Here is a 55091-nt window from a genome sequence, read left to right as displayed (position 1 = left end):
CTTCTGGTGGCCCCGGTTCGCACCGCACAGTTCAAGTGTGCTTGCAGTAATGCAACGGCCGTGGCACTCTCGTTCGACTGTTTCGGAACGCTCGTCGACGCCGACCGGCCCACGGAGCCGTGGGAGGCGGTCGGTGACTCGCTCGCGGCCCGGAACGTGCGAGTGCCAGACGACTGGGAGCGGGCGTACCGGACCGCCCACCGCGAGTACGACCGCGGCGCGGAGGCGCCACTGGACGAACACGTCCGCCTCGCGCTCGCCAGTCGGGGCGTCGAGATCAGCGAGACGACCGCTCGCGAAGCGACACTCGCCGCCTTCGACGCTCCGGTGACGGTACGCGAGGGAGCGCGCGACGCGCTCGCCGCGGCGCGCGAGCACGGCCCGGTCGCCGTCTGCTCGAACTGCAGCGTGCCGGGTCTCGTCGATCGCACGCTCGACCGGGCCGACATCGCCGTTGCCCACGTCGTCACGAGTGTCGACTGCGGGTGGCGAAAGCCCCACGACGCCATCTTCGAGGCGACTGCCGACGCCCTCGATTGCTCGCTGGCCGCCCTCGTCCACGTCGGCGACGACGCCCGCACCGACGGCGGTGCCGAGCGAGTCGGGGCGACGGCGCTCCTGCTCGACGACGTTCCATTGACGGACCTGCCGGCGTGGCTCGCGGACCACGAACCGGATCGGACGGGGGGCGAGGGACCGTGATCGCCGCCCTCGCTGTCGTGCTCGCTGCAGCCCTCGAAGTCGCCGTCGCCGAGCCACCCCGTCGCTTCCACCCCGTCGCCGGACTCGGTCGCCTCGTCGCGCCGCTGGACCGCGAGTGGGCACGGCCGCGTCTCGTCGGTCTCGCTGGCGCACTCGTGCTCCCGGTCGCGGCGGGCAGCGCTCTCGGCGGTCTCGTCGTCCTCGCAGGGATGGCCTCGCCGTGGCTGTCGGCGCTCGTCGCTGGTCTCGTGCTGTTCGTCACGACGAGCCTGCGGATGCTCATAGACGAGGCTCGCGATACCGTCGCGGCCACCGAGCAGGACCTCGACGCTGCCCGGTCGTCGCTGCGCGCGCTGGCCGGCCGCGACGCAAGCGTTCTCTCTGCCGGCGAGGTTCGCAGCGCGGCCGTCGAGAGCGTCGCCGAGAACCTCGCCGACGGGCTGGTCGCGCCACTCGGTGCCTTCGCCGTCGGCGTCGCCGTCGGGGCGCTGGTCGGCGGGACGACGGCCGCGCTCGCGCTCGGGACCGCCGGGGCGGCGTGGGTCAAAACCGTCAACACGCTGGACTCGATGCTTGGCTATCGCTCGAAGCCGGTGGGCTGGGCACCCGCACGCCTCGACGACCTCGTGATGTGGCTGCCGGCCCGCGTCAGCGCGCTGTTGCTCGCCGTCGTCGCTACCGACCTCGGCGCGCTCGCTCGCGCGCGGCCGTGGCTCGCCGGCGTTCCCTCGCCCAACTCCGGGTGGCCGATGGGAACGCTCGCGGCCGCCCACGGCGTGCGGCTCGTCAAGCCCGGGGTGTACGAACTCGACGGTGGCGCGTCGTTGCCCGACCGAGCGGCGAGCGAGCGGGCCATCAGGACCGTCGCCGTCGCCGGCGCGCTGGCGTACCTCTCGACGGCCGTCGTCGCCGGCGTGGCGACCACTCCCGTCGTGCCTTCGGGGGTGATCGCGTGATCCGAGCACTCCGTGGCGCGCTTGGCTTCCTCACCAGACTCCCGGTCGGCCACGACGAGCGCGCGTTCGACGCCTTCCGCGAGCGGCCCGCGGCGTTCCCACTGGCGGGCTACGTCGTCGGGGCGTGTCTCGCTGTCGCGGTCGTCCTCCCCCTTGCGGCACCGACGACGGCGTTCGCACTTGTCGTCGCGCTCGTCCTCGTCACCGGCGTCAACCACGCCGACGGGCTGGCCGACCTCGGGGACGCCGCAGTGGTCCACGGTGATCCCGACCGCCGACGTGCGGTGATGGCCGACACGACCGTCGGCGTCGGCGCGGTACTGGCGCTGGCCGTCGGCCTGCTCGGGGTGACGATGGCCGGGCTTGCGCTGGCATCGCTTCCGGTGGCGGTCGCCGCGGCGCTCGTCCTCGCGAGCGAGGTCGGCGCGAAACTCGCGATGGCGACGCTTGTCTGTCGCGGGACGGCGAGCCACGAGGGCTTTGGCTCGTCGTTTCTCGACGGACACGACGCCCGCGACCTCCCGGTCCCGGCGCTCACTGCGCTCCCGGCTGTTCTCCTCGCCGGGCTGGCCGGCGCGCCACTGGCGGGTGTCGCCGCCGTCCTCGCCGCGGTGGTGGTCGCCCTGTACACCGAACGCTGGGCCGACACCCACCTCGGTGGCGTCGGCGGCGACGTGCTCGGTGCGACGAACGAACTGGCGCGGGTCGCCGCGCTGCACGCGGGGGTGATCGTGTGGACGCTCTCGTGATGGCCGGCGGATGCGGGACTCGGCTCGACACCGATCGGGAAAAGCCACTCGTCCGCGTCGGCGGTCGGCCACTGATCGATGCGGTCCTCGACGCGCTCGCGGCGAGTGCCACAGAGCGGGTCCTCGTCGCCACGTCCCCGGCGACACCGGCGACGACCGCCCACGTCGCCGTCCCGACGGTCGAGACGCCCGGCGACGGTTACGTCGCCGACCTCGACGTGGCACTCGCGGACGACCGGATCGCCGAGCCGACGCTGACCGTCGCGGCGGACCTCCCACTCCTGACCGGCCCGGTCGTCGACCGCGTCATCGACGCTCACGACACCGGCTCGCTGACCGTCGCCGTCCCCGCCGAACTGAAGCGCTCGCTCGGTGTCAGCGTCGACACGACGTTCGACCATCGGGGCGAGACGGTCGCACCGACGGGCGTCAACGTCGTCGGGGACGGCCGCTCTCGAACCATCGTCCTCGACGAGCCGGCACTCGCGGTCAACGTCAATCGACCCGGCGACGCCGCCGTCGCTCGTGACCGATTCTGCTCGGATCGCTGACGCTCGAAAGAATTATCCGCGTTACCGTCAGTAACACGTGTATGTTCCCGGAGGCCGTCGACGATCTCAGAGCCGGTGGTGCCCACGAAGGTACCATGGACGAGAACGGCCGCGTCCCCCACGGTAGTACGGACGATCCGTGGCTGCTCGATTTCAGCGCTAACACGAACCCACGGATGCCCGAGGGGACCGCTCGGGTCTACGAGTCGGCGCTGGCGACTGCCAGCCGGTACCCCTCCGAGGACTACTGTGCCTTCCGGGCGGCCGCCGCGGAGGTCGTCGGCTGTGAAGCCCGGCAGGTGATCCCGACGGCGGGTGGACTCGCCGCGATCAGGCTCACCTGCCAGACGACCCTCCGGCCCGACGACTCCGTCCTCCTCCTCGCACCGAGCTTCGGCGAGTACGCCCGCGAGGTCCGCCTACAGGGGGCCGAGCCGACGTTCGTCGACCACGACACCGTCCTCGACGCCGACCCGGTCGACCACGAACTCGTCGTGGTCTGCAATCCGAACAACCCTACCGGCGAGTGCTACGACCGGGACCGGCTCGGACAGTTCGCCGAGCGCTGTCGCGAGGTCGGCACGACGCTGCTGGTCGACGAGGCGTTTCTGGGTTTTACTGACCAGTCCTCGCTCGCCGGCACGCCGGGCGTCGTCGTCGTCCGGTCGCTGACCAAACTGTACGGGCTGCCGGGACTGCGCGCCGGTTACGCCGTCGCGACGGGGCGACACCGCGACCGCCTCGACACCGCTCGCATCGCGTGGTCGATGGGCGAGCCAGCCGCCGCCGTCGGCACCTACTGCCTGCGCGACGAGGCCTTCGTCGCCGCCACCCGCGAGCGAGTCCGCACCGAGCGCGAACGCATGCGGACACAGCTTTCGGGCCGATTCCGGGTCTACCCGTCGGACGCGCCTTTCCTCTTGCTCGAACTCGACGGGGACGACAGCGTCGACGACCTCATCGAGGACGTACGCCAGTACGACATGGCGATCCGTGACGCCCGCACCTTCCGCGGACTCGACTCGCACGTCCGCGTCGCCGTCAGGATGCCCGACGAGAATCAGCAACTGCTGGGCGTGCTCGATGCTTGATGCCCGGCGTCGAGACGGCGTCTGTCAGTGTCACAGCGAGGGCACGCGCTGGCTCGGGACCGGCTACGCCGGCGGCTATCGCCGGGCCGACGCCGTCTACAACGTCACCGTTCCCGAGGGGTTCGACCGCACCGACCTCGAAGCGTACGTCGACGAGCGCCGCCGCCGGGCCGATTTCACGGTCGACGGGCCGGGCCTGCTCACCGGCGTCGACGTGGCTCACGCCCGCTGTGCGCGTACTGGACCCGTGACTGCCGTGGCGACGGTCGGGGTCTCGAACCCCGCAGCACTACCGCTCGATCCGGACGCGACCGACTCGACTGGTCCCGCGCCGGACGAGACCGCCGACTGGCGGCCGGGGACGGTCAATCTCGTCGTCGGCACCGACCGCGCGCTCGACGACGGCACGCTCGCGGAACTGCTCGCGGCCTGTGTCGAAGCCAAGGCCGCCACGCTCTCGACACTGGTGGGCGTGCCGGGGACGACCAGCGATGCTGCCTTCGTGGGTAGTAACCCGAACGGCGACCGGGCGGCGTTCGCCGGGAGCGCGACGGCGGTCGGATCGGCGGCGCGGGCCTGCGTTCGCGACGCCATCCGGGCGAGCTTTGCGGCCCGGTACGCCGACGACGAACCGCCGGCGTCGGTCGAGGATGCCCGCTACGGCGTCGTCACTGACCGGACGGCGACGGTGTTCGAGCCGACGCAGCGGTGATCACTTCTCGGTGGTTTCGAGACGGGCCTCGTAGGCCTCGCCACGAAATTCGAACCGTCGCCGTCCCCTGCCGGTCTCTGATTTGCCAGCCGCCTCCTCGGCCGTGAAGTCGTTCGTGCGGACGACGACGCGTTCGATATCATCCGTCAGGAACGGGAGTGCGTTCTTGAACATCCCCGTCGAGCCCGGGTCTCGCTGGCGCATCACCTGCTCGGCGATGATCCGTTCGTCGGCCGCGTCGGCGCGTGTCAGCACGAACACTCCCTCGTCTGAGTGGTTCTCGTCGCTCCACTTCGGTGTCGTCACTCTCACGGTCTCGCCGTCTCGCGTCGTCTCGACAGCGGGATCGGGGGTGACCGTGGCGGGGTCGCCGACCAGTTCCACGAGTGCGCCACTGAAGTCAGTCTCGTGGCCGTAGCCGGCGACGACCGCGTACTCGCCGCCGCCGAGGTATCCTCGGTCGTAGACAGCCCGTGTCCGGGCTTTCGACGGCGTGCTCTCGACAGCTTTGCTCCGCCCAGCGAACGCAGCCAGCACCCACCGCACACTGCTCACGGCTGGCACCGATCGACAGAGGAGGCTGTGCCTTACCGGTCCGATGTGGAACCACTCGTCGTCGACGAGCTTGAGGAGGTTCCAGTGGCCACACGTCTTGGCAGTGAACGTGTTGTTGAACAGTTCGAAGGCGATTCGTCCGGGGCATTCGAGGCGCTCTCGCTCGGGATACACGTACGTGAGCGTCGACTGGTCGCTCTCGTGGTACCACTGGATCGTTCCATGCTGGAAGGCTGGCAGCGAGCGGCCCGCAAAGCGGGAGGCGGCCGTGCCGTCGGCTGTCCTGACTGGCGGATCGGCGGTCTCAGTTCGAGTGTCCGTTCGTTCGGTCCGTGGTGCGTCTCTCATCGATTGGCAGCCTGCCAATCCGATCCCAGTGACGAGCGTGGTGAGGAGGACACGGCGGCGCATGGTAGTCCTGTCTAGTGGACCTGCAATATTCTTTCTCCACTCTGGACACGAATCGAACGTCGTGACCGCCACACGGATGATCGCCGACTGCCAACGACGAGCTATGACCGACGAACCCGCAGGACCGCGAGCCGAACAGATCACCCCCAGCGCCCCCGAGGAGTTCGGTCTCGTACAGGTGTGGTGGGGCGACGGGAAAGGAAAGACGACGGCCGCGCTCGGGATGGCGATGCGGGCCGCCGGCCACGGGTATCGCGTGCATCTCCTCCAGTTCATGAAGGGCGGCACCGCGTCCGTCGAAGACGTGCGCGGCGAGTACAACGCCATCGCGGCGCTGCCCGGAATGAGCTACGAGAACGCCGGTCACTACGGCTGGCACGGCTTCCTCGATGGCAGCGACGACGACGAACACCACGCCCGCGCGAAGGGTGCGCTGGCACGGGCCGAGGAACTGGTCGAGGCGGCCGGCGACGCCGATCTGGATGCGCCGCTGGCGCTCGATGGCCCGCCCGAGGACGGCGTCCACATGCTGGTGCTCGACGAGATCGTCTACGCCGCGAACCGCGATCTGATCACGCCGGCCGACGTGATCGACCTGATCGAGCGCGCCCCGGACGGTCTCGAACTCGTGCTCACGGGCGGCCACGAACGGCCCGAGTTCCTCCTCGACCACGCCGATCTGGTGACCAACGTCGCCAAAGAGAAGCACCCGCTCGACGCCGGTCAGGGCGCGCGAAAGGGGACCGAGTTCTGACGAGTCAGCCGTCGCCGTCGAGCGTGGACTGCTCGACCGCGTAGATGGTCACGGCCTCGTTCTCGAAGGCGACGCTGATCCCACGCTGGCGAGCGAAAGGTACGTCACCGTAGCGCTCGCGCTCGGTTGGCCCGAGGTAGATGTAGCGCACGTCGTACCGTTTCAGCACCCGCGTTCGTTCTGCGACGCTGCCATCGTACACCGTCGCGACCTGCTCGGCTCGCTCCTGATAGATCGCCTCGCCGTGGTAGTACGTCGCGTGTTTCCAGCCGGCGACTGTCGGCACGCCGGTCAGCGTCGCGGCGGGATTTGCCTCCCAGCGGAACGTCTTGTTTCCGACGGCGGAGACCATCGTCGGCCGCCCCTCGCGATCGTCGAGCCACTGGATCGCCGCCATCTCCGCGGGGTGGCGCTCGCCCTCCGGTGTGAGTGCGTCGAGCGTCGGGTCGTCGACCTGACTGTACATCGGCCCGTAGATCGGCGTCGTACCGGTGAAGTGGTTCGCTGTGGCGACGCCGCCCCACAGCGACAGCGAGACGAGCAGGAGGGCCGTCGCCACGACACGGGGGCGCGGCAGGGACTTCGTCGCCCAGAGCAACTCCTCGCCGGGGCCGCGCCCACGTGCGAGGATCCGGGTGAGCGCGACGGCGGCAGCCACACTCCAGAGGATCCACACCTGTGCGTAGGCTTTGAACACCGTGTTGTACCGACCGATGCTCGCGGGGTCGTCGAGGTAGGCCACGTCGACGAGGACGACCAGTCCCGCGCCAGCGATCAGCAACACCGTTTCGAACCCGACAGACGAACGCCGGAGCAGGAGCCAGCCGACGACCACGAGCGTCCCGTACACCGCGAACGACGCGGCGTCGAGCATAACGCCGACGAACAGCAGATTCGCGGCGAGGCTGGCAGCCAGCAGCGTCCAGTGTCGTCCCGACTGCCGGGTCTCGTCTGGCTCTCGCGGGGTCAGGAGTGCACGGAGGTGCGGCCAGAGATAGGTGACGAACACCACGAGGAAGGCACCGTGGAGCAAGACGAGGACGGCAAGCCCGCTCCGGTCGGGGAACAGGCCGAGTTCGAGACCGCCGTTCAGACGGCCGACGTAGGGTCCGACGAGCACCATCGCGCAGACCCCCAGCCACGCTGCGACGGCGAAGCCACCGAGGACACTCGTCACTTCTCGCCTGACCGCGCCCATCGAGCGGCCGCCGTCGGTCGAGAGGGGCGATGTGGGCGGTGTTTCGGTGGTGTGGCTACCCGCCATTGGTTCCCACCAGGGGAGCAGGGTACCGGGGTGGGCCGGCGCGAGTGCGACGGCGAGCATCACGAGTCCGCAGGCGGTCGGAAAGCTCCACGAGTTCGTCAAGAGGACGAAGCCAGTCACGGGAGCCGTCGCGCCGAGCAGTGCCCAGCGTCGACGCTGCTCGACTGCGGGTGTGCGAACGTACGCGAACAGCAGCGCCCCGAGCAAGAGAAGGAAGGGGGGACTCATCACGTGGGGGTGAAAGCCGCCGTGGAACGTCGAGAACAGGGGAAAGTCCAGCGGTGCAAAGTGGGGGCGAAAGCCCGACGCTTGCGTGTAACTGAAGCTGTCGCTCGTCACGAGTGCCGGATCGACGTGCAGGACGCCCGCGATGTCGGTCGCAAGCGGTGCGGGTAGCTCCCGGACGACGAGCTGGACGAACCCGAACGTGTTGCTGGCGACACTGGTGAAGAACACGCCTGCGAGACCGGCGACGCGGTGACTGACGCCGTGACCAGCACCGATCGCCCCGGCGAGTCCGTAGCTTGCCGTCGCCAGCGTCGCCAGGATCGTCGGCAGGTGGAGATTGTAGGCGTAACGGGCGGGCGTCGTCGTCAGCGTCGCCAGCACGCTCCCGAGCAGGTGGCCGCCGTAGTAGTACCGAACGGGCTGGCCGGCGAGCCACACGTCTTCCGGCGGCAGCGTACTCGCCCGTTCGAGGGACTTCAACAGCCCGAAATTGAGGAACATCTCGCCGCTGTGGGCGTAGATCGCCGGATCGACCGCCCGGATGGCCGTGACCGCGAGGAAGACGACGGTAAAGACGGCCGCCGGGCCGCGATAGGCTCGCAGCCGAAGCTTGCGATTTCGCCGGACGAGGATGCCGAGGTCGAGTGCCGCCAGCACGACGATGGCCGCGACGACGGCGACCGGTCCGAACCACACTCGGCCGAGCCAGTAGACGACGAGTGTGAGGAGCACCGCGACAATCGGGAACCCGAAGGCGGCCCCGTCGTTGGGGAACTGATCGAAGACGACGGCAGCCACTGGTAGTCCAAGTACCGCGAGCGCGTGACAGCACACCAGCCACACGACCACGACCCCGTATTCCATCGTACCGAATCGAACTGCCGGTCGGCGTATTGTAATGACGCGACTATTCTGCTAGCGGGCCGCTGTGGCGGGGCTGGGTGTCGTTATCGCTGGTGTATCTCGACTGGCCGACGATGCATTTCGAGGGGACATTCACGCCGGTCAGCGAGAGTAACCCTCTCTTATCGAGTCGGTCATCCCGGTCGCAGTTGCCGAGCAGCACTTCCAGCGTGGGTTCCGGTGGTGCAGCGCGCACACAGACTGCGGCGCTCCTGCTCGTGTCGACACGCTGCCCTGTTGCAGCGATAAGATCGGCGTATCGAGACATAAGCCGACCGAACTGCTCGGCCGCTCTCGTTGCTGTCTGCTTTCTGTCGGTTCCTTCTCTATAACGAAGACACCGACGGCCGTTGGCTGTCCCGATGAGCGAAGCATCTCTCCCTGAGACACGATTACAGCAAGCAACAGTCGTCGTACTGATCGCGCTGGCAGTCGTCCTGAGTCCGGTCGTCGCCGGACTCACGGTTCCGGCGACTGCCGGCGACGACGGGACCCTCGCCCAGCAGGCCACACCGAGTGGCTTCTCGGGTGAGCGCACTCTCAGCGACGCCGAGACGAAGTACGTCGGCGAGGGGACGAACGACACGGCCGGCTGGTCGGTCGCCAACGCTGGTGACGTCAACGGCGACGGCGTCGACGACCTCCTGATCGGTGCGCCCGACAACGACACCGGCGGGACCAACGCCGGTGCAGCGTACCTCGTCTACGGGCCGGCCGAGCCAGGGAACGTCTCGCTCGCCGACGCCGACGTGAAGATGGTCGGTGCGAGTGACTCCGACCGGGCCGGCTGGGCCGTCTCGTCCGCGGGTGACATCAACAACGACGGGTACGCTGACGTACTCGTCGGTGCGCCGGGCAACGACAGCACCGCTCAGAACGCCGGTGCCGCGTACGTCGTCTACGGCAGCGAGAGTCTGGCGGGCACGGTCGCTCTCACCGACGCCGACGTGACACTCGTCGGCTCGGCGGCCGGGGATCGTGCGGGCTGGTCGGTCTCGAACGCCAGCGGGCTGGACGGACCGGACGGCGTCGCCGTCGGCGCACCGTTCCGCGACAACGGCACCGGCGCGGCCTATCTCGTCTCCGGTGAGCAACTGGTCGGCACCGTCGACCTCGATGCCGAGTCGACAGCGACCCTGACGGGTGCTGGTAGTGGTTCCCGTGCCGGTCGCTCCGTCTCGAACGCCGGCGACCTGAACGACGACGGTACGGCCGATGTCATCGTCGGTGCGAGCAACTACACCGCTCCCGGCGGTCCAGCCAGTGCGGGCGCGGCGCACGTCGTCTTCGGACCGATCGGTGGCACACAGAACCTCTCGTCGGTGGGCCTGACCCTGACCGGCGTCGACGCGAGCGACCGCGCGGGCTGGTCGGTCGCCTACGCCGGTGACGTGAACAACGACAGCATCGACGACGTGATCGTGGGCGCACCCTTCGCCGACCCGAACGGGGCGAACGCTGCCGGCACCGCCTACATCGTCTACGGCGACGCCGAACCACCGACCCAGTTCTCGCTGGCCGATGCCAGTGTGACCCTCGAAGGCGAGGGAGCGCGAGACCGGGCCGGCTTCGCTGTCTCCTCGGCCGGCTCCGGGGACGTAACCTGTGACAACGTCGACGACGTACTCGTCGGCGCGCCGGGCAACGACTCCGGCGGGAACCTCTCTGGCGCGGCCTACGTCGTCGCCGGATCGTCGACACTCTCTGGAACGGCGTCACTGACCGACGCCGACGCCAAATTCGTCGGCGAGGGCGCGGGCGACCGCGCTGGTCGCGCGCTCTCGGACGCCGGTGATCTGAACGACGATGGCTTCGACGACATCGTGATCGGCGCGCCGCGCAACGACTCCGGTGGCAACGACACGGGTGCGGCCTACGTCTTCACGAGTGAATGCGCTGTGGAACCGACGCCGACTGCAACGGCCACGGCAACGCCGACTGCAACGGCCACGGCAACGCCGACGGAAACCCAGACGAAGACGCCGACGGCAACGCCGACGGAAACCCAGACGAAGACGCCGACGGCAACGCCGACGGAAACCCCGACCGCGACGCCGACCGCGTCGCCAACGGCAACCCCGACCGCAACGCCAACGGCAACCCCGACTGCGACGCCGACCGCGACGCCGACTGCGACGCCAACGGCCACGCCGACTGCGACGCCGACTGCCACGCCGACCGCGACGCCGACTGCGACGCCAACGGCCACGCCGACTGCGACGCCGACTGCCACGCCAACGGCCACGCCGACCGCGACGCCGACTGCGACGCCAACGGCCACGCCGACCGCGACGCCGACTGCGACGCCAACGGCCACGCCGACCGCGACGCCGACTGCGACGCCAACGGCAACCCCGACTGCGACGCCGACCGCAACGCCGACTGCGACGCCAACGGCAACCCCGACTGCGACGCCATCGCCAACCCCGACCGAGACGCCGTCGCCAACCCCGACGAAGACGCCATCGCCGACGCCAACCGAGACGCCATCGCCGACGCCGACTGATGCCCCAGTCAGTGTGATCTTCAACGGTTGTGGCAACGCGATGGTCACGGCGCCGGATCTGTCGTATCCCGTCACCGTTGAGGTGCAGGTGTTCAACCCCGGTATGGGACCGAACAGTGGGTACCAGACGACCACGCGTACGCTCTCGTCGTCCGGTGGCTCCGTCGCGAGTCCTGGTGGCAAGATGGTCGCGATCAACGTCCCCGGGCTGGGTGCCTACCTGAATCCCACCTTCGACCAGAACGATCCGTCGGCACAGTGTCCGGGTGGGCAGAAACCCGGCACACCAATCAATCAGTTCCCGCCGTTCTCGAACAACGGCGAGAGCGGGGTCGGCAACGTGCCTGCCAACCAGAACTCCGCGTCGACCGCCGGGCTGTCGCTGTCGGTCGGGTGGGTCGTCACCCTGCTCGCCGCTGCCGGGCTGCTCGTCATCAGTCGACGCAAGGACTGAGATTCGCGATCCCGTCTCTCTTTTGTCTGCTGCTGGTCTCGGTCGTTAGCGACCGTTCGCGTCGTCTCCGTGTCGGTGCTCTTGTAGAATCTCCCGTGCGGCCGCTACGTGGTCGTCCGCCTCCTCGTCGCCCGTCCCCTCGACGTGCGAGAGGAGTGACTCGATCTTTTCCAGTCGCTCCTGCTGGACCGCCGGATCGAGGTCGTGCTCGGCCAGGTCGACGGCGACTGCTTCGGCTTCACCGAGCCACCGACTCGCCGTCCGCTCGACCGGGCGCTCGGCAGTCGCTCGCAGGTGGTCGGCCAGCGAATCGAGGTGCTCGTCCATATCGCTGATAGCACCCCTCGGTGGATGACGGTTTCGGGGCACGGTCGTCACCGGCGTTTGCTCCGCATCCACAGTTCTTTAAACAAAGGAAGCACAGTCGTGGGTAATGGTCGAGGCGTTCGCGGTCGCGAGCGGGAAGGGCGGGACGGGCAAGACGACGAGCACGCTGGCGCTCGGGATGGCGCTGGCCGAGGAGTACGACGTGACGGTCGTCGACGCCGACATGGGGATGGCGAACATGCTGTTTCACGCCGGGCTTTCGGACGTGGAGACGACGCTACACGACGTACTGTCGGCTGACGCGCCGGTCGCCGCTGCGACCTACGACCGGTTCGGGATGACCGTCGTCCCCTGTGGGACGAGTCTCGACGACTTTCGAGACGCCGACCCGACCCGGCTTCGCGAGGTCGTCGCCGAACTGGCAGCCGACACGGACGTACTCTTGCTGGACTCGGCGGCCGCGCTGGACAGCCGATCCGCGGTGTTGCCGATCGTTCTCGCCGACCGGGTGATCGTCGTCCTCCAGCCGACGATTCCCGCCCTCTCGGACGCGCTGAAGGTTCAGGAGTACGCGACTTCCTACGGCACTGGCATCGCGGGCTTGCTCTTCAACAAGGTCCACGACGACGACGCCATCGAGCGCATCGCCAGCAAAACCGAGCAGTACTTCGACGGGCCGACGCTGGCAACGGTCCCGGACAGCGAGGCCGCTCGCGAGGCCCGCCGGGCCGGTCGTCCGTTGCTCGCTCACGCACCGGAGACACCGCCAGCCGAATCGTTCCGACAGGCCGCGGCACGGATCGACGTTCGGGACGGTGGTCCCGAGGCGGTCGCGGATCGCTTCCGTAGTGCCGTCATCCCCGACTCACCATGAACGTCCCCGAGGGTACGCTGTTGCGGTCACGCGTCGTCGGCGAGCCTCGCGGCCCGCTCGCGGCCGCACTCGACCGACGGCTCACTGGCTACGCCGTCTTCGAGCCACAGGAGACGCTGTTGCTCGACAGCGGCGGCCGGGGCATCGTCACGTTTCGCGACGGCGTCCCGGAACTGGCCTACTACACGGGAACGGATCGCGGCGGGGCGGCGGCGCTGGCCGACTTGGCGATGCCCGGTCCCTACCACGTCGAACTGTATCGGCTCTCGCCAGCGTCACTCGACTCGATCGGCGACCACAGCGACCTCTCGATCCCGCCCGGAATGGCCGCCGAGCGCCTCGCCGGTGACCCCGCACTGGCGGCCAGTACGCGCCGCGCTGCACCCAGTGACCGGGACCTGTGCGCGCCGTCGGACGAGGGGGACGACGAGCACAACGCAGATCCCGGTGCTGTCGAGGCCTTCCTCGCCGACGAGACCAAGATCGACGCGATCAAGACACAGGCCCGGGAGGAGGCACAGCGCCGCGCCGAGCAGTGGGGGTTCGACTGATCGCTCACCACGGTCCCGTTCGCTCGGGGAGCGGATCGACGGTCTCGACCATCCGGTCGGCGAGTCGTTCGAGCAACGCCGTCTTGACGTCCCCGGCGGCCGCGTCGTCCCAGCGGTTGTCGAACTCTCCCGGATCGTTCGCGAGGTCGTATAGCTCTCCCTCGTCGGTGCCGTGGTGGACGACGAGCTTGTGCTCGGCCGTGCGCAGCATCGTCGCGAAGACGGGCGGGTCGGCGTGGCGTCGGGAGGCGTCGTAGAACTCACAGTAGGCGGACTCGCGCGGGTGGTGTTCCCGCGTGCCGGCGAGCAGCGGCCAGAGCGACTCGCCCTGTATTCCCGCCGGGTGCTCGACGCCCGCGGCGTCGAGCAGCGTCGGTGCGAGGTCGACCAGTTCGACGATGTCGTCGCGGACGACACCCTGTTCGATCTGGCCGGGCCAGGAGACGACCAGCGGGACGCGGACGGCGGGATCGTAGAAGTACGGTCCCTTCTTGTAGATCCAGTGGTCGCCCAGCATCTCGCCGTGGTCTGCTGTGAACAGGACCAGCGTGTCGTCTCGCTGGTCGGTCGCGTCGAGCGCGTCGAGTAGCCGTCCGATCTGTTCGTCGACGAACGCGACCATGGCGTAGTACGCCGCGCGCACGAGGCGATGCTCCGCGTCGTTCAGTGTCGCGCCGGGGTGGCTCCCCTGCTCGCTGGCCTCGCGCTGGACGGACGGCTTGTCGGCCAGTTCGCCCGGTTCGCGTGCCGGCAGTTCCGCGCCGATGCGGTCGAGCGCCCGCTCTAGGGACGCCGCCGGCGGATCGAACGGGTGGTGGGGATCGAAGTAGTTCAGCGAGAACAGCCACGGCCGGTCGTCGTCGGCCGCCGTCTCGACGTACTCGATGGCGCGGTCGGTACACCAGGTCGCGTGGTGGTGGGCCGGTGGCATGCCGGTGTCGACGTACGGTGATCCTTCGTAGGGCGTGCGCTCGAACGCTACGTCGCGGTCGGCGAGCCACTGCCGGTACTCGTTGGCCGGGTGCGACTCGCCGGGGTTGGGCGACCAGTGGAAGGTTCCGTAGCCGTCGGCAATCCGCCGTGTCGGTTCTCGTACCAGTTCCGACGTTACGTCGTCTGGATTGGTGGGGCCGAGATGGAGTTTGCCGGCGAGCCCACAGCGGTAGCCGTGCGCGGCGAGGACGGTCGTCACGGGCCGTTCCTGGCGGGGCATGGGCTGGCCGTTCTGTCGACAGCGAGTCGTCCGCGGGTAGCGACCGGTGACGAAACTGGCGCGACTCGGGGTGCAGACGGGCGACTGACAGACGGTCTGATCGAAGCGCACGCCCCGGTCGGTGAGTCGGTCGATGGCCGGCGTCTCGACGGCGGTGTCGAAGGCTCCCAGCGCGTCGTACCGATGCTGATCCGTACAGATCCACAGTACGTTGGGTGGGTCCGGCATACGCTGTCGACGAGCGCCAGTCTCCTATCTGTTACCCAACTATCACGAGTGGTTCGGCACTGCCACGAGTCGTTTCGCGACGGGACGGAGCGGCGTTCGCGGCCGAACGGCTGGCGTCGGAACCACGTTCGCGCGTGGACCAACTTTCTTGCTCGCCGGCGCCGACGTTTCAGGGGTCATGGTCGAACGTCCAAACGTCCTCGTCGTCCTCACCGATCAGCAGCGCTGGGACACCGTCGGCGCGTACGGAAGTCCGATGGATCTGACACCGAGACTCGACGCGATGGCAGCCCACGGGACGACTGTCGAACAGGCGGTCACGCCCCAACCGCTCTGTGGCCCCGCACGCGCGTCACTCCAGACCGGACAGCACGCGACGACGCACGGCGTCTGGAAGAACGGGCTGACCCTGCCGGAGGAACCACTGCTGGCAGCGTCCTTCGATGCCGCAGGCTACGATACTGCCTACGTGGGAAAGTGGCACCTCGCAGCGACGGGGACCGATCCAGTCCCGCCCGACGAGCGCGGCGGGTACGACTACTGGCGGGCGGCCGACGTGCTTGAGTTCACCTCGGGACCAACCGGTGGTGACATCTTCGACGAGGACGGCGAGCGCCACACGTTCGACCAGTACCGCGTCGACGCGATGACCGACTACGCACTGGCGTACCTGCGAGCGGAGCGAGAGCGTCCGTTCTTCCTGTTTCTCTCGCATCTCGAACCCCACCACCAGAACGATCAGGAGGCGTACGTCGCGCCCGAGGGATACGCCGACCGCTACACAGACCCGCACGTCCCGCCCGACCTCAGGGGTGTGCCTGGCGACTGGTACGAGTCGTTGCCCGACTACTACGGGATCTGTCGCCGCATCGACGAGTGCCTCGCCGACCTCCTCGCGGAACTCGACCGTCAGGGCATCGCCGACGAGACGCTGGTGGTCTTTACTTCGGATCACGGCTCACACTTCCGCACGCGCAACGACGAGTACAAGCGAAGCCCTCACGAGGCATCGATCCGGGTTCCATTGGTCCTGCGCGGTCCGGGCGTGCCGTCGGGTCGCCGTCTCGACGAGGTGGTGAGTCTGCTCGACCTGCCGCCGACGCTACTCACCGCGGCCGACCTCGACGTGCCCGACGAGATGGAGGGGCGTCCGATTCAGGCGCTGTTTGACGACGAGGACGCAGCGACAGGCGACACCGCCGTCGCGTGGCGCGACGGTGCGCTGATCCAGGTGAGCGAGTCCTGTCTCTGCCGGGCGCTGCGGACCGACCGCTACACGTACGGCGTGATCGATCCCGACGCCGACCCACACACCGACGCGGCCAGCGACAGCTATCGAGAGTGGTACCTCTACGACCTGCGCGCCGATCCACACCAGCGGGTCAACCTCGCGGGCAACGAGGCGTACGCGAACGTCGCCACCGACCTGCGCGAACGACTCGCCGACCGGATCGAGCGCACGGAGGGCGAGCGCCCGACGATCACGCCCCCGGCCCATCCCTCGTACTGACGACAGGGAGCACCAGCGCCTCAGAGCGGCGTCACTTCGAGTCCTTCGGCGGCGACGTCCTCGATGGTCGCCTTCCAGCCACCGACGCTGATGTCGCCGTCGTCGGTCGCGAGCACGAGCGAGGCCTGTACGGGTGGTGCGACGGAGTAGTCCGCCGCCACCGGGCCAGCGAGTTCGTAGTCGACGATCTCACCCTCCCAGCTTCCGCTGCGGTGCGTGACTGTGTTCGTCCCCCGCACGGTCGCGTAGAGGTGTGTTTCGTCGGACAGTGCCGCTTCCAGATCGAGGATCGCTCGCCACGGGTCGAGATAGCGCCGCGGGAAGCCGTTGCCCTCCTGGTGGCTCGTCGAAGTCCGCCAGATGCCCTCACAGTAGTTCTGGAACAGCAAGACGAGGTTTCGCTCCTGCGTGACGATGTAGGGCTGGCCGCTCCGACCCGGGTGCTTGCTGGAGAAGACGCCGTACTCGCGGTCGGCGGCGACGAGCGTGTCGGCCGTGCTGCGGTGGCGCACCCGGAGTCCCTCGGGAAAGTCGTACTCGGCCAGTTCTGGATCGGACTCGCTGACGAGCAAGCGGACGGTCACGTTGCGGTCCAGCGCGTCCTCGACCGTCTCTCGGATGTCCGGGTAGCGGTGGCCGTCGATGGAGACGGTCAGACACCACTCTGCGGCCTCGATTGCCTGCCGGACGTGACGCAGTGCCGACTGGTACTGACTCACCATCGTCACGAACGCGTCGGTGTTGTCCTCGGTGCGGTGATACACCTGTTCGAGTTCCGTGACCGCAGTCGAGACCTTCTGGGAGAGGTCGTCGATCCGACGGCGCTTGAACTGATTCAAGACGGCCTGCGGGGACGGCGCGCTCACTTCCTTGCCGCGGCTCTGGGCGTGGACCTCGACCAGTCCCTCCTCGGTCAGGTCGTCGATCACGTCGTAGATGCGGGCCTGGGGCACCCCGGACTCGTCGGCCAGCTCGGTGGGGGTCGCTCGACCCAGCGTGACCGCGGCGAGGTACGCGCGCGACTGGTACTCCGTCAGGCCGAGCGACTGGAGGTGATCCACGATCTCCGTGTCCGTCATGACTCACCCCACTCGATCGGCGCTCTGTGGAGTTCGAACGCGCCGTCCTCGCGGGCGACCTCGTAGTACGCGTCGTCGCCGCGGTCGTCGCTGACCACGTCGAGATACCGGAAGGTCGCGAACGTCTTTCGCCCCGTCTGGCTGTCTCGCCCGGCCACACCGTCGTCACGCTCGTTCTCGGCCACACCGCCCGCCGCCCACAGCGGACCGGCCGGCGTCACGTCGTGGACTGTTTCGAGGTCGTGGCTGACCGCCAGACCGGTCCGAAGATTCCACGTCTTCCCGTGGTCGACGGTCCCACTGCCCTCGTAGAAGACGTGCCAGACCGGCGCGTCGCGAGCGGGCACCACACAGGAGATGCGGGTGTGGTGGTCGTGCCAGAACTGGCGGCCGAGGACGGGATTGTCCGGGTGGCGCTGCCAGTCCTCGCCGTCGACGCTCGTCGCCAGATGGGCCTGCTCTGTGGTCCCGTCGTGGCCCGCGTAGAACATGTGATAGCGCCCGCCGACCGTCAGGACGACGGGGTCTTTCGCGGTCACACAGTCGCTTTCACCGGCTCTCGGCCGGAGTACGGTGCGTGCCGTCGCCGGGTCGAGCGCCCCGGGGTCCGCCACGGGCGCGAGCGCCTGAATCGTCCAGTCGTTCGAACCGTGATCGACGGGGAGGTACACCCGGAGGTCGCCCGAACGGGGATCGGTCGCCATCGCCGCACGCTCGACGCTGACGACGCCGAGCGCCTCGGCGGTGAGTGTCACCAGTTCGTCGAGGTCGCCACTGCGGTCGGCGTAGATCGTCACGGCGCGACCCCGCTCGGCTGCGGTTCGCTCGCGGACCGCGAGCAAGCGCTTACCGTCGTACCAGTGGACACAGGGCGCGCCGGTCCAGTGACCCTCCTCGGCGGTAGCCGGTCGGGCGAGCGTCGTCGCTCGGTCGCGGTGCAGGTCTGGTGGGGGAGCGTAGCTGCTCATACCGTGTTAGACTTTCCCACACAGTATAGGCTCTTTGATTACAACCACTGATGATAGTTGTATTCCCCTAGATTTACTAACTCTTTCTGTGAACATCATGGTGGATCATGAAGGATTCTGATCGACCCACCCGATCGCAGGTGAACAGGCGCAGATTCATCACGACGGCCGGTGCCACCGGGGTGACGGTCCTCGCCGGGATCGGTCAGGCAGGTGCCCAGACCGACACGGGCCAGGGCGGAACGTTCACGCTGGAGTACGTGGACGTCGACGGCGACCGTGCCGCCGAACAGTTCCAGCCGATCATCGACGAGATCAACAGCGAGTACGACGCCGAGGTCTCCCTGAACTTCAGAGAGATCCCCTACGACAATATGAAACAGCAGTTGCTCACGAGAGTGGGCGCGGGCGACGAACCCGACGTCGCCGCTATCGACCAGATCTGGCTGGGCGAGTTCTACCAGAGCGGGAACTTGATGACGTTCGACGACGTGCGCGACCAGATCGACTTCGACGACTACTTCGCTGGCTTTCAGGAGGCGATCGTCCAGAACGACGAACTCGTCGCGTTCCCGATCACGACCGACGTGCGCGGGATGTACTGGCACAAGAGCATGTTCGAAGAGGCAGGGCTGGACCCCGACTCGCCCCCCGAGACGTGGTCGGAGTTCTACGAAGCGGCCCAGCAACTCCACGATCCGCCACAGACCTACGGGACGGGCATCATCGTCACCGCCGGCATCTACAGCGTCCCGCTGTTTGCGGCCGGCGGACGGTTCCTGAACGACGATGGGGAACCGGCGTTTCAGGAGGAGGCGGGCGTGCAGGCCGCGACGTTCTTCGACGACATCTACAACAACGAGGCGATCGGCCCGCCGGAACCGATCACCGGCGGGAGTGGTTTCCCGCAGGGGTTCCTCGGCGGCGAGTACGCGACGACACCCGTCTACGGCTCCTGGATGGACTTCTTCGGACGCAACGAGGGATTCAGCAACGAGGAGATGCTGAACCAGTTCGGCTTCGGCGTCACGCCGTACCCCGAGGGCGGCCAGCCCGCGACGATGAACGGCGGCTTCGCGTGGGCGGCGTTCGAGACGACCGAGCGCCCGGACATCGTCAAGGACTTCATGACACGGATCTCCACGCGGGATTTCAACCGCGTTATCGCCCGCGAGACCGGGCGTATCCCCACCCGGCAATCACTGCTCGACGCCGACGAGGTGTGGGAGAACATCCTCTGGGCCGACGAGATCAAGGGCATGCTCGAGTTCGGTGCGACTCGACCGGTCAACAACTGGTCGATTGTCAACGAACGTGTCTCCACCGCGCTCCAGCGCGTCGCGTTCGACCGCATGGAACCCCAGCAAGCGATGGAACGTGCCGCAGAGGCGGTCCGATCGGACCTCGGATAACCCGGATCGATGCCAGACGAGCCATCGTACCTCTCGCGCCTCGACGCCGAGGACGGTCGCCAGCAGGAGTCGATGAGCCGCGGTGAGCGTCTCTTCGAGGCCGTCGACAGCAGACTGCCCTACATCATGATCGCGCCGGTGTTTCTCGTCGTCATCGGGCTGATCCTCTACCCGGCCGTCTGGGCGTTCAAGCTGAGCCTCTACGAGACCCAGATCGTCAACCTCGACGACCAGACGTGGGTCGGTCTCCAGCACTACGTCGACATCCTGACGGACCCGTTCTTCTACAAGATCATGAAAAACAGCGTCGTGTTCGTCGGCTCCAGCGTCGTCGGCCAGGTCCTCATCGGCACCGGGCTGGCGATCCTGCTGGACCGCTCGTGGCTGAGCGACCGACTCACGCGTCTGTTCCGGGCCAGCTACATCCTGCCGTGGGCGACGACGGCGGTGATCGTCGGCTACTCGTGGACGTTCATGTTCAACCCCCGCGTCGGACTGGTCAATCAGTTCCTGCGCTTTCTGGGCTGGGCGAATCCGCCGGCGTGGATCAACAGCATCGAGTGGGCGATGGCCGCCGTCGTCATCATGAACGTCTGGCGCGGGACGCCGTTCTCGCTGATCTTCCAGACCAGCGGTCTCCAGAGCATTCAGGAGACGCTGTACGAGGCCGCCGACGTCGGCGGGGCGTCGGCGCTCCAGACGGTGCGCCACGTCACGCTCCCGCTGTTGCGCCCCTTCATCCTGATGAATCTCATCCTCGTGACGCTGTTTACGTTCAACGTCTTCGGGATGATTCTCGTGATGACGGGCGGTGGCCCGCTCGACGCGACGAACGTCCTCGCGCTGTACATGTACGAGACCGCCTTCGATCTGGGCCAGTTCGGCAAGGCCAGCGCGCTGGCGGTGCTGCTCTTTGGCTTCAACGTCGCGACGGTCGCGTTCTACCTGAAAGCGTTCGGCGGTGTCAGACAGGCGGTGTGACATGAGAGGGACCTATCTATGAGCGTCAGAGACCACCTCACCCGGTATCGCTATCACTGGGCCAACGCGACGCGGTTCGCACGCCAGCACCCGCGGAGTGCCCTCGTTCGCCTCTCGGGGATCGCCGTCATGGTGCTGGCCGGGGCGTACTTCGTCCTGCCGCTGTACTGGCTGTTCAGTGCGGCGTTCAAGGCCCCACGAACGATCGATTACCCGCCGAACCTGATCCCCGAAGCCCTGAGTCTGGAGAACGTCCGGGCCATCGTCTTCGAGACGCAGTTCGTCGGGCAGTACCTCGTCAACAGCGTCCTCGTCGCGCTGGGCGCGGTCGTCCTCGTCCTCCTGCTGGCGACCCCCGCGGGCTACGCGTTCTCCCGCTACGACATCAAGTACAAACAGTACCTGATGGTCGCGATCCTGTTCGTCCAGATGATCCCGTTCCTGGCGATGATCATCCCGCTGTACCGGATCTTCTCGGTCGTCGGCCTGCTGGACACGCTGCTGGTCATCACGCTGTTGTCGGCGGCCAACACCACCCCGGTCGCGACCTGGCTGATCAAGGGGTACTTCGATACGGTGCCCGACGGGCTGGAGGAAGCGGCCCGCGTCGGCGGGGCCTCTCGGTTTCAGGCGTTCCGCGTCATCGTCCCACTCGCCAAGCCGGCGCTGGGCGCAGTCGCGCTGTATGCCTTCGTCGGCGCGTGGAACCAGTTCATCATCCCGCTGACGTTCATCTCCAGTCAGAGCAAGTGGGTCTACCCCGTCGCGCTGTACGAGTTCATCTCCCTGCGTGGCGTGGTCAACTGGGGACTGCTCGGCGCTGCAAGCCTCGTCGCGATGTTGCCGGTGCTGGTGCTTTTCGTCGTCTTCCAGCGGCAGTTCGTGGCGGGCCTGACCGGCACTGAATTCAAAGGATAACCATGAGTACGATCACACTCGACCACGTGACGAAACGGTTCGCGGACGTAACGGCAGTCGACGACGTCGATCTGGAGATCGCGGACGGCGAGCTACTGGTGCTCGTCGGCCCCAGTGGCTGCGGGAAGACGACACTGTTGCGAACGATCGCCGGTCTGGAGACGCCCACGGAGGGCGACGTGTACCTCGGTGAGCGCCGCGTCACCGACGTGCCCGCCCGGAAGCGTGACGTGGCGCTCGTCTTCCAGAACTTCGCGCTGTTTCCCCACATGACCGTCCGGGAGAACATCTCGTTCAACCTCAGGATGCAGGGCGACCTCTCGACGGCGGAGATCGGCGAGCGCGTCGTCGACACCGCCGAGATGCTCGGGATCGAGGACCTGCTCGACCGCGCGATCAGCGAACTCAGCGGCGGCCAGAAACAGCGCGTCTCGCTCGGTCGGGCCATCGTGACGAACCCGGCGGCGTTCATGCTCGACGAACCACTCGCGAACCTCGACGCGAACCTCCGCGATCAGATGGAGACCGAGATCGTCCGCCTCCAGAAGCAACTGGGGATCACGACGGTTCACGTCACGCACAATCAGAGCGAGGCGATGACGATGGGCGACCGCATCGCGGTGATGAACGACGGGACGATCCAGCAGATCGGCGAACCGGAGACGGTGTTCTACGAGCCGGCAAATCGCTTCATCGCGGAGTTCATCGGCAGTCCGACGATGAACCTCCTCGATGCGACGGCCGTCTCGGATTCGATCTCCGTCGACGGCGACGGCACACAGGTACTGACGATCCCGGTCCTGCTCGATACGCCCCACGACGCGGTCGTCGTCGGGTGTCGGCCCGAGCACGTCACCGTCGAGCACGGGCACGTCGAAGGCGAGGAGTGGCTGACGACCGGGATCGCGTTCACGGAGTTCCACGGGGCGAGCAAGTACCTCTTTCTGGAGTCGCCGGGGATCGACCAGATCGTCGCACACGTCGATTCGAACGCCGGGTACGAGCAGGACGACACGGTGAGCGTTCGGTTCCGCCCCGACGAGGTACACGTCTTCGACGCCGCCAGCGGCCAGCGTGTCGGGGCACGTCCGACCGAAGACGCACAACTGGAGTCAGAGCCAGTCGAACGATGACCGAACCGATCCTCGTCGACGGCGAGACGTTTTTCGTTTCCGACGACGACGTCGGTGGTCTCTTCCATCGGGACACGCGGTATCTCTCGGCGCTCTCGGTGGCCGTCGAGGACCGCCCGCTGACGCGGATCGGGACCCATCAGGACCACCCCTGGCATCGAGCCGTGACGAGTGCAGATGTCCCGACGTCGGTCAATCTCGTCGAGGACGCCGCCGAGCAAAAGCACACGAGCGTCGTCCTGCAACGCGAGCAGGTCGTCGCCGAGGGACTCGGTCTCGTCGAGCGACTCTCGCTGACCAACCACGCGTCACGCCCGCTCACGACGACCATCTCGATCACGGTCGACACGGACTTCCGTGATCTGTTCGAGGTGCGCGATCTCGAAACGGATCTGGAACGGACCATCGATCGGTCGATCGGTCCCGACGGCGTGAGCTACCGGTACGACGCCACGCACGACAGCGTTCCGTCACGCGAGTCGAGCATCGCCACGAACCCCCGACCGGACGAGGTCGTCGAGGGAGACGGGAGCGACACGGCGACGAGGCTCGGCTTCGACTGTCGACTCGGTTCCCAGCAGACCCGTGAGATCACCCTCGCGGTGTGGCTGGACGCAGCGACGCCGGCCGTGGGTCACGGGGCGATGGAGCAGGCTCGCGAGCGGGCGAGCGAGCGCCCCGTCGCGATCGACACGTCGGCGCTCGCAGACAGCGAGTACGCACCGCTGTTCGCGCAGGCCGCCAGTGACCTCGCGGCACTGACCACCGAGACCGACCACGGGCCGGTCCCGCTCGCCGGTGTCCCCTGGTTCGCGACGGTGTTCGGACGCGACGCGATCATTACGGCGTATCTGACCCTCCACGTCGCGCCCGAACTGGCCGTCGGGACGCTCCGTTATCTCGCCGCTCATCAGGGAACGACGACCGACGCCTTCCGCGAGGAGCGCCCGGGGAAGATCTTCCACGAGTACCGCTCGGGTGAACTGGCACGCCGCGGCGACATCCCCCACGGCCCGTACTACGGGACGATCGATGCGACGCCGCTCTGGATCGTGCTGCTCGACGAGACCGTCCAGTGGACCGGCTCGGCGGCGTTGCTGGCCGAACTGTGGCCGAGCGTCGAGCGGGCCGCCGAGTGGCTCGTCGACGCCATCGATCGCGTTGGCGACGATCCGTTCCTCTACTACGAGGCCGCCGAGAACGGACTCGCGCACAAGGCCTGGCGCGACACGGTCGACAGCGTCCAGTTCGCCGACGGGAGCGTGGCCGAACCACCGCTGGCGAGCGTCGACGTGCAGGGGTACGCGTACGATGCGCTCACCAGAGCGAGTGCGCTCGCGCGCGACCGGGACCGGACCGACGCGGCCGACCGCTGGCGCGCTCGCGCCCGGCGACTCAGTGACGCGTTCGACGAGACGTTCTGGCTCCCGGGAGCGTCGTACTATGGGGCGGCACTGACGACGGATGGCCGCGTGGTCGACTCGATCACCTCGAACGTCGGCCACTGCCTCTGGTCGGGCATCGTCCCCGACGAGCGAACCGACGCCGTCGTCGACCGTCTCCGCTCACCCGATCTGGCTACTGAGTGGGGTGTTCGGACCGTGAGTTCGGACGCCGCCGGCTACAGTCCCGTTTCCTACCACGTCGGCAGCGTCTGGCCCCACGACAACGCGTTGCTCGCGCTCGGGACCAGCGCCGTGGGACGCCACGGGGCGACGGAGGCCATCGCGACGGACGTGCTCGACGCCTGTTGCGCGCTCGACGACTGGCACGTCCCCGAACTGTACTGTGGGTTCGCAGACGGGCCGCCTCGGCGTTATCCGGCCGCCTGCGAGCCACAGGCCTGGAGCGCTGCGACGCCGTTCGCGCTGGCCCGCGCCCTGTTCGACCTCCGGCCGGGTGAGAGTGGCCCCGTCGCTGGAACTGATTCGGACGCGGTCGACTTCGGCCCGGCCACACTCCGCGCGGTCGGGCGGCCGTGGGAGGACTGACGATGCGGGTCCTCCTCGTCGATATCGATTCGCTGCGCCCGGACCATCTCGGTGCCTACGGGTACGACCGGGCAACGTCGCCGACCATCGACGCTCTCGCTGCGGACGGCGTCCGGTTCACCCGCGCGTTCGCCTCGGACACCCCCTGTCTCCCCAGTCGGACGGCGCTTTTGACCGGCCGCTTCGGGGCTCGGACTGGTGTCGTCACCCATCTCGGCTCGGGCCAGCGGTTCGAGCCACCCATCGAAGGGATCGACCGACATCCGACCGTGCCGCTGTTCCCACGGCGCCTCGCGGACGCCGGTGTCAGGACGGCGACGGTCAGTAGCTTCGGTGCCCACCACGCGGCCGCTCACTTCCCCGGTGCGTTCACCGACGCGCTTCAGCCCACCCCACGCAAGGCCGACGAGACGGCGGCGGACGTGACCGCCCGCGCTCGCGAGTGGCTCGACGACCACGCCACCGCGGACGACTGGCTCCTTCACGTCCAGTACTGGACGGTCCATCATCCGTACGGCGACGTGAGCAGGGAGGTCGCGGCGTTCGACGACGACTGGTCGCTCGACTGGCCCGACGCGACCGCTCTGGCCGCCCAGCGCGGCGTCACCGGTCCGCGGACTGCCGATCTGTGGCCGACGCCCGACGCCGTCGGCGATCCGGCCTACGAGCAGCAGTACGGTGACTGGCCGCTGCCCGAGCGGTTCGAGACAGTCGACGACGTTGCCCACCTCGTCGACGGCTACGACGGGAGTGTCCGCCGTGTCGACGACCACGTCGCGCAGTTGCTCGATGCGCTCGGCGACCACGGCGTGCGCGCGGAGACGACCGTCGTCGTCACGGCCGACCACGGCGAGGCACTGGGCGAGCATGGTCTCTACGCCGACCACGCGCTGGCCCATCCCCCCTGTCAGCGCGTGCCACTCGTGGTCGCCGGCCCCTCTGTCGACCGGCCGGGCGAGACCGTCGACGAGCAGGTCTATCAGTTCGACCTCGCGGCGACGCTGTGTGAACTGTTCGATGTCGACGTTCCGTCCGACTGGGACGCCCGCTCGTTCCGAACCGCGCTCGGGGATGCTGCATTCGAGGGCCGGCCGGCGCTGATCTGTGGGCACGGCGTGTACACCTTCAGCCGCGCGGTGTACGCCGACGACTGGGTGTACGTGCGCATTCTTCACCCCGGCGTCTTCTCCCATCCCGGACTGTTCAACGCCGAGGAAGCGGGACCGGGTGGCGGTCTCGAACTCCTGCACGACCTCACATCGGACCCACACATGACCGAGAACCTGATCGAGGAGCGACCCGACGTGGCCGACGACCGCAGGCGCACACTGGCCGACTGGCAGGAGTCGGTCTCACTGACGGCGGACGCCGCCGGGACCGATCCGCTGGCCCGGATGACCGTCGAGTCCGGCCCGTTTCGCTACGTCGACCCGGACGAACTGCTGGCGTACTATCACCGTGCTGGGCGGTCGACGGCACAGCGAGCGGTCGTCGAGCGAGCGCGGGACGTGCCCGACCGCTGAGAGCGTCGTCGAACTGATCGTCGTTACTGCGCACTGACGACCGTCGGTCTCATACCGATGGTTGTCGCGATTTACCGGTGAGCGTCGCCACGGGGGAGGCACACACCGGTACGCAACGACAACTTTCGGTATCAGTCCATCCTGACCGGAATCCACCAGACGCGACTTCTGCCGCCCACTTTCTTGCTCGTGAGGTCCGTGCTCTCTTGCAGGTCGTGGAGTTTGTTCAGCGCGGTCCGACGTGAACACCCCAGTCGCTCGGCGACCTCCGAAGCCGTCAGTGGCTCCGCGTAGTCATCCCGCTGTTTGAACACGTCGATCACGTCCGATTCGGTGTACTCGACCTCACGTCCGGGTGGTGACATATGATCGGTTTCGGGTGGGAGGTATTTATCGGTTGTCCGGGGTTCGAACACGCATATCCCAGTATTTGGGACTATCGAGATACAAACTGTATGTGATATGTATCTGGGAACAACGATCGTTCCGGGACGGCCCTCCCGCAGCACTTGTGTGGGGTGTTACAGGGGTTGTAACAGTTGTCGGTGGGTAAGTATAGGGGGTTGGTGCCCACGAGTACGAACGTGGTACCGTGCCGTCGTGCGACTCTCTGTGTCTCGCCGACCCATCACTCGTCGTGCGACGGCCGACCACCACCCCGCTGACGAACGGTCCGATTGGTCCTCGGTTCCCGATTACTGCTCTTCGGCCCTGACATCGGACAGGACGGTTTTCAGTGGCTGGGAGCGCGCTCTGATCGCTTCGAACTGGTCGTTCGCCCACGCCACCATCGTCTCGTCGTCGGTTTCGAGGAGCGCCCGAACGTTGTTGCTCTCGTCGTACGCCGCGATGCCTGCGCTGTCCTGTCGTATCATGAGGCCGTCGGTCAACGGTTCCGGTGCGATCCAGACCGAGACGTTGTCGTGTTCCTGACTCCGATCTAGTGCGGTCTCGAAGTCGGTCGCCGACCGTTCGAGTACCCCGCTGTCGATCACCATCTCGACGCACAGACCCGTTTCGAGCAACCGTGCGACGGTCTCGTTGAACGAGCGTGTGACGATCGGTGTCACGGTCTTGATGTCCTCGTCGCCGCTCGCTTCGAGCCACTCGATGATCCGGTCGACGACCGCGAGGGGGTCCTGCTCGTTCGCCGCGGTGATCCGCCCGGTCTCGAAGGCTTCCGCCGGAAGCGGCTCTTCGAACTCGTCGAGATGTGCCGCAAGCGGTGCGAAGCGGTCGGCGCGTTCGACGGTCGTCGCCAGCCGTCGGTGGTGCTCGACGACCCGTCGGCCGGTGATCGTCGCCCGGTACCGACCGTCGCGCTTCACGACCCACGCCCGTTCACGAAACCCGGCGAGGATCCGCTGGACCGTCGTCCGCGTCGCGTCGACGCGGTCACAGAGTTCCGTGGGTCGTAACGGCTCCTCGCTGAGGGCTTCCAGCAGCGCCGGCCGATGGCACGACCCGGTCAGAAACTGGAGATCACGGGTCAGATCCTCATCGGTCATCGTTCGTCGGCAATTATTGACTCGCGAACAAATAGCTGACGCCCGACCGTCTCGCCTGTCACACCGACCGAGGCGCTCACTCTCCGGTTCAGATCGTGTGACCTGCCGTCGTGGGCAACTGCACAGTCACGTTTGTCCGTTGGCGCTCGGTCGTGACGCGAACGTCGACGGTGATCCCGAGTACGTGGGTCTCGTCGGCACGCTCCTGGACGACGACGCCGTCGACCGCCTCGCAGTCACCGAAGGCGCGACCGCTGCCGTCGGGACACTGACCGTTGGCCCACTGGCTGGCAGCCGTCTGATTGAAGCGGATCGTCCGCGCGACGCCCTCGTCGAGGCGGGCCGTTTCGATCGTCTCGACGCGCGGTTCGAGCCGGTCTCTCAGCGAATCGACCACCGCCGCCCGCCGACTCCAGTCCGCCGTCGAATTGGTGTGGACCGCCGTGTGGAGCGCTCGATCCAGACTCGCCGTCGCGTCGCTCGTCGGATCGTCGTACTCGCCACTGGCGCGCACGTCGGCGTGATAGCCAAGCTGGAGGTAGGCCACGACGATCGGAATCAGCGCCACCGCGACGACGACCGCAGCGACGAGGACGAGCTGGCCGCGACGGCGTGTGCCGGGTGCGTGACGCTCGAACATCTGCTCGTTTCTGACTCTCGACCGTGTATAAATGTGTGGATCCGGGCGATCCGTTACCTGCCCCACTCCTCGTGGGCCTCGCTCACGCCGAGAACGAGCACGATCAGTAGCGAGCCGACCGTCACCAGTCCGCCGAACCAGTTCACCAGCGCCCCGGTCAGCGCCGGGAATCTGGCGGTCAGATCGACGAACACCCGCACGTCGAGTGCGACGATCACGACCGCGCCGACGAGATTAAAGAGGAGGTCGAAGGCGGTGTCGCGCCAGCCGTAGTGGACGAGCACTGGCTCGATGTCGTAGCGGTCGCCAACGGCACGGGCGAGTAGTTCGATGAGTTCCCAGAAGACGCCGACGACGAGGACGAACGCGAGCGTCGCGACCGGGACGGCGCTCGCGGCCAGTCCCACGGCACCCGCGTCGACGGCGACGAGTAGTCCGGCGTACAGGAGTGCCGTCACCAGCATCGCGGAGACGGTGTGGGTCAGGTGGTCCCACCACCAGACCGAGTCGTACCACCCCAGCATGCCGACCGAGTGCAGGACACCGGCGACGGCGACCCACAGCGGCAGCGCCGGCGCGACGAGTCCGCCGGTCCACGCCGACTGTGTCTCGGCGACCAGCACCAGCGACACCACGGCGGCGGCGCTCGTCGCCAGCGTGTTCACTATCGCGGCGACGTTCCAGCGCCGGATCGCGGTGATGGTACACCAGCCCAGCGCGCCGAACAGGACCGCGAGCAGGCCAAGCGTGAGCGTGTCCATCCGGCTAGAACGTGGCGGCGGCCCGGCAAGACTGTTTCCCGGCGTCCACGAACACCCCGCCGTGGTGGGGTGCTACTGGCGCACGTCGAGATACCGGTCGGGGACGTGGCCGTGTAGCTCCTCGGGGACGAGCGGGACGAGCAGCCCGATCAGCACGTCGGCGATGTCGGGCAGGTGTCGTCTGACGGCAGTGTAAGCCCCGGCGACGGCCACACTGGCGAGGACGACCCACTGGTACGAGCCGTCGAGCATGAGCACTAGCGGCACCGCGAGCACGCCCGTGAGCAACAGATCGCCGGGCGAGCCGTCGTAGCCGATCAGCCGTCGCGGCGCGATCCAGCGACCGTGATAGTGGTTGTACACCGCCCGGTCGGAAGTCCCTTCCCACGGACGCAGTTCTAGCCCACCGCCGAACGCGTCGGCGACACTGTGGACGGCCGCCGCGAGCAAGAACAGCGCCGCTGTGACCGTCGCGACGCTCGGCAGGAGGCCGGCGAGAGCGACCGCGACACCGGCTGCCAGCGAATAGTACACCGGGAAGTGCAGCGTCTTCCGGTGGCCGGCATACATGTCCGCGTCCGGGAACACGCCCCCGAGCAGTCCCGCCGCGATGGCGACGGCCCCGAACTCCGGGGCGACGGCACTGACCGCCAGCCCGAGCACCATCCCGCTCAGGGCGTGGGTCGGCAACATCATTGTGTCCACACTCAGGGGACAGAAGTTATTAAGTCGTTCGTGTGTGGGGGTGACGGTCGAGTGCTACCGATCTGTTCCGGCGACCACGTCGGCGTCGGTCGGTCCCTGTCCGTCGTAGCGTGCGACGTACTCGTCGAGCGTGGCCGGGTCGTCGACTCCCGGTAACGACGCTTCCGCCGTCGTACACGTCGCGTCGATGCCGAGTCGCTCACAGACGAGATCGGTCGTCGCCTCGGCCATCTGGCGGTAGGTCGTCAGCTTTCCGCCGACGACACTGACCATGTTCGCGACGCCGTCGTCGGCGTGGTCGAGGCGGAAGAAGCCACGCGAGATACCCCGGCGGTCGCCGTCGCCCTCGTCGGGTGCGTACAGCGGGCGCACGCCCCACCAGCGCCGGACTTCCGGTGCGTCGGCGACTGGCGGGAGCATCGCCCCACACTCCTCGATCGATCGCTCGACCTCCCACTCGGCCCGTTCGTACTCGTCGGGATCGGTGACGGGCACGCTGGTCGTCCCCAGCACTGCTTCCGTCTCGTGTGGCACCACGATGTCCCCGTCGTCCGGGTCCCGACAGCGATTCAGGACCGGGATCTGGTCGTCGTACTCGACGGAGACCATCACGCCGCGAGCGGGGGCCATCGACACGTCGACGCCCGCCAGCGCCGCGACCTCGCCGGCCCACGCACCGGCCGCGTTGACGACGTACTCCGGTTCGAGCGTCGCGTCGACGCTCCCGCCGAGTCGCGCCGATTCGACCGCGCCGTCCGTGACGGTGAGGTCTGTCAGCGGCGCGTGCGGGTGGACCCTCGCGCCGTGTGCCTCGGCGTCGACGGCGTTGGCCGCGACGAGTCGCGACGGATAGATGACGGCGTCGGGGACCCAGAACGCTCGCTCGACGTCGGGAGTGAGGTCGGGCACGCGCTCGCGGGCCTGCTCGGCGTCGAGCAGTTCGGTCTCGATGCCAACGGCCTCGCAGGCCGCCAGTTTCGCCTCGAAGTAGTCGGGATCGTCGTCCGGTAACTGGACGAACAGACCGCCGGTGTCGCGGATGCACTCGCCCGCGATCGAGCGGAGGATCTGATTCTCCGCGATACACTCCTCGGCACCGGTCCGGTCGGCTTCGGCGTAGCGCGCGCCGCTGTGCAGGAGTCCGTGGGACCGACCGGAGGTCCCGCTGCCGAGACCGCCGCGTTCGGCCAGCGTCACGTCGACGCCCCGCAGCGCCAGATCACGCGCGATACCCACGCCGGTCGCGCCGCCGCCGACGACGAGAACTGTTGGGTCTGTCATCGTTCTATATTGGTTTCGACGGTCATGTGTCTGGCGCTCGCGTACGCTCCGAAGCCGTGGCGTTCTCAATGCGACCGGGTCGGCGAGGCACGCGTCGCGGTCGCCTTGAACGATGCGCTGACGGTGTCGCCGGGGGCCAGCGCCAGCGTGTCGACGCTCGTCTGTGTCACCAGCACCGTCAGGTCGGTGTCGGCACCCACGTCGACCGTCACGCGGGCGACGGCAGCACCCAGTTCGACATCGCGGACCGTTCCCTCGAAGTGATTCCGCGCGCTCGTCTTCGATTCGGGGACGCTGCCCGGCGCGTGCAGCGTGATCGCGTCCGCTCGAACCGTGAGGCTGACCTCGTCGTCGCCGTCGTCCTCGCCTTCCGGGGGCACGATGGCACGGACGCGCCCGGCCGCCGTCTCGACGGTCCCGAGTTCCCCGTCTCGCTCGACGATCGTTCCCCGCAGTACCGTCTCTGCGACCTCGGTCACGCCCGTGAACGCCGTTTCGAGGCGGTCGAACTCCGCGAGTAGCGCTTCGGCCGTTTCGGTGAGCGAGCTCCCGCCACCGCCCGACCCACCGCGCTGGCGCTCGACCAGTCGGCCGACCGCGTCTTCGAGTTCGACCACGCGCCGCTGGGACCGCGAGTAGGATCGCCCGAGCGCACTCGCCGCGGCGTTGAGCGAGCCGTGTTCGTCGACCGCTCGCAGGAGCGCCACGTCGCGTTCGGTCACTTCCACTCCCTCGCTGTCCAGTCGGGCGTCGAAGTCCGCGTCGAGGTCCATACCGCCCACTCTCGGGCGACGAGCAAAACGGTTATGCCCCGATAGATACAACGCGGTTGTGTCTATGTCGAAACAACGCCGGTGCAGGGATGACTGCTCGCGTCGAGCGTTCCTGCGCACGGCCGGCGTCGCCGGGGCTGGCGCGCTTGCTGGCTGTCTCACCGGTGGGACCGACACGAACAGTGGACGCTCGCCGGTCACGATCCTCGCTGCGGGGAGCCTCCAGCACGCGCTCGAACACGGCCTGGGGCCAGCGGTCGACGTACCAGTACAGATCGAGGCCCACGGCTCGGGGACCGTCGCGCGCCTGCTCGCCGAGGGTCAGCGCGACCCCGACATCGTCGCCGTCGCCGACACCGCGCTCTTCGCCGGCCCGCTCTCGCCGCCGTGGTACTCGGTCTTTACGAGCAACGCCGTCGTCCTCGCGTACAACGCCGAGACCGACGGTGGCGAGCGCATCGCCGCGGCCGGCCCGGAGCGGTGGTACGAGCCACTCCTCGACGAGACTGTCTCCCTCGGCCGGACCGACCCCGAGCAGGACCCGCTCGGCTACCGGGCGCTGTTCACGCTCGCCCTCGCCTCGCGGTACTACGACGACGCTACGAACCTTCGCGAGCGAGTCCCGAGGCGCGAGCAGGTCTACCCCGAGACGGCCCTGCTCGGTCAGTTCGAGACCGGCTCGATCGACGCCGCCGTCGCCTACCGGAACATGGCCGTCGAGCGCGACTACGACTACGTCTCTCTCCCGGCCCAGATCGACCTCAGCGATCCCGCCTACGCGACGGACTGGTACGACACCGTTGCCTACGAACTGCCCAGCGGCCGACGGATTCGCGGCAGTCCGATCAGCTACGGTGCGACGTTGCGTACGTCCAGCGACGCCGCACGGTCGGTGTTCGCGGCGCTGACCACCGGCGAGTATCTCGCCGACAGCGGCTTCCTCCGTCGTGGGCAGTTTCCCCGCTTCGAGGGGACAGTGCCCGACCCGGTCAGGGACGCCGTTAGTGCGTCGACCACCCCGGAGGCGACTTGACCGATGGCGACGGAGCGCACGACACGGCCCCGCACTCGCCGACTCCCTTCCCTCGACTGGCTGACGGTCTCGCTGGCGCTTGGCGCGCTCCTGATCGTCTACTACGTCGCGCCGCTCGCGTCGCTCGTCCTGTCGGCGTCGCCGGGCGAAGTCGCCGGTCGACTGGCCGATCCCACGGTCCAGCGGGCGGCGGGGACCTCGCTGCTCTCGGCGACGATCACGACGGTGCTGTCGACGGTGCTGGGCCTGCCACTGGCCTACTGGCTCGCGCGTGCGAGAACACGATGGACGACCGTCGTCCTCGCCGCCGTGGTCCTCCCGCTCGTCTTGCCCCCGACCGTCGGCGGCGTCGTCCTGCTTACCGTCGTCGGCCCGCAGACGCTCGTCGGCGAGACGGCGGCCGCCGCCGGTCTCCCGCTCACCCGCTCGCTCGCCGGGGTCGTGCTCGCCCAGACGTTCGTCGCCTCGCCCTTCGTCGTCGTGACGGCGAAAGCCGCCTTCGAGCGCGTCGACCGGACGCTCGAACAGGCCGCGCGAACGCTCGGTAAGGACCGGTGGACGACCGTCAGAACCGTCACGCTCCCGCTGGCCGCGCCGGGCATCCTCGCCGGGATCACCCTTACTTTCGCCCGGTCGCTGGGCGAGTTCGGCGCGACGATGCTCCTTTCGTACTACCCCCGGACGATGCCCGTCGAGATCTGGGACTCGTTCGTCTCGGCCGGTCTCGACGAAGCCTATCCGGTCGCGATACTGCTCGTCGTGCTCGCTGTCGCCGCACTGCTCGTTCTCCACACCGTCGCCGCGAACCCCTGGGACTGACCTCCCGCGACACTCGAAATCGGTTTCGAAACGGCCGCCGACGATCCACTTCCTCTCCGAGTCTGGCGAATCCTGACCGTCAGGCGTACCACACCTCGACCGTCACCGGTCCCGCGACGGTGGTGACGGTCGCTTGGCCGGTCGCGACCCGGCGCGGGACGGGGTAGCCGACGCTGCCGTGGGGCGTCTCGATGCGGAATATGAGGTTGTCCGGGAGGATCGCGTCGGTGCGTGCCCGTAGCTGGCCGCGCTCGCGCTTGAACGAGTCCTCGTTGGCGACGACCTCCGCGAGGCGGGTCGCGTTCTGGTGCTCGGGCGGTTCGTTGGCGAGGATCGTCGTGGCGTCGGTGGCGTAGGCGTCCAGTTGTGGCTCGCGGGTGTCCGGTGCTGGGACGCCCAGCGCGACCCCGAGCACGACGCCGAGGATGACGACGACGCCGAGTGCAGCCTCCAGCAGCGAGACCGGGAGTTGCCCTCTATCCATCGGCAGTCACCGCCAGCGTTGCCTTGTGGGTCTCGATCGCGTCGTACTCGATCTCGACGCTCCCTCGCGGCAGCGGGCCGCTCGCCTCGAACCGGAACGTCGTCGTCTCGTATCGTGAGAGCGGGATCTGGTAGTCTCCCGAGAGGCCGCTGTCGTCGTGCAGTGCGACGCGGCCGTTCGTCCGAACGGTGGTGACGCTCGTCCCGGCGGGTGGCGAGAGCGTCAAGGTCGCACGATACCCCCGTCGCGGGAGCGTCACGCGGCGCTGCCAGACGAGTGTGGGTTCGAGCCGTTGTGTGGTCCGTGTCTCGACGAGTACCAGCCGTCGAATGGTCGTCCCACTGCGGACGGTCCCCGTCGTCGCGAGTGGCTGGTCGTCGAGTTCGACGCTCACAGCGTTGGCACCGGCCACGGGAAACGCAGCGCGGAGTCGACTCGCGTCGAAGCCCGAGAGCCGACTCTCGTTGATGGTGTTGGCCCGCTCTGTCAGTGGTGACTCGGGCGCGACGAGTCCGGCGGCCAGCGAGACGGCGACGCGGCGCTCGCCGGGGTCGCGCTCGGCCGACCTGATCGCGCCGTCGGTCATCGCGAGTCCGATGCCGGTGACCATCGTCACGACGAGCAGTGCGATCGCAAGCGCCGGCAGCCCGGTCTGTGCGCGGTGGCGCTGTCGGCGGTCGTCGTCGCTCACGGCCGGTCCTCCCGGAGTTCGACTGCGAGACCGCTGCCGGTACTCTCGACGACGACCACGGTGTCGGCACCGCTTTGCCACGATCCCGTGACACTCGTGACGCTTTCCGGCAGGACAAGCCGACTGCGCCCGCCGACGGCGTCGCTTGGATGATCGAGGACGAGCGACTTGCCATCCGTCTCGATGGTGTACCCTTCTCCCCGGATCGTCGACGCCAGATCGACCCGCGTCCGAGCGCTGGCGTGTGTCGCGTTCGGCGGGATCGACTGCTCGACCCGCTCGGTGGCGAGCGCGAGGGTGCGGTCGCCGACCGAGTCGCCCACTGCGTCGCGGGCGGCCGGCACCGCACCGCCGAACAGCGCCGTCGTCATCCCGGCCAGAAAGAGCGCGACGATGCCGATGGTCAGGGTCTTCTCGACGACGGGGGTGACCGCGCGGTTATCCATGGCCCACCTCCAGTCGCATGTCGTGGACGACGAGATACGCCGTCCGGGTGCCGTCGTACTCGATCACGACGCTCGGGACACCGTCGCCGTCGAAGTCGTTGATCGTCACGTCGTGCCCGCGTTCGCCGGCGTAGGTCTCGAACGCACCCGGTGTGGCCGTCTCGATGGCGACTCGGTACTCGCCGTCGCCGAGAGCACGTCGGTCGTGGCTGACGTTCGTCGCCAGTGTCGTCGTCACACCACCCGTGCCGCCCACGCTGCCCGAGCCGTTGAGCTTCTGGGCACCGACGACGAGCACGTCCGGGCCGCTCGTGATCGGCGGTGTCGCGGTGAGCCACGTGCTGTCGCCGTGTCCGCGGACGATCGCACCGGCGACGGCCCCGACGTGTCGCTGCTCGCTCTCGAACACCAGTGCGTCGGTCGCGACGGTGGCGACGACGCCACCCGTATCGAGGATGCGAAGATCGCGTTGCTCGACGCCCAGCGAGCCACTGGCAAAGGTGACCTCACCGGCACGGTAACCCGTGGTCTCGACTGGCCGGAGCGCGCTATCGAGGTCGCTCGCGACCCGGTTCGCGTCGGCGCTGGCGGTCTGCTCGTCGACGATGGTGCCGATAGTCGCCGTCAGCCCGCCCATCGCGATGGCCGTCAGACCGAGCAGGATGACGACGCCGACGACGTGGGACTGGGCGCGCTCGCTCATACCATCCCGGCTCCCGTGAAGACGACGTAAGCGACCGTCACCAGTGCCGCCGAGTGCAACAGGGCCTCGTACCGGCCTCGACTCGCCGTCCCGGCGAACCAGCCACAGGCCAACATGGTCGCCTGCGTGACGACGTAGAACCGATAGCGGTCCCGTGGCGGGTCGACGGCGTCGGGATCGATCGCGATGCCGGCACCTCCTGAGACCGTCGAGAGCTGTGCGAAACCGTCGAGGACGTAGGCGTTGACGGCGACGACGATACCGACCACCAGTAGCGCGGTCGTCCAGCCAACGGCGACGTAAACCAACAGTGACGACCGCAACGCCTTGCGCTCGTGGTATAATCTCCCGATCTCGGTCTGTAGGGTCTCGAACACGTCTTCGGCGTCGCTGCCGGCGTCGAGCGCGCCGACCACGAGACCGATGGTCTGCTCGGCCATCGACGTGCCGACCCGCTCGACGAACCGGTCGAGCGATGCGGCCCGGCCGTCGGTCGCATCACCCTCGGGGCTGGCGGTCAGACTGAGCGTGAACGCGAGTTGTTCGACATCTGACTGGAGTGCGCCCAGATCGACCTCGCGGGCGACTCGCTCGACGGCGTCGCTGAACGGCCGGCCGAGACTGACATGGCCCGACACTGCGTGGACGAAATCCTGAATCTCGCGGTCCTTGGCGTCGTCGAGTCTGGCCCGCCGGACCGCGACCACACCCACTGGCAGGCCGTAGGCCGCATACGACAGCAAGAGAACGTTCACCGGCCGGTAGTCGAGCACCACGAGCGCACCCGCAACGACGGGGAGCGTCGGTGCGAGGACTCTGGCCGTGCTCGCCGGGTTCAGCGTTGCCGTCTCGACCAGTTCGGTCACCGCGTCCGGTGCGGTGTACCCCGGTGCGCTCGCACTCCGCGGTCGGATCGTCGTCACGAGCAGGGACGCGGCGGCCCCAGCAGCGAGGACGAAGCCCGCGCTGCCAAAGACGAGCAGTCCGCGAACGGTCGTCGCCCCGACGGGTGTCGTGACGGGTCGCGACAGGCCGGGCGAGAGCACGCCCATGATCGTCACGATCAACACGAGCAGCGCCGGCATGACGAGCAAGACGACGAACAGCTCGGCAAGCAGTTCGAGGAAGCCGGTCGCACGCTCGTGGCGACGGGACTGTTCGTGTGAGAGCAGTCGCCCCTCCATCTGGAGGTACCCCTCCAGCGCATCGGCACTCTGGTTCGCGTGTTCGCGGAACTTCAGCAAGAACGGGGCCAGCAGATCACGGGACGGCGTCTCGCTGGCGACGTGTTCGAGTCCCTCGTCGAGACTGCCGGTGAGGGCTGCACGATTGAGGATGCGCTGGAAGGCCACGGCGGTCTCGCCGTAGGCGTCCTGATCGGCCACCCGTCGCAGCATGGCTCGCTGGTCGTGTTCGCCCGAGGCGAGCACTCGAAGATACCGGACGGCACCCGGCAGCGTCGCCTCGATGTCGCTGCGCCGTGCCGAGGCGACCCACCCGAGGTAGGTACTGCCACCGCGGACGACGAGCCATCGCACGACCGTCCCGCCGACGAGACCGAGTCCGAGACCACCGACGAACTGTGGGACGACCGGCCAGTCGAACTGATTGACGACGGGAATTCCGTTCTGAAAGAACGCGAACACGTCGGCGAGCATCGTCGCCGGGAGCACGGTCGTGACCAGAACCAGTACGACACCGACCGCGAGTCCACAGGACCACGCCAGCCCGTACACTCTGGCGAGGTACAGTTCGAAACTCGCGTCCAGATCGGCGGCTCGGTAGCGGGTCCTGTCGCCGTCGTGGCTCGACCCGTCGGCGTGGCCTGCGAACAGTGCGTACAGCCCCCGGTCGACAGGGTTGAGTTGCCGTGGAGTCTCAGTCGCCATCGATTCCCTCCACGCGACCGCTGCGCTCCTCGGTGCGTTGCTGGTGGAGTCGCTCGACGGTCGCGGCCTCGTCGGTCTGTAAGTCCGCCAGCAGTGCGAACAGTTCGTCGGCGTCGGTGATCCCTTCCTGGACGAGATAGCGGACGTAGCGGTGGCGACGCTGGAACGTTGCTTCGACTTCGGCGACCGACTGATCGGTCTGCTCGGCCAGTCGGTCGAACGAGGAGACTGGGACTCCCGTCTCGTCACCCATAGTGCCAGCGAACGAGTACTCGCCACCCTGCTCGCGCCAGCAGACGGCGTTCCAGTACACCGTCGCGTCGCCTTTTCGGACGACGCCACACCGTTCCGCGTCGCGGTCGAAGTTCCGGTAGGTCGTCTCATCGACCAGTTCGACCACCTCGCCGACGTAGCGGTCCTCGCCGACGCGACGGGGGAACACGAGCAGGTCGATCTCCTGCAAGAGATACGGTGGGAGGCCCTGCTCGATGACGCGGTTGACCAGCGTCTCCACGTCCTCGGCGTGAGTCGTCCCGATCAGTCCGTGGCCCGTGTTCAGCGTCTCGGCAAAGGTCTCGAAGCTCTCGGGCGTGTTGACCTCGGCGATGACCTCCACGTCGGGATTGAGATAGTTACACTCTGTCATCAGATCGGCCATGGTCACCCGGCGATGGTCGCGCTCGTGGTCGCGCGTGGTCAGTGACACGCCCGTTTCGTGTGGAATGAACACCTCGCGTGAGCCTTCGTCGATCGAGATGGGACGGTCCCGATAGGGGATAAAGGGCATGTGGGCGTTCATCAGCGTCGTCTTGCCGACGCCGGTCGGGCCACAGAACAGGACGACGCCGTGGTGTTCGTACAGCATCCACAGCAAGGCGACCAGTTCCGTCGGAAGCGAGTCGTGTTCGACCAGATCGACCGGGGTCAGCGGATCGGGCGATTGCTTGCGGATCGAAATGTGTGGGCCGTCCTCGCTGATCGTCGGCAGGGCAACGGCACACCGAATGGTCTCGTCGACGCCGTCGGGACTCAGATTCACTTTCGCGCTGGGTGTCGAGGCGTTGAGTTCGGTGCCGTCGTCGGCGGCGAGTTTGGTGACGACGTTGACGAATGCGCGTTCGCTCTCGAAGCGGAGGTTCGTCGGAACGCGTTCGTTGTGGCCCACGTCGAGGCGCGGGACGACCTTGATGCGCTCGTCGACGCGGTTGGCCTCGATGTCCTCCAGTGTCGGATCCCGAACCGGAATCGTCAGTTTGCCATAGCCCACCAGATCGCGCAGGACGTAGTACAACAGGTCTTGCAGTCGGTCCTCGGCGAACCGATGGTCGACCGGCGGGACGGTCAGGTCGTACTCGGCCAGTGCTGTCCGCAATCGGTAGCGTGCGGCATCGAGCCAGGCCCGCGTGTTGCGGATCGTCAGCTGTCGGGAGAGCAACGTCGTCGCCCGGTCGCGGACGAACGCGACTTCGTCCTCCAGCACCCCATCGATGCTGGCCTCCCAGACACGGGTCTTGCAGTCCTCGATCAGTGCTTCGTCGCCGGGCAGCAGGTCGGGTTCGCGGACGGCGTACTTGGTGTTGAACGGGTCGTCGCCAAGCACGTTCTCGCGGTAGACGATCACCGGCACCTCGAACTCGTGGAACGAGACGGTGTGCTGTTCGAGGCGTTCACTGGCGAAGCGATCCAGAAACTCGGTGTCGGGTTCGAGGTCGGTCGTGGCGGGCGCGAAGTCGTCGGTGTGGATGCGGACACAGTCCTCGCCAACGTCGGCCACGTCGATGCGGTCGTCCAGCGCGTACGGTGTCAGTTCACCGAGGCAGGCAAGCGAGCACAGCGCGTGATAGTCCAGCCGTCGGCGGGCCGCACGCGAGCAGTCGACAAGCCGATCGATCACACGCTCGTGTTTCTCGTCCAGTCCGCGCTCGACGCGCTCGATGGCTCCCTCTCGCGTTCGCGGGCGGTCGGCGTGTGCGTCGGCGAAGTACGTTTCGACCGTATCGAGTGCGTCCGCGTCGGCGTTCGAGAGCGGTGGCTCGCGCACGTCGTAGGCAAAACGCCGGTCGGTCTCGGTGACAGTGACGACGACGCCGGGATAGATCTCGTCCTGTTCGCGCACATCGGGCGCGTACCAGGCGTCGGGATCGTCCGGTGCGACCGGAGCCGGCACCGTCGGCGCGTTCGTCTCCGTCTCCCCCTCGGTAAGCATGGGGTATCGTGGAGGCGAGATCTTATTTAAAGTTTCAGATTTTATTCCTCGCATTAATCTGTGAACGAGAGAGGTGGTCTCCCTCTCGGGACGATGCGTTCGACGCGCTCCAGCGTCCGAAGACGACAGGTGCTTGAGCGACGGGTCGAAACTCCGCCTATGTCGTTGCGATCTGCTCTCGCTGCGTGTCTCGCCCGCGATCGGTCGGGCTTCCGGGATCGGTTTCCCGCCCTCGTCACCGATTACGACCTCGACGCTCGGATTGGGGCCTTCGAGGATGGCGTCGACGCCTTCGAGGGGCCGGCGGGGCGGCCGAACGTCGGCGCACTCGATCCGTGGACCCGGGAACTGGTCTGGCGGCTCTGGCTCCTCGACGACGCGCCGGTGGGGCTGACCCTCTCGGGGCCGGCGTATCAGGACAACCCGATTCGGTACGTCAACCGAACCTTTCGCGAGCTAACGGGCTACGACCTCGAAGACGTACTCGGTGCGAACCCGCGGCTGTTGCAGGGGCCAGACACCGAAACTGCGCCGGTCGCCGATCTGCGGGAAGCGACCGACATCTGGGAGCCAGTGACGGTCGAACTGCAGAACTATCGTGCGGACGGAACACCGTTCAGAAACCGCGTTTCGCTGGTCCCGGTCGAAGGGCCGGACGGATCGGTGAGCAACTGGGTAGGGATTCAGCGGCGAGTCGACGGCGAGGACTGATCGACGGACTCCGCGTCGTTCGCTCGGACCCGACGACGGACGAGACCACCCCTTGCGCCGTCCGGCGGGCCGGACAGACGAGCCAGTCTCCGGTCAGCGTTCGCCGGGCGCGTTCTCCCGGACTCGTGCTCGAACGTCGTCGTCGACGTACTGTGATTCGAGATCGTTCTTCGAGAACTTGCCCGTCGCACCCTTGGGCACTTCGGGGATGGTCTCGATCACGTCGGGCACCCACCACGAGGGGTACTCTGCGGCGACGTACTCCCTGAGCGTCTCGCGCAGTGCGTCGTTGGCCTCGACCCCGTCTTCGACGACGACGAACGCGGCGGGTCGCTCGTCCCACGTCGGGTGCTCGACCGGGACGACGGCGGCTTCGACGACGGAGTCGTGGCCCATCAGCCGGTTCTCGATTTCGACGCTCGAGATCCACTCGCCGCCGCTCTTGACGAGGTCGTCGAGGCGGTCGACCACGTCGGTGTAGCCGTTCTCCGTGACCCGTGCGATGTCGCCGGTTCTCAGCCACCCGTCCTCGGTGATCGCCTCGCGGTTCTTCTCGGGCGCGTTGAAATACTCCGTCGTCACCCACGGCCCCTTCATCAGGAGTTCGCCGAGCGATTCGCCGTCCCACGGCACTTCCTCGCCGTCTTCGTCGACGACCTTCTGCTGGACGCCGGGCTTGGGGAGGCCGGCGTGGGCGCGAATCGCAGTCCGTTCGTCGCCCTCTGCGTCGACGTTCTCGGGGATCGTCTCCGCGATGTGGGTGATCGGCGTCGTCTCGGTCATCCCGTAGCCCGAGACCAGTTCGATGCCGAGTGTCTCGCGGTACTGTTCGATGAGCGCTTTCGGCGTCGCCGACCCGCCAGAGAGGACGTATTCGAGCGAGTCGAGATCCGGGTCGGCTTCTTCAGCGTACTGGAGGAGTCCGCGCCACACCGTCGGGACGGCCGCACTCTGGGTGACGCCCTCGTTCTCGACGAGGTCGGCCAGATCCGACGGATCGGGGTTGGGTCCGGGCAGCACCTGCTTGGACCCGGCGGCGAGCGTCGCGAACGGACGACCCCAGCCCGAGACGTGGAACATCGGCACGACCGTCATCGCGGTGTCTCGCGCGGTGAGTCCGACTTCGCCGGTGAGCAGCCCCATCGTGTGCGCCCAGTACATCTTGTGGGTGTATTCGACGCCTTTGGGGAGTCCGGTCGTCCCCGAGGTGTAACACATTCCCGCGGGCTGGTCCTCGCTCACGTCGGGGAACTCGTAGTCGGGATCGCCGCCGTCGATGAACGACTCGTAGTCCGTGACCGGATCGAGGTCGGTCTCGGGGACGGTGTCGCCCATGACGACGAACAGCTCGACGCTCTCGAAGGCGTCCTCGTCGTAGGCCGCTTCGAGAGCCGAAAGCATGGTCGGGTCGACGACGAGCAGCTTGTCCTCGGCGTCGGAGACGAGGTGCTGGACGTGCGTGTCCGGCAGGAGGATGTTGATCATGTGGAGCTGGGCACCCTGACAGGGCACGCCGTAGTACAGTTCGTGGTGCCAGTGGTTGTTCCACGCGAAGGTCGCGATCCGATCGCCCTCGCCGTAGCCGCGCCGGTCGAGGACGCTCGCAAGCTTCCGGACGCGGTCGCCGTACTCGCCGAAGGTGTACCGATGGATGCCCTCGTGTGTCCGAGAGACGATTTCCTGGTCGGTAAAGATGTTTTCCGCGCGCCACAGGAACTGATGCAGGGTCATGTCGCTACCGCCTGGCATGCCCTAACAATTGTGGTAAATAATGATAAATGTGCGTGCAACTGCGAGTCCGTGGAACGGCGTTCTTCACTGCCTGCGACGTGGCCTGTCCCACCCTGCGGGGCCACTGTCTCACAGCCACGACACGTACACTGACTCGTTCTCCGGTGGCGTCTGTGTGGTATCGATGCACACGCGCCGTCCAGTGACGATCGTCTCATACGGAACGTTGTCGTTGCGTACCGGTGAGCGTCTCCCCCATGGCGACGCTCACCGGTACATCGCTACAACCGTCCGTATCACCCGCCGCGCTTGCGATACCAGACCCGTTCGCCGACCGGTGATTCACCGTCGAGATCGAGTCGATCGAGGAACAGGTCCCGAATCGCGAGGGTGACGGTGAGTTCGACCGGCGCACCGTCTGCTGGTCGGACGGTGACGACGCAGTGGCCGTCCCGTTCGTCGACCGATTCGATCGTTCCGACGGTCCACCGGTCGACGTGGTGGCTGGGCTTGCGTGCGTGGATGCGGTCGTGGTTCATCTATCGACCGCTCACTTCGCGAAGTAGCTGGTGAAAAAGCCCGAGAGGAACGAGGAGACGGCGACGGCGAGCGCCATCTCACCGAGTCCCCACGGGCCGTCGTCGTCGTCGGCCGCGGCTACGGTGACACCGACGCTGATCACGAGCGAGACGATACCGTTGACGAGGTGGGTCTGAAACGATCCCATACTCGCTCCTACGGAGCAGTCGCGGGAGACTATTTCGGTCGTCGTTGGCATCACTCATTAGGTCGCTCCGGCCCTCGACGCTCGCATGGCGTCTCACCCCGGCTTCCACTCGCTGCACGAGGAGACGACCGCGACACTCGACGTGGACGGCAGCCTCCCCGCGTGGCTCGACGGCACCCTCATCCGCAACGGTCCGGGAGCGTTCTCCGTTCCCGGTGGTAGTCGCGTCGACCACTGGTTCGACGGATTCGCGATGCTCTTCCGGTTCACGTTCGATCCGGGGGCGCGTGCTGGCACGGGCGAGGGGGACGCCGTCCACTACCGGAATCGGTTCCTGCGGACGGACGCCTACGAGGCCGCTCGCGACGGCGAGTTCGAGGGCGGATTCGCGACGGGGGAGACGACACTCCGGTCGCGACTCGCGACCTTCCTCACGGCGCCCTACGACAACACGAACATCGTCGCCGAGCGGATCGGCGACGACTACGTCGCACTGACCGAATCGCCGCGAAAAGTCCGGTTCGATCCGAGTTCGCTCGCGACGACGGGCCACGTCGACGCCGACGACGGCGTGCCCTCGGGACAGCTATCCTGTGCCCACTACAAGCGCGACCCGGCGACGGGCGTTCTCGTCGGTGTCGACACCGAGTTCGGCCGGACGAGCCAGTACCACGTCCACGCGACGACACCAGCGGGCGAGCGCCGACACGTCGGCAGCGTCGACACCGACCGGCCGGCGTACATGCATAGCTTCGCGCTGACGCCCCAGTACGTCGTCCTGACGGAGTTCCCGCTTCGACTCGACCCGCTGCGCTTTCTCAGGCCGGGGCGACAGGCACCCTTTATCGAACAGTTCGAGTGGGAGCCAGACCGCGGGACCCGTATCGTGGTCCTCGACCGGACGACCGGGTCGGTGGTCGCAGACCCCGTCACCGACGCGGTCTTTGGCTTTCATCACATCAACGCCTTCGAGCGGGCCGACGGGACCGAGATCGTCTTCGATCTGGAAACGGTGCCCGACGCGACGACGATCGACTCGCTGTATCTCGACCAGCTACGGGCCGGCGAGATGGGTGCGATCGTCGGCCGCGTCGAACGCTTCACCGTGTCGCTCGATCCGTCCGACACCGTGAGTCGCTACGGGACCGGCGACGCGACGGTGTCCCGCGAGATGCGCTACGCGGATGGGTGTGCGTTGCCGACGGTCTCCCCGGCGCGCTGGTGTCGCCCGCACCGGTACGTGTACGCGATGGGGATGGACACACCGGTCACCGAGTGGGCACGGCGCGTGCTCAAACTCGACACGCAGGCGCGGGCGGTCCAGACCTTCGACGACGGTGGGGACTACTTCGGCGAACCGATCTTCGTCCCCGCACCGGACGGCGACGCAGAAGACACGGGCGTCGTCCTGACGGTCACCCTCGATGTCGACGCCGACCGATCACGACTGCTCGTCCTCGACGGAGAGACATTCGAGGAGCGCGCTCGCGTCACCGTGCCCCACGCGATCCCGTTCGACTTTCACGGCCGGTACTTCCCTGAACTCCGCGTCGCGATCGACGAGTGACGCCCGCGCCGAGTATCGCCGCCTTACCGACGACAACGAGTTCGTACTTATGTGTGTCCAGTACGCCCGTCCGTGGACAGCAATGGACTTCGACGAATTCACCGGCACGGTACAGCACCGCCTCGAACTCCCGGGCACCGGAGAGGCAGTGCGGGCGATCCGGGCGACGCTGTCGACGCTCGGCCAGCGAATCCCCGCGGACGCGGCCGAGGATCTCGCCGCCTCGCTCCCGATGGAGATCAAGTGGTACATGACCGGCGGCGTCCACGAGCACGGTCAGCGCTTCGACTGGAGCGAGTTCGTCACGCGCGTCGCCGACATCGAGCAAGCCGAGCGCTCGGAGGCGGCCTACCACTCGCAGGTCATCGTGGATCTGGTCGCGTCTGTCGTCCCGCCGTCGGACATGCAGGACCTGCGCAATCAACTGCCCGAGAGCGAGAGCGACGAGAACTGGGGGAAGCTCTTTCAGGTCGTCGACGCCGGGGGGTATCAGGAGTCGGAGGCGGCGTAAGGGTCCCTGATCGCTCACGGCGTCGGTTTTATTCACCCGGTCCGACAACTGTATGACATGGAGGATCAGCCCGTGGCGACGACACCGTCGGGTCAGAACGTCGACGGCGAGACGCCGGCGTCCGAACCGGAAGCGGTCACCGAGGAGACGACGGTCCACGACGACGAGGTGACGCTCGAACGGACGATCGGTCTCTCGGGGGGACTGGCGATCGGTGTCGGGACGATGATCGGCGCGGGTATCTTCGTCTTTCCGGGGTTGGCTGCCGAGAACGCCGGACTGGCGGCGACACTCTCCTTCGCTATCGGTGGCGTCGTTGCGCTCCTGGTCGCACTCCCGACCTCGGAGCTGGCGACGGCGATGCCCCGCAGTGGCGGCGGGTACTACTTCGTCTCGCGCGGGCTCGGGACGGGCATCGGTGCCATCGTCGGGCTGAGTCTCTGGCTGGGACTGGTCTTTGCCGCCGCGTTCTATCTGGTCGGTCTGGGCCACTACGCGACGGCGGTGCTCACCGAACTCGGTGTCACGCTCGGTTTCGATCCCGTCGTCGCCATCGGGCTGGTGTTCGCCGTGGCACTGACGGCGCTGAGTATCGGCGGTACCGAGAACACCGCGAAGATTCAGAACGTCGTCGTCGCCATCTTGCTCGTCGTCCTGACGGGCTTCCTCTCTTACGGCGTTCTCGACGCCGTCGGTGTCTTCGGCCGGACGGCCGTTCCCGAATCGTTCTTTTCGCGTGGACAGGTGGCGGTGTTGACGACGGCCGCGCTCGTGTTCACGTCGTATCTGGGCTTCGCGCAGGTCGCGACCGTCGCCGGCGAGATCACCCAGCCGAGTCGCAATCTCCCGCTGGCGATGGTCGGTTCTGTCGTCATCGTCACGGTGTTCTACGTCGTGACCATCTTCGTCGCCACGAGCGCGTTCGGTGCGGACCGTCTCGGTCAGTTCGGCGAGACGGCGATGGTCGAGGTCGCGCGTGACTTCCTCGGGGCACCGGGGGCGATTGCGATCCTGCTTGCTGGCTTGCTGGCGACGTTTTCGAGCGCCAACGCCTCGATCCTGAGTGCCTCGCGGGCGGTGTACGCCCTGAGTCGTGACGCCTTGCTGCCCCGGGCAGCGAGCCGCATCAATCTCCGCTATGGCACGCCCCATGTCGCCTTGCTCGCGGCCGGCGGACCGATCGTCGTGCTCGTGGCGACGGGACAGGTCGAACTCCTCGCCGAGGTGGCGTCCTTTCTCCATCTGGTGATGTACGCCCTGCTCTGTGTGACGGCCATCGTGTTGCGCCGCCGAGACCCGGCGTGGTACGAACCGACGTACCGGATGCCGGCCTCGCCGCTCGTTCCGGGGATCGGTGCCGTCGCGAGCGTGGCGCTGATCGCGTTCATGCGCGAGGCATCGATCGCGATCGGTGTCGTCGTGATGGCGCTGTCGTATGGCTGGTATCGCTACTACGCCACCGATGTCTCGCTCAGGGGGGCGCTCTGAGATGACTGAGCGACCGACCGACAGCGACCGTCCCACCGTCCTCGTCCCGGTTCGAGTCCTCGCCGGCGAGTCGATCCCGGAGGGCATCCCCGCACTGCTCGCGAACGCTCACGTCGTCGTGCTTGGCTACCACGTCATCCCGGAACAGACCGCGCCGGGGCAGGCGCGCATGCAGTTCGAGACGCAGGCCAACACGCGTCTCGACGACTTCGAGGCGCTGTTTACCGACGCCGGGGCGACCGTCGAGCGCCGTCTCGTGTTCACCCACGACGGCCAGAAGACGATCGATCGGACGATCACCGAGACCGAGGCACTGGCGGTGCTGGTCCCCGACACGACCGGGCCGCCCGACGACGTACTGGTCGCGGTCCGTGGGACCGTCGGCGTCGACCGCCTCACCCGCGTCGTCGCCGGCGTCTTCGGGCAGTTCGACACGACGATAACGCTGTTTCACATCGTCGACGACGATGAGACCGAGGCCGACGCAGAGACGCTCCTCGATGCGGTGGCGGAGCGACTGACCGAACTGGGTGTCGACGAGTCGGCGATACAGACACGTATCGAGCGTGACGACGACCCGCTCGACCGAATCGTCGAGGTCGCTGCCGGCTTCGACGCTATCGTTATGGGTGAGACGGACCCGTCACTGTCGACGTTCGTCTTCGGGATGCCCGCCAAACAGGTCGCCGACCGCTTCGTCGGCCCGGTGCTGGTCGTCCAGCGCGAGCCACCCGCGACAGACGAGACCGACGACGAGACGAGCGAGTGAGCGTGGTCGATGGCGCGTTCGCTGGCGCGTCGTCAGCACAGAAGCGGTCACGATTCAGGCCCGGACGGAGACGTTTTCCGCGACCCCTACGGCCGTGCTGGGTGTCCAGATTCCCGAACCTCGCTTCCGCGAGTTCCGGTACTTGGCCTTCACACCGTACCACCATGGTGGCACGATACTGGGTCGCTTCGGTTCTCGTCACGGCATTCACTTTGGCTCGCTCTTACGCGGACTTCAGTTGTGCCGCTCACCCGGTTCGATCCTGCTCGGATCGTCCCGAGTCGTCCGGTGTGCCCTCGTGACCGCGTCCGCAGTTCGTGGTACGGTACCGTAGGTCATAGCCGTTGTCGCAGGGAACGCCCCGATCACTCGTCAGCGAGATTCGACGTGATTTCGAGTCAGTCACCGCTCCGCCGTCGTCCTCCCCTCGGCACTGTAGCGCGGGCGAGACATCGAGCACGATTCGGCAACGGTTCTCCCATTTCGATTAACACTTAACAGCCACCGATTCGGTTGATACTAAAATTTATACTGCCAATATGTTGCCAAAGATGAAATGATAGGTCCATTTGAGGATATATGGGGCTAGAAAACAGATTCTACGTTCATCAACACCCCTCCATCACTGGGGAGTGGATTTCTGGGGTGCAAATTCCGATCTGTCGCGAAGCCGTTTCGCGGTTCCCCGTCGAGCACTACTCTGGTCGGTGCCTACAGCAAGAGCGCGAGGATGGCGAGGACGATGAAGACGAGCACGAGCACGCGCGCGACTTCCATGCTGAGACCGGCGATCCCTCTGAAGCCCGCGATGGCGGCGACGATCGCGAGGACGAAGAACACGATCGCCAGCGAGAGCAGGCCACTGCCCGGTAGCTGTGCGGGGACGGCGGCGACGCCGTTCAGCATCGTGCCCCCTCCGTTCGCGTGGATCGACTGGCTGTCCGTTTTCGCTCGCGTCGGCGACGGTGCGTGAGGGCCACGAGACATCGTTCGTGATGCTCGCCACTCATCGTTTGGCTTGCACTCGCCAGCCGAGGCCGATCGGTGTGTACGCAGCCGCGACGGTCCGAAGGGGCCGGTCACGACACCACGTAAAAAGGGGTCGCACACGCAGGCCGGTGACTCTCCCGGCCAGCACCGGTATGCTTGCGTGCAATGGCAACAGCCCAGATCACCGACGACGATGTCGGAAAGACGGTCGTCGATCAGCACGGTGACGATGTCGGCATCGTCACGAACGTCAGGTACGGCACTGCATACGTCGATCCCGACCCCAATCTCACGACGAAACTCAAGACGACACTCGGCTGGGAGGAGTCCGACGCGGACGAGGGATTCCCCCTGCAAGCGGAGGCCATCGAGGCAGTCACCGACGACGAGATTCGCCTCGCGTCGACGCTCTGAGAACGGCACGGAGTCGTCTCACGATCGGTGGGTCGTCACGTACCCCCTCGCTTTGTACTGTGTTATCGTTCACTCCCGATGGTAATTCACTGTGGTAAACTATTAGGTCCCGTCGGGCGACGACCGTGTATGGAGACGATCCTGCTCGCCACCGACGGTAGTGAGTACGCACGCCACGCGGCCGAACACGCGATCCAAATCGCGGCCGACGAGGACGCGACCCTGCACGTCGTCTGTGTCGTCGACGAGCGAAAGTTCGACGACCCGGCGCTTGGCTCCGCGGAACTGGCGACCATCTACGCGGAGGATCACGCATCGATGACAGTCGCGGACGTGGCCTCACTGGCCGCCGAACACGACGTGTTCGTCGAGGGCGACACCCGCCACGGCGTGCCCCACGAGATCATCCTCGCGTACGCCGACACCGTCGATGCGGACACCATCGTCGTCGGCGAGCACGGCGATCACGACACGCACTTCTCCGGGGTCGGGCGCACCGTCGCCGAGCAGGCCGACTGCGAGGTCGTGATCGTCGAAGCGCCATAGGGACCAGTTCGCTGCCGACGGTCCTCGCGATTGCCAGGCGAGTGCCGACCGTAGCCTGGGGCCGATCTGTCGCCCGCTCGGTGGGCCATTGAGAGCGGACGCTCGGGGTGAGGCGTCTCCGGTCTCGCACAGGCGACCAGTGCCCGACCGGTGGTCGCTTCGGCCGTGGCTGGCAGCAATCGCTCCGGTAGCAGCAACCAAACACCACTTTGTGGTGCAAAACACGACACTACGATTACTTTATCGGCGCGGGAACTGTCGATGCCATGGTAGACACCAACTGGCGAGCGGTCGTGATCGGATTCGCGATCATCTTCCTGATCAACGTCGTGAGTGCGGCCGTCCCGGAACTCGCGTTAATCGGCGGGACGGTCGCTGCACTCGTCGGTGGCTACGCTGCGGGCTACTACGCGCAGAGTGGTCGGACGAACGGCGCGTGGAACGGCTTCCTCGCGGGGTCGATCGGGGCGCTGCTCGCCGTGGTGCTCCTCGTCGTGCTGGGACTCGCGGTCTCCATCGTCGAACTGTCGCTCGGTGGTCTGCTGGCGACGATTGGCGCGGGCATCGCAGTCCTCGTGTTCGTCGTCCTCGGTGCGATCCCAGCGACCGTCGGGGGGTTCCTCGGCGGCATGTACGGCCCGGAAGAGCCAGAAGAGGTCAGCCAGCCGGTCACCTGATCGGCAGTCGTCGAGTGCCGTCGCCCGTCGGCGACCGATCAGTCGTCGCTGATTGGTTCGTCGAGGTAGCGCGCCTCTAGCAGCGCGGCCGAGGGCGGGTGTTCGACGTAGTGGCGGTCGACGAGTGTGAGCGTTCCCACGACGAGACCGAAGCCGAGCGCAGCGGCGACGAGTTCGACCGGACCGAACGCCGCGACGGCGCCGACCAGCGAGTAGTCGGTGGCGGCGACGCCGATGTACGCCACCGAGAGACCGACGACGCCCACCACCAGTCCGACCGCGTACTCCTTTCCGGACCGGGGGAATCGCGCGCCGACGGCACTGAGTAAGAGCGCGCTACCCGGAAATAGCGACGCGAGACCCAGTGCCCACGTCGTGACGGTGGTCTCTCCGGCCACGACGAGAAACACTAGCCCCCAGGCCGCGAGGATCACGAACAGGGACAGCGCGCCCGCGAGGCGCGCGACGGTCGGTGTCTGATACATCAGTGTCCCCACGCTCCGTAACTGTCACACTGCGACTCGCTGTCCGAGCGACCCGTTGGCCGTCGGTCTGTCACCCATCTCTCTGTGGCTGTCCACACGGTCATGCTAACTACCGCGTACTCACGGCCACAGAATATTAAGCGATCCCATCTGCCCGCGCCTCGTCGCGACTGGGGACGGCCCGAACGGGTAGGACGACCGAACCACGGCGCCGGACGGGCGTGACCGTCGCCTTAACCCGGTAGATCGACGAATACTGGCCGTTTACTCCCCATCCGTGACTGGAAACAGGGAACTTCGAGCAAACGTCGAGTGGCCGACACGCTCAGGCTGCCGGTCGACCGGCGGGTCGCTCCTCTGGTGCCACGACGGCGCCGATGATACCACCGATCGCGCCGGGAATGCCGTGTGCGGCGACGATGGTCAGGAACAGCACGGCAGCGCCGAACCCGAAGATGCCGGCCGCGAGCGTGCCGAGGACGAGCAGGACTAGCCCCACGAGGAGGCCGCCGATGCTCGTCGCGAGGAAGCCGTGAAGCGCCCCGCTACCGAACCCACCGCCCGCGACGTATCCGGCGACACCGCCGGCGATGAGACCGGTCACCCCCGCACCGAGGGCCGGGAGTGTGGCGTCGGTGAACGGGAGACCAAGCCCACTGACGAGACCGAGGACGAGCGCCGTGACGATGCCGTACAGTACTGCTTTCCAGTGTACCATATCCGGGTCGTCGACCGGCACGGAGTTAAGCGAAGTTTCGGCTCTGTCACCCGCTATGACTGTTTCACTCCAAGAGAGGTCTACTGGGACGGTCCGATATTGCCGTGTTGTGGCCGCCTCTGTTCTCGGCTACGTCCCGAATTGTCACATCGACGACTCGCTCGCCACCAGCGGCGTTCAGGCTGTCTGGACCGGCAGCTTCGGGAGCAGCTACGAGAGGAACGCACCCTGACTTCTGGACTGGATCCAGACCGTCCCGTCGCCCGTGACACGCGAGAGAGACAGGCCCTCACCGCCGAAAACGGACTTCGCACCGTCGAACGACGGGCCGACGGCGAGACGCTCGTCGCCGCCCACGTCAGTAATGTTAAAGAAGCTACAGATGTGAGAGTGTGTACGTTCGCGCAGTCACGGCCGGTGGCTGGCCCGCGACAATCGGAGGCCTACAGCACACATGAGTTCCTCACTCCCGCAAGAATGGTTTGTTCGCGATAGCCGGATCAACGCCGCACTGTCGTGGCTGTTGACCGCTCTGCTCGCAGCGACCGCGGTGGTGCATTTCCTGTTCGGGTCGCTCGTGGTGATGGGGATCGCTGGCGTCGCCACGGTCGTCGCCGTCGTCCCGGCACTGGTCGCTCGCTCCTGGACGTGGACCGTCCCCTGGCCGTTTCTCCTCCTCGCCACGGCGTCACTGCTGACCGGCTTTGGGGCCTCTTTCCTCGGCGACCTGATCTTCGCGATCAGCATCGCGGCGCTGTCGATCCTCGTCGTCGTCACGCTGCAGTTGACCACGAGCGTGCGGATGACGCCGAACTTCGCCATCGGGTTCGTCGTCATCGCGACGCTCGGCACTGCCGGTCTCTGGACGCTCGGTGCTGCCACCTCCGCACGCTATCTCGGCACCGCCTTCGTCGAGACCAACGACCAGCTAATGCTCGTGTTCACGGCGTCGCTGGTCGCGAGCCTCGTCGCTGCGCTGGTCTTTCGCTGGTACTTCGGCCGCCAACTCCGGGCGAACCGCGACCGTGACGCCACGGGGGTGACCGACCGATGAGTTTCGCCCGCCGGGTCGGCCTGACGCCGCGACGGCAGGGACAGCTCGTCCACGTCCTGCAGGTCGTGATGGTCGGGATTCTGGTGCTCGGCATCTGGCAGCGTAACATGGGTATCGCGATGAACGCCGCCGTCGGACTCGGCGTCACCCTCCTCCCCGCGTTGCTCGAACGGAACTTCAAGTTCACGTTGAGTGTCGGTCTCACCCTCTGGATCACCGTCGCGATGTTCCTCCACGCCTTCGGGACCGTGCCACTGCCCTCGCTCGATTTCCTCAGTCCGTACCGGGCGACGTGGTGGTGGGACCACATGACCCACGCACTCTCCTCGTCGCTGGTCGCCGGCGTCGCGTACGCCATCGTGCGCGCGCTCGACCAGCACACCGAGTTCATCTACATGCCACCCGCCTTCCTGTTTGCGTTCATGCTCCTGTTCGTCCTCGCCTTCGGCGTCATCTGGGAACTCATCGAGTTCTACATCGGCGTCGTCTCCACGCTCGTCGGTGCGAGCGCCGTGCTCACGCAGTACGGTCTCGATGACACCGTCCTCGACCTCTTCTACAACACGCTCGGGGGCCTTCTCGTCGCGCTCTTCGGGGCGGCCACGCTGTCGGGCGTCGCCGACCAGTTGACGGAGCGACTGAACGTCTAAGACCTGCCGGGTACGAACGGATGCTGGTGGCCGTCCGGTGTCACGAAGGCGCTCGCGCCGTGGCTGGTCAGTACCCCGCAACCGACCGAACACAACGGTGACGAGGGTCGCCTTCGTTCGCCAGCACATGAGTACGCGCACCGAGACTCGGGTGACCATCCCCGTCGACGGCGTCGAACTCGATGGCAACCTTCGTGTACCGGCCAACGCTACCGGTCTCGTCCTCTTTGCCCACGGCAGCGGGAGTTCCCGACGGAGTCCCCGAAACAGGTTCGTCGCGGAAGTGCTTCGCGAGCACGGACTGGGCACACTCCTGTTCGATCTCCTCACGGAAGCCGAAGACGAGGCCTACGAGACCCGCTTCGACATCGAACTCCTGACAGAGCGCTTGCTGGCGGCGACCGAGTGGGTCAGGACGGTCGAGACCATCGACGGACTCGCACTGGGTTACTTCGGGTCCAGTACCGGGGCGGCAGCAGCCCTGCGCGCGGCCGCCCGGGAGGGGACAGCGATCGAGGCTGTCGTCTCCCGGGGCGGTCGCGTCGACCTCGCGACCGAGTCGCTCACCGACGTGGCCGCGGCGACGCTGTTCGTCGTCGGTGGCTCGGACACGAAGGTCCTCGAACTGAACCGGACCGCCTTCGAGTCGCTGACCTGCCAGAAAGACCTCGAAGTGATCGAAGGCGCGGGCCACCTGTTCGAGGGGTCGGGCGAACTCGAATCGGTCGCCGAACTCGCGGCCGACTGGTTCGTCCGCCACCTGTCGTGACCCTTCTGTGCCCGACGCCGCCGTTTCACTCTGTACTGTAGTCGCCGCCGTACTTGATGAACACGTAGCTGAGTGCGATCACCGACACCATCACGACCGAGGCGGCGACACCGAGCACGATGGCGCTGTCGGGCATCTCCGGCCCGAACGGTGCCTGTCCACCGCCACCGTCCCCGTCCCCGTTCGCGGCTTGCTCGCCGACGGTCAGTGAGGCGACCATCCCGGCGGACTCGTGTGGGATACAGAAGTAGCCGTACTCGCCTTCCACCTCGAAAGTGTGCTCCCAGCGTCCGCCGCCGGGAACGTCACCCTCCGGGTAGGCGTTGCGGGCCGCTTCCTCGGAGTCGAACCCACCCGACGCGAAGTACGTCGCCTCTTCGGGAATCTCGTCCTCGTAGGCAGTCACCGAGTGGCCGATCGAGCCGACGTTTTCCCAGACGACGGTCGTCCCCGGTGGGACGGTCCGCTCGTCCGGGTCGAAGACGAGCTGGTCGGTCATGTCGATTGTCACCGACTCACCGTCTTCCTGTGCGGCGGCGTCGGTCGTGACACCGGTGCCCGCTGCCGCGAGCGCCCCACCGGCGATGAACGAACGTCTCGATAGCGACGGTTGGCGTTCCGAACGCATACCACGACCGAGGGGTGCCGGCTACTAAGAGCTTCACCCCGACGCAGGGGTAGTGTTCAGATTAGCTGATTCCATGCGAAGCTGAATGATCTGAGCCAGTCGTCAGCTGTGTCTGGATCGACGTGGCTGAAACAGTTTGAGAACGAAGAGGTTCGTCTTTTCACTTCTCGAAA

The 55091-nt window shown here is 67.2% G+C and carries 57 protein-coding genes and 1 pseudogene; 30 read left to right on the top strand and 28 right to left on the bottom strand.

Annotation, left to right across the window (positions count from 1 at the left end):
- Positions 1 to 60: 60 nt before the first annotated feature.
- Genes AC5FRW_RS09975 through AC5FRW_RS09950 form a run of 6 tightly spaced genes read left to right on the top strand, consistent with a single transcriptional unit; the run spans position 61 to position 4761 of the window.
- On the top strand, positions 61 to 702 hold the full coding sequence (locus AC5FRW_RS09975; RefSeq protein WP_493568303.1) for an HAD family hydrolase: 642 nt from the start codon (positions 61 to 63) through the stop codon (positions 700 to 702).
- The gene (gene cbiB, locus AC5FRW_RS09970) at positions 699 to 1658 is read left to right on the top strand and encodes an adenosylcobinamide-phosphate synthase CbiB (protein ID WP_493568302.1); all 960 of its coding nucleotides are present in this window, start codon (positions 699 to 701) and stop codon (positions 1656 to 1658) included. The genes AC5FRW_RS09975 and cbiB overlap by 4 nt, the downstream gene beginning before the upstream one ends.
- Positions 1655 to 2407 (top strand): adenosylcobinamide-GDP ribazoletransferase, encoded by a 753-nt coding sequence (gene cobS, locus AC5FRW_RS09965; protein ID WP_493568301.1) that lies wholly within the window; start codon positions 1655 to 1657, stop codon positions 2405 to 2407. Before cbiB ends, cobS begins: the two co-directional genes overlap by 4 nt.
- The gene (locus AC5FRW_RS09960) at positions 2407 to 2958 is read left to right on the top strand and encodes an NTP transferase domain-containing protein (RefSeq protein ID WP_493568558.1); all 552 of its coding nucleotides are present in this window, start codon (positions 2407 to 2409) and stop codon (positions 2956 to 2958) included. Before cobS ends, AC5FRW_RS09960 begins: the two co-directional genes overlap by 1 nt.
- A gap of 41 nt (positions 2959 to 2999) precedes the next feature.
- A complete protein-coding gene (locus AC5FRW_RS09955; protein WP_493568300.1) occupies positions 3000 to 4049 on the top strand; it encodes a threonine-phosphate decarboxylase in 1050 nt (349 codons plus the stop codon).
- Positions 4042 to 4761: an adenosylcobinamide amidohydrolase gene (locus AC5FRW_RS09950; RefSeq protein WP_493568299.1), complete on the top strand. Its 720-nt coding sequence runs from the start codon at positions 4042 to 4044 to the stop codon at positions 4759 to 4761. Before AC5FRW_RS09955 ends, AC5FRW_RS09950 begins: the two co-directional genes overlap by 8 nt.
- On the opposite strand, the gene AC5FRW_RS09945 is transcribed toward AC5FRW_RS09950, so the two are convergent.
- Complete coding sequence (locus AC5FRW_RS09945) at positions 4762 to 5664, bottom strand: hypothetical protein (RefSeq protein WP_493568298.1); 903 nt, start codon at positions 5662 to 5664, stop codon at positions 4762 to 4764.
- Between the two features lie 166 nt (positions 5665 to 5830).
- Between AC5FRW_RS09945 and AC5FRW_RS09940 the strand changes: the two genes are divergently transcribed.
- Positions 5831 to 6481: a cob(I)yrinic acid a,c-diamide adenosyltransferase gene (locus AC5FRW_RS09940; RefSeq protein WP_493568297.1), complete on the top strand. Its 651-nt coding sequence runs from the start codon at positions 5831 to 5833 to the stop codon at positions 6479 to 6481.
- A 4-nt stretch (positions 6482 to 6485) separates the two neighbouring features.
- Here AC5FRW_RS09940 and AC5FRW_RS09935 read toward each other — a convergent pair whose 3' ends face one another.
- Positions 6486 to 8837: a DUF2298 domain-containing protein gene (locus tag AC5FRW_RS09935; protein WP_493568296.1), complete on the bottom strand. Its 2352-nt coding sequence runs from the start codon at positions 8835 to 8837 to the stop codon at positions 6486 to 6488.
- 401 nt (positions 8838 to 9238) lie between these two features.
- Between AC5FRW_RS09935 and AC5FRW_RS09930 the strand changes: the two genes are divergently transcribed.
- Positions 9239 to 11836: a hypothetical protein gene (locus AC5FRW_RS09930; RefSeq protein WP_493568295.1), complete on the top strand. Its 2598-nt coding sequence runs from the start codon at positions 9239 to 9241 to the stop codon at positions 11834 to 11836.
- Between the two features lie 45 nt (positions 11837 to 11881).
- Here AC5FRW_RS09930 and AC5FRW_RS09925 read toward each other — a convergent pair whose 3' ends face one another.
- Complete coding sequence (locus AC5FRW_RS09925) at positions 11882 to 12163, bottom strand: DUF8152 family protein (RefSeq protein WP_493568294.1); 282 nt, start codon at positions 12161 to 12163, stop codon at positions 11882 to 11884.
- Between the two features lie 106 nt (positions 12164 to 12269).
- Here AC5FRW_RS09925 and AC5FRW_RS09920 point away from each other — a divergent pair, with 106 nt between their 5' ends.
- On the top strand, positions 12270 to 13037 hold the full coding sequence (locus tag AC5FRW_RS09920; RefSeq protein WP_493568293.1) for a nucleotide-binding protein: 768 nt from the start codon (positions 12270 to 12272) through the stop codon (positions 13035 to 13037).
- Positions 13034 to 13588 carry a DUF8054 family protein gene (locus AC5FRW_RS09915; protein ID WP_493568292.1) on the top strand — a complete coding sequence of 185 codons (555 nt, stop codon included), beginning with the start codon at positions 13034 to 13036 and terminating at the stop codon, positions 13586 to 13588. The genes AC5FRW_RS09920 and AC5FRW_RS09915 overlap by 4 nt, the downstream gene beginning before the upstream one ends.
- A 4-nt stretch (positions 13589 to 13592) precedes the next feature.
- On the opposite strand, the gene AC5FRW_RS09910 is transcribed toward AC5FRW_RS09915, so the two are convergent.
- The gene (locus AC5FRW_RS09910; RefSeq protein WP_493568291.1) at positions 13593 to 15029 is read right to left on the bottom strand and encodes a sulfatase family protein; all 1437 of its coding nucleotides are present in this window, start codon (positions 15027 to 15029) and stop codon (positions 13593 to 13595) included.
- A 178-nt stretch (positions 15030 to 15207) separates the two neighbouring features.
- Between AC5FRW_RS09910 and AC5FRW_RS09905 the strand changes: the two genes are divergently transcribed.
- Positions 15208 to 16539, top strand: a complete 1332-nt coding sequence (locus AC5FRW_RS09905) for a sulfatase-like hydrolase/transferase (protein WP_493568290.1) — start codon at positions 15208 to 15210, stop codon at positions 16537 to 16539.
- 20 nt (positions 16540 to 16559) lie between these two features.
- On the opposite strand, the gene AC5FRW_RS09900 is transcribed toward AC5FRW_RS09905, so the two are convergent.
- Both AC5FRW_RS09900 and AC5FRW_RS09895 read right to left on the bottom strand, forming a co-directional pair.
- On the bottom strand, positions 16560 to 17618 hold the full coding sequence (locus AC5FRW_RS09900) for a TrmB family transcriptional regulator (RefSeq protein ID WP_493568289.1): 1059 nt from the start codon (positions 17616 to 17618) through the stop codon (positions 16560 to 16562).
- Positions 17615 to 18586: a hypothetical protein gene (locus AC5FRW_RS09895; protein ID WP_493568288.1), complete on the bottom strand. Its 972-nt coding sequence runs from the start codon at positions 18584 to 18586 to the stop codon at positions 17615 to 17617. The genes AC5FRW_RS09900 and AC5FRW_RS09895 overlap by 4 nt, the downstream gene beginning before the upstream one ends.
- A gap of 107 nt (positions 18587 to 18693) precedes the next feature.
- Here AC5FRW_RS09895 and AC5FRW_RS09890 point away from each other — a divergent pair, with 107 nt between their 5' ends.
- The 6 genes from AC5FRW_RS09890 to AC5FRW_RS09865 are packed head-to-tail and all read left to right on the top strand — an operon-like array spanning position 18694 to position 26544.
- Positions 18694 to 19998 (top strand): ABC transporter substrate-binding protein, encoded by a 1305-nt coding sequence (locus tag AC5FRW_RS09890; RefSeq protein ID WP_493568287.1) that lies wholly within the window; start codon positions 18694 to 18696, stop codon positions 19996 to 19998.
- A 9-nt stretch (positions 19999 to 20007) separates the two neighbouring features.
- On the top strand, positions 20008 to 20979 hold the full coding sequence (locus AC5FRW_RS09885; RefSeq protein ID WP_493568286.1) for a carbohydrate ABC transporter permease: 972 nt from the start codon (positions 20008 to 20010) through the stop codon (positions 20977 to 20979).
- A gap of 18 nt (positions 20980 to 20997) precedes the next feature.
- On the top strand, positions 20998 to 21897 hold the full coding sequence (locus tag AC5FRW_RS09880; RefSeq protein ID WP_493568285.1) for a carbohydrate ABC transporter permease: 900 nt from the start codon (positions 20998 to 21000) through the stop codon (positions 21895 to 21897).
- Positions 21898 to 21899: 2 nt separating this feature from the next.
- On the top strand, positions 21900 to 23030 hold the full coding sequence (locus AC5FRW_RS09875) for an ABC transporter ATP-binding protein (RefSeq protein ID WP_493568284.1): 1131 nt from the start codon (positions 21900 to 21902) through the stop codon (positions 23028 to 23030).
- Positions 23027 to 25021: an amylo-alpha-1,6-glucosidase gene (locus AC5FRW_RS09870; protein WP_493568283.1), complete on the top strand. Its 1995-nt coding sequence runs from the start codon at positions 23027 to 23029 to the stop codon at positions 25019 to 25021. The genes AC5FRW_RS09875 and AC5FRW_RS09870 overlap by 4 nt, the downstream gene beginning before the upstream one ends.
- Positions 25022 to 25023: 2 nt before the next feature.
- Complete coding sequence (locus tag AC5FRW_RS09865; RefSeq protein WP_493568282.1) at positions 25024 to 26544, top strand: sulfatase; 1521 nt, start codon at positions 25024 to 25026, stop codon at positions 26542 to 26544.
- A gap of 131 nt (positions 26545 to 26675) precedes the next feature.
- Here the strand turns inward: AC5FRW_RS09865 and AC5FRW_RS09860 are convergent, their stop codons facing one another.
- The 7 genes from AC5FRW_RS09860 to AC5FRW_RS09830 all read right to left on the bottom strand — a co-directional run bounded on the left by AC5FRW_RS09860 (position 26676) and on the right by AC5FRW_RS09830 (position 32212).
- A complete protein-coding gene (locus AC5FRW_RS09860) occupies positions 26676 to 26909 on the bottom strand; it encodes an HTH domain-containing protein (protein WP_493568281.1) in 234 nt (77 codons plus the stop codon).
- Between the two features lie 330 nt (positions 26910 to 27239).
- On the bottom strand, positions 27240 to 28052 hold the full coding sequence (locus AC5FRW_RS09855) for a helix-turn-helix transcriptional regulator (protein WP_493568280.1): 813 nt from the start codon (positions 28050 to 28052) through the stop codon (positions 27240 to 27242).
- 88 nt (positions 28053 to 28140) lie between these two features.
- A complete protein-coding gene (locus AC5FRW_RS09850; RefSeq protein ID WP_493568279.1) occupies positions 28141 to 28692 on the bottom strand; it encodes a DUF7261 family protein in 552 nt (183 codons plus the stop codon).
- 53 nt (positions 28693 to 28745) lie between these two features.
- Positions 28746 to 29453 carry a DUF2238 domain-containing protein gene (locus AC5FRW_RS09845; RefSeq protein WP_493568278.1) on the bottom strand — a complete coding sequence of 236 codons (708 nt, stop codon included), beginning with the start codon at positions 29451 to 29453 and terminating at the stop codon, positions 28746 to 28748.
- 72 nt (positions 29454 to 29525) lie between these two features.
- Positions 29526 to 30149 (bottom strand): metal-dependent hydrolase, encoded by a 624-nt coding sequence (locus AC5FRW_RS09840; protein WP_493568277.1) that lies wholly within the window; start codon positions 30147 to 30149, stop codon positions 29526 to 29528.
- Between the two features lie 63 nt (positions 30150 to 30212).
- On the bottom strand, positions 30213 to 31439 hold the full coding sequence (locus tag AC5FRW_RS09835; protein WP_493568276.1) for an FAD-dependent oxidoreductase: 1227 nt from the start codon (positions 31437 to 31439) through the stop codon (positions 30213 to 30215).
- 65 nt (positions 31440 to 31504) lie between these two features.
- On the bottom strand, positions 31505 to 32212 hold the full coding sequence (locus tag AC5FRW_RS09830; protein ID WP_493568275.1) for a TOBE domain-containing protein: 708 nt from the start codon (positions 32210 to 32212) through the stop codon (positions 31505 to 31507).
- 64 nt (positions 32213 to 32276) lie between these two features.
- Between AC5FRW_RS09830 and AC5FRW_RS09825 the strand changes: the two genes are divergently transcribed.
- Both AC5FRW_RS09825 and AC5FRW_RS09820 read left to right on the top strand, forming a co-directional pair.
- Entirely contained in the window at positions 32277 to 33245 is a 969-nt protein-coding gene (locus tag AC5FRW_RS09825) for an extracellular solute-binding protein (protein ID WP_493568274.1), read from the top strand.
- Between the two features lie 3 nt (positions 33246 to 33248).
- Positions 33249 to 34064 carry a molybdate ABC transporter permease subunit gene (locus tag AC5FRW_RS09820; RefSeq protein WP_493568273.1) on the top strand — a complete coding sequence of 272 codons (816 nt, stop codon included), beginning with the start codon at positions 33249 to 33251 and terminating at the stop codon, positions 34062 to 34064.
- Positions 34065 to 34143: 79 nt separating this feature from the next.
- On the opposite strand, the gene AC5FRW_RS09815 is transcribed toward AC5FRW_RS09820, so the two are convergent.
- From AC5FRW_RS09815 to AC5FRW_RS09790, 6 genes are read right to left on the bottom strand one after another with little or no spacing between them, the layout of a single operon-like run.
- On the bottom strand, positions 34144 to 34548 hold the full coding sequence (locus tag AC5FRW_RS09815; protein ID WP_493568272.1) for a DUF7262 family protein: 405 nt from the start codon (positions 34546 to 34548) through the stop codon (positions 34144 to 34146).
- The gene (locus AC5FRW_RS09810) at positions 34541 to 35239 is read right to left on the bottom strand and encodes a DUF7263 family protein (RefSeq protein ID WP_493568271.1); all 699 of its coding nucleotides are present in this window, start codon (positions 35237 to 35239) and stop codon (positions 34541 to 34543) included. The genes AC5FRW_RS09815 and AC5FRW_RS09810 overlap by 8 nt, the downstream gene beginning before the upstream one ends.
- Entirely contained in the window at positions 35236 to 35685 is a 450-nt protein-coding gene (locus AC5FRW_RS09805) for a DUF7266 family protein (protein WP_493568270.1), read from the bottom strand. Before AC5FRW_RS09805 ends, AC5FRW_RS09810 begins: the two co-directional genes overlap by 4 nt.
- On the bottom strand, positions 35678 to 36388 hold the full coding sequence (locus AC5FRW_RS09800) for a DUF7289 family protein (RefSeq protein ID WP_493568269.1): 711 nt from the start codon (positions 36386 to 36388) through the stop codon (positions 35678 to 35680). The genes AC5FRW_RS09805 and AC5FRW_RS09800 overlap by 8 nt, the downstream gene beginning before the upstream one ends.
- Positions 36385 to 38277 carry a type II secretion system F family protein gene (locus tag AC5FRW_RS09795; protein WP_493568268.1) on the bottom strand — a complete coding sequence of 631 codons (1893 nt, stop codon included), beginning with the start codon at positions 38275 to 38277 and terminating at the stop codon, positions 36385 to 36387. Before AC5FRW_RS09795 ends, AC5FRW_RS09800 begins: the two co-directional genes overlap by 4 nt.
- Complete coding sequence (locus AC5FRW_RS09790) at positions 38267 to 40483, bottom strand: type II/IV secretion system ATPase subunit (RefSeq protein ID WP_493568267.1); 2217 nt, start codon at positions 40481 to 40483, stop codon at positions 38267 to 38269. Before AC5FRW_RS09790 ends, AC5FRW_RS09795 begins: the two co-directional genes overlap by 11 nt.
- Before the next feature lie 159 nt (positions 40484 to 40642).
- On the opposite strand from AC5FRW_RS09790, the gene AC5FRW_RS09785 reads away from it, so the two are divergent.
- Positions 40643 to 41194: a PAS domain-containing protein gene (locus tag AC5FRW_RS09785; protein WP_493568266.1), complete on the top strand. Its 552-nt coding sequence runs from the start codon at positions 40643 to 40645 to the stop codon at positions 41192 to 41194.
- Between the two features lie 93 nt (positions 41195 to 41287).
- Here the strand turns inward: AC5FRW_RS09785 and AC5FRW_RS09780 are convergent, their stop codons facing one another.
- The 3 genes from AC5FRW_RS09780 to AC5FRW_RS09770 form a co-directional block, all read right to left on the bottom strand.
- Positions 41288 to 42943 carry a long-chain-fatty-acid--CoA ligase gene (locus tag AC5FRW_RS09780; protein ID WP_493568265.1) on the bottom strand — a complete coding sequence of 552 codons (1656 nt, stop codon included), beginning with the start codon at positions 42941 to 42943 and terminating at the stop codon, positions 41288 to 41290.
- 278 nt (positions 42944 to 43221) lie between these two features.
- A complete protein-coding gene (locus AC5FRW_RS09775) occupies positions 43222 to 43464 on the bottom strand; it encodes a DUF7861 family protein (protein ID WP_493568264.1) in 243 nt (80 codons plus the stop codon).
- Between the two features lie 11 nt (positions 43465 to 43475).
- Complete coding sequence (locus tag AC5FRW_RS09770) at positions 43476 to 43652, bottom strand: hypothetical protein (protein ID WP_493568263.1); 177 nt, start codon at positions 43650 to 43652, stop codon at positions 43476 to 43478.
- An 85-nt stretch (positions 43653 to 43737) separates the two neighbouring features.
- Between AC5FRW_RS09770 and AC5FRW_RS09765 the strand changes: the two genes are divergently transcribed.
- The 4 genes from AC5FRW_RS09765 (at position 43738) to AC5FRW_RS09750 (ending at position 47987) form a co-directional block, all read left to right on the top strand.
- Positions 43738 to 45219, top strand: coding sequence for a carotenoid oxygenase family protein (locus AC5FRW_RS09765; protein WP_493568262.1), 1482 nt, complete (start codon positions 43738 to 43740; stop codon positions 45217 to 45219).
- Positions 45220 to 45301: 82 nt separating this feature from the next.
- Complete coding sequence (locus AC5FRW_RS09760) at positions 45302 to 45730, top strand: DUF2267 domain-containing protein (RefSeq protein ID WP_493568261.1); 429 nt, start codon at positions 45302 to 45304, stop codon at positions 45728 to 45730.
- 57 nt (positions 45731 to 45787) lie between these two features.
- On the top strand, positions 45788 to 47218 hold the full coding sequence (locus tag AC5FRW_RS09755) for an APC family permease (protein ID WP_493568260.1): 1431 nt from the start codon (positions 45788 to 45790) through the stop codon (positions 47216 to 47218).
- 1 nt (position 47219) lies between these two features.
- Complete coding sequence (locus AC5FRW_RS09750) at positions 47220 to 47987, top strand: universal stress protein (protein ID WP_493568259.1); 768 nt, start codon at positions 47220 to 47222, stop codon at positions 47985 to 47987.
- 711 nt (positions 47988 to 48698) lie between these two features.
- Here AC5FRW_RS09750 and AC5FRW_RS09745 read toward each other — a convergent pair.
- A complete protein-coding gene (locus tag AC5FRW_RS09745) occupies positions 48699 to 48893 on the bottom strand; it encodes a DUF1328 domain-containing protein (RefSeq protein ID WP_493568258.1) in 195 nt (64 codons plus the stop codon).
- Positions 48894 to 49142: 249 nt separating this feature from the next.
- Between AC5FRW_RS09745 and AC5FRW_RS09740 the strand changes: the two genes are divergently transcribed.
- From AC5FRW_RS09740 to AC5FRW_RS09730, 3 genes are all read left to right on the top strand, one after another.
- A complete protein-coding gene (locus AC5FRW_RS09740) occupies positions 49143 to 49391 on the top strand; it encodes a DUF8593 domain-containing protein (protein ID WP_493568257.1) in 249 nt (82 codons plus the stop codon).
- Positions 49392 to 49520: 129 nt separating this feature from the next.
- Positions 49521 to 49937: a universal stress protein gene (locus AC5FRW_RS09735; RefSeq protein WP_493568256.1), complete on the top strand. Its 417-nt coding sequence runs from the start codon at positions 49521 to 49523 to the stop codon at positions 49935 to 49937.
- 266 nt (positions 49938 to 50203) lie between these two features.
- Positions 50204 to 50614 carry a DUF5518 domain-containing protein gene (locus AC5FRW_RS09730; RefSeq protein ID WP_493568255.1) on the top strand — a complete coding sequence of 137 codons (411 nt, stop codon included), beginning with the start codon at positions 50204 to 50206 and terminating at the stop codon, positions 50612 to 50614.
- 38 nt (positions 50615 to 50652) lie between these two features.
- On the opposite strand, the gene AC5FRW_RS09725 is transcribed toward AC5FRW_RS09730, so the two are convergent.
- From AC5FRW_RS09725 to AC5FRW_RS09715, 3 genes are all read right to left on the bottom strand, one after another.
- Positions 50653 to 51099, bottom strand: a complete 447-nt coding sequence (locus AC5FRW_RS09725; protein ID WP_493568254.1) for a hypothetical protein — start codon at positions 51097 to 51099, stop codon at positions 50653 to 50655.
- A gap of 325 nt (positions 51100 to 51424) precedes the next feature.
- Positions 51425 to 51817, bottom strand: coding sequence for a DUF5518 domain-containing protein (locus AC5FRW_RS09720; RefSeq protein ID WP_493568253.1), 393 nt, complete (start codon positions 51815 to 51817; stop codon positions 51425 to 51427).
- Between the two features lie 210 nt (positions 51818 to 52027).
- Complete coding sequence (locus AC5FRW_RS09715) at positions 52028 to 52174, bottom strand: AIM24 family protein (protein WP_493568252.1); 147 nt, start codon at positions 52172 to 52174, stop codon at positions 52028 to 52030.
- 97 nt (positions 52175 to 52271) lie between these two features.
- On the opposite strand from AC5FRW_RS09715, the gene AC5FRW_RS09710 reads away from it, so the two are divergent.
- The 3 genes from AC5FRW_RS09710 (at position 52272) to AC5FRW_RS09700 (ending at position 54290) form a co-directional block, all read left to right on the top strand.
- A complete protein-coding gene (locus AC5FRW_RS09710) occupies positions 52272 to 52871 on the top strand; it encodes a hypothetical protein (RefSeq protein WP_493568251.1) in 600 nt (199 codons plus the stop codon).
- The gene (locus AC5FRW_RS09705; protein ID WP_493568250.1) at positions 52868 to 53521 is read left to right on the top strand and encodes a DUF2238 domain-containing protein; all 654 of its coding nucleotides are present in this window, start codon (positions 52868 to 52870) and stop codon (positions 53519 to 53521) included. Before AC5FRW_RS09710 ends, AC5FRW_RS09705 begins: the two co-directional genes overlap by 4 nt.
- A gap of 127 nt (positions 53522 to 53648) precedes the next feature.
- Positions 53649 to 54290 (top strand): dienelactone hydrolase family protein, encoded by a 642-nt coding sequence (locus tag AC5FRW_RS09700; protein WP_493568249.1) that lies wholly within the window; start codon positions 53649 to 53651, stop codon positions 54288 to 54290.
- Positions 54291 to 54315: 25 nt separating this feature from the next.
- Here the strand turns inward: AC5FRW_RS09700 and AC5FRW_RS09695 are convergent, their stop codons facing one another.
- Together AC5FRW_RS09695 and AC5FRW_RS09690 are read right to left on the bottom strand one after the other, a co-directional pair.
- Positions 54316 to 54918: a plastocyanin/azurin family copper-binding protein gene (locus AC5FRW_RS09695; protein ID WP_493568248.1), complete on the bottom strand. Its 603-nt coding sequence runs from the start codon at positions 54916 to 54918 to the stop codon at positions 54316 to 54318.
- A 56-nt stretch (positions 54919 to 54974) separates the two neighbouring features.
- Positions 54975 to 55091 (bottom strand): annotated as a pseudogene (locus tag AC5FRW_RS09690) (IS6 family transposase); the annotation flags it as partial.

It is taken from the genome of Halomicrobium sp. HArcht3-1, from assembly GCF_058933345.1.
The sequence above is the reverse complement of the archived record's forward strand: the minus strand, read 5'-3'. Positions and strand labels throughout refer to the sequence as shown.

Coding starts and splice junctions, on each gene's coding strand:
- AC5FRW_RS09960 (WP_493568558.1), top strand. CDS start 2,407: ATGGCCGGCGGATGCGGGACTCGGCTCGACACCGATCGGGAAAAGCCA.
- AC5FRW_RS09955 (WP_493568300.1), top strand. CDS start 3,000: ATGTTCCCGGAGGCCGTCGACGATCTCAGAGCCGGTGGTGCCCACGAA.
- AC5FRW_RS09950 (WP_493568299.1), top strand. CDS start 4,042: ATGCTTGATGCCCGGCGTCGAGACGGCGTCTGTCAGTGTCACAGCGAG.
- AC5FRW_RS09945 (WP_493568298.1), bottom strand. CDS start 5,664: ATGAGAGACGCACCACGGACCGAACGAACGGACACTCGAACTGAGACC.
- AC5FRW_RS09940 (WP_493568297.1), top strand. CDS start 5,831: ATGACCGACGAACCCGCAGGACCGCGAGCCGAACAGATCACCCCCAGC.
- AC5FRW_RS09935 (WP_493568296.1), bottom strand. CDS start 8,837: ATGGAATACGGGGTCGTGGTCGTGTGGCTGGTGTGCTGTCACGCGCTC.
- AC5FRW_RS09930 (WP_493568295.1), top strand. CDS start 9,239: ATGAGCGAAGCATCTCTCCCTGAGACACGATTACAGCAAGCAACAGTC.
- AC5FRW_RS09925 (WP_493568294.1), bottom strand. CDS start 12,163: ATGGACGAGCACCTCGATTCGCTGGCCGACCACCTGCGAGCGACTGCC.
- AC5FRW_RS09920 (WP_493568293.1), top strand. CDS start 12,270: ATGGTCGAGGCGTTCGCGGTCGCGAGCGGGAAGGGCGGGACGGGCAAG.
- AC5FRW_RS09915 (WP_493568292.1), top strand. CDS start 13,034: ATGAACGTCCCCGAGGGTACGCTGTTGCGGTCACGCGTCGTCGGCGAG.
- AC5FRW_RS09910 (WP_493568291.1), bottom strand. CDS start 15,029: ATGCCGGACCCACCCAACGTACTGTGGATCTGTACGGATCAGCATCGG.
- AC5FRW_RS09905 (WP_493568290.1), top strand. CDS start 15,208: ATGGTCGAACGTCCAAACGTCCTCGTCGTCCTCACCGATCAGCAGCGC.
- AC5FRW_RS09900 (WP_493568289.1), bottom strand. CDS start 17,618: ATGACGGACACGGAGATCGTGGATCACCTCCAGTCGCTCGGCCTGACG.
- AC5FRW_RS09895 (WP_493568288.1), bottom strand. CDS start 18,586: ATGAGCAGCTACGCTCCCCCACCAGACCTGCACCGCGACCGAGCGACG.
- AC5FRW_RS09890 (WP_493568287.1), top strand. CDS start 18,694: ATGAAGGATTCTGATCGACCCACCCGATCGCAGGTGAACAGGCGCAGA.
- AC5FRW_RS09885 (WP_493568286.1), top strand. CDS start 20,008: ATGCCAGACGAGCCATCGTACCTCTCGCGCCTCGACGCCGAGGACGGT.
- AC5FRW_RS09880 (WP_493568285.1), top strand. CDS start 20,998: ATGAGCGTCAGAGACCACCTCACCCGGTATCGCTATCACTGGGCCAAC.
- AC5FRW_RS09875 (WP_493568284.1), top strand. CDS start 21,900: ATGAGTACGATCACACTCGACCACGTGACGAAACGGTTCGCGGACGTA.
- AC5FRW_RS09870 (WP_493568283.1), top strand. CDS start 23,027: ATGACCGAACCGATCCTCGTCGACGGCGAGACGTTTTTCGTTTCCGAC.
- AC5FRW_RS09865 (WP_493568282.1), top strand. CDS start 25,024: ATGCGGGTCCTCCTCGTCGATATCGATTCGCTGCGCCCGGACCATCTC.
- AC5FRW_RS09860 (WP_493568281.1), bottom strand. CDS start 26,909: ATGTCACCACCCGGACGTGAGGTCGAGTACACCGAATCGGACGTGATC.
- AC5FRW_RS09855 (WP_493568280.1), bottom strand. CDS start 28,052: ATGACCGATGAGGATCTGACCCGTGATCTCCAGTTTCTGACCGGGTCG.
- AC5FRW_RS09850 (WP_493568279.1), bottom strand. CDS start 28,692: ATGTTCGAGCGTCACGCACCCGGCACACGCCGTCGCGGCCAGCTCGTC.
- AC5FRW_RS09845 (WP_493568278.1), bottom strand. CDS start 29,453: ATGGACACGCTCACGCTTGGCCTGCTCGCGGTCCTGTTCGGCGCGCTG.
- AC5FRW_RS09840 (WP_493568277.1), bottom strand. CDS start 30,149: ATGATGTTGCCGACCCACGCCCTGAGCGGGATGGTGCTCGGGCTGGCG.
- AC5FRW_RS09835 (WP_493568276.1), bottom strand. CDS start 31,439: ATGACAGACCCAACAGTTCTCGTCGTCGGCGGCGGCGCGACCGGCGTG.
- AC5FRW_RS09830 (WP_493568275.1), bottom strand. CDS start 32,212: ATGGACCTCGACGCGGACTTCGACGCCCGACTGGACAGCGAGGGAGTG.
- AC5FRW_RS09825 (WP_493568274.1), top strand. CDS start 32,277: ATGTCGAAACAACGCCGGTGCAGGGATGACTGCTCGCGTCGAGCGTTC.
- AC5FRW_RS09820 (WP_493568273.1), top strand. CDS start 33,249: ATGGCGACGGAGCGCACGACACGGCCCCGCACTCGCCGACTCCCTTCC.
- AC5FRW_RS09815 (WP_493568272.1), bottom strand. CDS start 34,548: ATGGATAGAGGGCAACTCCCGGTCTCGCTGCTGGAGGCTGCACTCGGC.
- AC5FRW_RS09805 (WP_493568270.1), bottom strand. CDS start 35,685: ATGGATAACCGCGCGGTCACCCCCGTCGTCGAGAAGACCCTGACCATC.
- AC5FRW_RS09800 (WP_493568269.1), bottom strand. CDS start 36,388: ATGAGCGAGCGCGCCCAGTCCCACGTCGTCGGCGTCGTCATCCTGCTC.
- AC5FRW_RS09795 (WP_493568268.1), bottom strand. CDS start 38,277: ATGGCGACTGAGACTCCACGGCAACTCAACCCTGTCGACCGGGGGCTG.
- AC5FRW_RS09790 (WP_493568267.1), bottom strand. CDS start 40,483: ATGCTTACCGAGGGGGAGACGGAGACGAACGCGCCGACGGTGCCGGCT.
- AC5FRW_RS09785 (WP_493568266.1), top strand. CDS start 40,643: ATGTCGTTGCGATCTGCTCTCGCTGCGTGTCTCGCCCGCGATCGGTCG.
- AC5FRW_RS09780 (WP_493568265.1), bottom strand. CDS start 42,943: ATGCCAGGCGGTAGCGACATGACCCTGCATCAGTTCCTGTGGCGCGCG.
- AC5FRW_RS09775 (WP_493568264.1), bottom strand. CDS start 43,464: ATGAACCACGACCGCATCCACGCACGCAAGCCCAGCCACCACGTCGAC.
- AC5FRW_RS09770 (WP_493568263.1), bottom strand. CDS start 43,652: ATGGGATCGTTTCAGACCCACCTCGTCAACGGTATCGTCTCGCTCGTG.
- AC5FRW_RS09765 (WP_493568262.1), top strand. CDS start 43,738: ATGGCGTCTCACCCCGGCTTCCACTCGCTGCACGAGGAGACGACCGCG.
- AC5FRW_RS09760 (WP_493568261.1), top strand. CDS start 45,302: ATGGACTTCGACGAATTCACCGGCACGGTACAGCACCGCCTCGAACTC.
- AC5FRW_RS09755 (WP_493568260.1), top strand. CDS start 45,788: ATGGAGGATCAGCCCGTGGCGACGACACCGTCGGGTCAGAACGTCGAC.
- AC5FRW_RS09750 (WP_493568259.1), top strand. CDS start 47,220: ATGACTGAGCGACCGACCGACAGCGACCGTCCCACCGTCCTCGTCCCG.
- AC5FRW_RS09745 (WP_493568258.1), bottom strand. CDS start 48,893: ATGCTGAACGGCGTCGCCGCCGTCCCCGCACAGCTACCGGGCAGTGGC.
- AC5FRW_RS09740 (WP_493568257.1), top strand. CDS start 49,143: ATGGCAACAGCCCAGATCACCGACGACGATGTCGGAAAGACGGTCGTC.
- AC5FRW_RS09735 (WP_493568256.1), top strand. CDS start 49,521: ATGGAGACGATCCTGCTCGCCACCGACGGTAGTGAGTACGCACGCCAC.
- AC5FRW_RS09730 (WP_493568255.1), top strand. CDS start 50,204: ATGGTAGACACCAACTGGCGAGCGGTCGTGATCGGATTCGCGATCATC.
- AC5FRW_RS09725 (WP_493568254.1), bottom strand. CDS start 51,099: ATGTATCAGACACCGACCGTCGCGCGCCTCGCGGGCGCGCTGTCCCTG.
- AC5FRW_RS09720 (WP_493568253.1), bottom strand. CDS start 51,817: ATGGTACACTGGAAAGCAGTACTGTACGGCATCGTCACGGCGCTCGTC.
- AC5FRW_RS09710 (WP_493568251.1), top strand. CDS start 52,272: ATGAGTTCCTCACTCCCGCAAGAATGGTTTGTTCGCGATAGCCGGATC.
- AC5FRW_RS09705 (WP_493568250.1), top strand. CDS start 52,868: ATGAGTTTCGCCCGCCGGGTCGGCCTGACGCCGCGACGGCAGGGACAG.
- AC5FRW_RS09700 (WP_493568249.1), top strand. CDS start 53,649: ATGAGTACGCGCACCGAGACTCGGGTGACCATCCCCGTCGACGGCGTC.
- AC5FRW_RS09695 (WP_493568248.1), bottom strand. CDS start 54,918: ATGCGTTCGGAACGCCAACCGTCGCTATCGAGACGTTCGTTCATCGCC.